Genomic DNA, 57671 nt, shown 5'->3' with positions numbered 1-57671 from the left:
TGTCCAGAGAAGGTCAGGATCTCGAAGCCTGCCGTATCTTATGTGCTACGGCAAACAGGCTGCATCGCGTTCGGCAAAAGCCTTTGCCCCAGTTGCCTTCGCTGGATGATTGGTTTGCTTCGCTAAAAATAGTGGCGCAGCAGCGGGGCGGCTTGCTGGCATTTTGTTCAGATATCTCCCAAGAACTGCTTACCTCTCCGCAGGATGTTGTGGCCTTACATGGTGATTTACACCACGGCAATGTGCTTGATTTTGCATCATCGGGCTGGCGGGCGATCGATCCTAAAGGCGTCATAGGGGAGCGGGGATTCGATTTTGCTAATATTTTCACCAACCCGGATCTGGATAACCCAGCTCCGCCGGTCGCTACCGTGCCGGAGATTTTTAAGCGCAGGCTGCGTGCCGTGAGTGAGATAGCAAATCTGGACAGAGAGCGGCTTCTCAAATGGATCATTGCCTGGGGCGGACTGTCCGCAGCGTGGTCATTGGAAAGTGAAAGCGCTAACGCCACCGCGTTACGCGTGGCAACATTAGCCATAGAAGAATTACGGCCCGCGCTGCGTGGCCATTTTGACGTGCACTGAGGAACCCAACATGCAGCCTTTTCATCAACTGACGGCCACCAGCCTGACTGGCCAGCAGGTCGCTCTGTCCGATTACGCCGATAAGCTGGTGCTGGTGGTCAATACCGCCAGCCAGTGTGGCTTCACGCCGCAGTACGCAGGCCTTGAAACGCTCTATAAGAAGTACGCCGCACAGGGGTTGGTGGTGCTTGGTTTCCCCTGCAATCAGTTTGGTAAGCAGGAGCCCGGTGACGCCGATGAAATCGCCCGGACGTGCCATATTAACTACGGCGTGAGTTTTCCGATGTTTGCAAAGGTCGAGGTCAACGGTACCTCCGCGCATCCGGTGTTTCGTTATCTGAAGAAAGAATTGCCTGGCGTGCTGGGCGGGCGGATCAAGTGGAACTTCACTAAGTTCCTGATTGGCCGGGACGGAAAACCGCTGAAGCGTTTTGCACCGTTCACTACCCCGGAGAAAATGGAAGCCGCAATTGTGGCTGCACTTAAAATCTGAGTGCGCCCGGAAGTTACCTATAACGATACCTGGTCAGAGGTAAAGCCGCGGGAATTACCGGCATTCATCGAATATTCAGTTGGCGATGCTTCCCTGGCACCCGTAAGAAACTATCCGCCCGTTATACCACGGGCAGGATAGTTGCTTTGGCGTCTAAAGTTTAAAGATTGGTGCACTGGCTGGAGTTTTTACCCCGCCAGGATTTACCCCCGGAGTTTTTGCAGTTATGCGCATCCTTATTATTAAGGATTTTCCCGCTACAATTTCTGGCCGACCAGCATTCATTCCTGTCGGCATTAGCCTCACTCGCTTTTTTTTCGTCGGCCGTCAGCACCAGGGGCGGCTTTTCATTGGCAGGCAAAGCCCCGGATGCCGGTTGCTGCGTTTCGGCCATCGCCATGCCCTGGCACAGAACAGCGGTAAGAATTGCGATAACGAGTGTTTTCATGACGCATCTCCAGATTCAAGTTTGAACAGGGTTTGTACTCTGTAGCTTTTAAAGAACTGCATTTGCGCCCATTCGGAAACGGCGACCAGGCTGACGTTACCTTTTTTGGTTCGGCGATAAATGACTACCGCCGTACTAAATACCCAGGGAACAATCAGCACATCGCTGTCCTGCGGCGCTGTGAAGGACTCTTCAACAATTTTTTCAGTCACGGACTCACGGCTGACTTCCAGCACATTGGTGACGCCAAACTCCATATCCATACTGGAAGCCACTTCTGAACCGGTGATTGGATCGGCGGCTTTTTCGGACAGCGAGGTTTTGAGTGACCAGTTGACCGTCAGGACGTTTTTAATGGCCGAAGTGACGGTGACTTTCTCGCTGGTGCTGCGCGTTGACCCGGCAGGGACGTTAATAAAGGTACGAGGGTTATTACCTACGCTGTAAATTGCCACAGCAAAATATTCATCAATGAACAAATCCTGCGCGTACGGCGTGGGATAATCCACATCGCCAATACCTTCCCAAAGCGCAGGTTCCACTACCAGGGGTTCTGAGCGAGCGAGCAGGCGCTTCGTCAGGTAAGGCCCGTCAGGGATGTACTGCAATGGGTTGAAGTCATCAATGGCCTGTAAATCTTTTTCGACGTCGCTCCAGTTGCGCACGTCCGGGTTTTTGGCGGCCACTTCGAGTAGCCAGGCCCGGTACTCCTCTTCGACCGCATCATTCTCTTTAACTTTCACCGGGATTATCCCCTCATCCAGAACCAGCAGCTTTTTATCTCGCCCGGCCCGGATCGTGATGGAACGGCTAAAGTCATGCCCGCCGCTCGGCAAGTTTGTCCATCCGCTTGCGGTCAAGGCGCCGCCGGCAGACAGACTTGAGTCGTTAGATCCGCTGAAAGGGACATCGATCATCAGAGAGACGGCACCGTAGCCTTTTTGGCCCGGGGGCACTTTGTCTTTCCATTGCGCGTGGCATTCATAGCCGGTCCAGGTTCCCCTTGCAGCACGGATGCCCAAAGCCTGAACGGTTGCATTAGGTTCAATGCTGATGGGGCCACGATCGTCAACGGAGTTCCGATACCAGGTTCCCCATTCAATTGAACTGCTGTCTACCTCAAGCACCCTGTCCGTGGCATTCGTTATCGTCAGATAAAAAGTCCAGGCCATATTTAAACTCCTCATTAAAAGCCAGCTAACTGAATAGCGAGCAGAGCAAATAACAAAAGTGAGAAAATTGCTGTGTGAGTTGAAAAATTAGAGTGGCGCTGTTTTTTTGTCAAAGCCACCATTTTTGGTGTGGGAATATATTCCTTATAAAACACAAGGGGCAGTTTATGCTGACATACAGCGTTAGTGGGCAGGGCAATCGGCTTGTAGGGATAAATTATTTTTGGCTGATTTTTTATGCTGACATTAATAAAACAAAAATAATATTTGTCTTATTTTTGGATGATGGTGTTTATTGTTTAATAATGCGGAAAATATTCGAAATATAGAGTGCATCATATTTTGAATATCTGCTTGCTTAGTTCGCAATATATTCATGAAGGCAAGGCTATATATTAGCAGGTTAATAATAAATTTATGATTAATTCGATGGGCCCAGTATTAGTGCGTTGAGTGACCAGGAAATGACTGCCATTAAAGGAGGGATTAGCTATCGGCACAGGGAATAAAACCTGGCGATCTCTCAATCGCCAGGCGGGTTGCAAAGGCTTTAGATTATTTACCCAGAATTTCTCTGCGGACGATCTCTGCCCCAGCGCTCAACGCGTGCAGTTTGCCTCTGGCCACATGGCGCGGCAGCGGAGCCATACCGCAGTTGGTGGAAGGGTAGAGATTTTCGGCATCAACGAACTGCAGCGCTTTGCGCAGCGTGTTGGCGACTTCTTCCGGGGTTTCAATGGCGTGGTTGGCCACGTCGATGGCGCCCACCATCACTTTCTTGCCACGAATCAGCTCGAGCAGGTCCATCGGCACGTGGGAGTTGTGGCACTCCAGCGAGATGATGTCGATGTTTGAGGTCTGCAGCTTTGGAAACGCCTCTTCGTACTGGCGCCACTCCGAGCCCAGCGTTTTCTTCCAGTCGGTGTTGGCTTTGATGCCGTAGCCGTAGCAAATATGCACGGCGGTTTCGCACTTCAGGCCTTCGATGGCGCGTTCCAGCGTGGCGATGCCCCATTCGTTAACTTCGTCGAAGAATACGTTGAAGGCTGGCTCATCGAACTGAATGATGTCCACGCCGGCGGCCTCCAGCTCTTTCGCTTCCTGGTTCAGGATTTTGGCGAATTCCCAGGCCAGTTTTTCACGGCTTTTGTAGTGGTTGTCATACAGCGTGTCGATCATGGTCATCGGGCCAGGCAGCGCCCATTTGATTGGCCGGTCGGTTTGTTTGCGAAGGAACTTTGCATCTTCCACAAACACCGGTTTTTGACGAGCCACGGCGCCGACCACGGTCGGGACGCTGGCATCGTAGCGGTTACGAATACGCACGGTTTCGCGTTTCTCGAAATCCACGCCGTCCAGGTGTTCGATAAAGGTGGTCACGAAGTGCTGGCGAGTCTGCTCGCCGTCGCTGACGATGTCGATATCCGCCAGCTGTTGTTCGTGCAGCGCCAGGCGCAGGGCGTCCTGTTTACCCTCAATAAGTTCCTGATCCTGCAGCTTCCACGGCGACCACAGCGTTTCAGGCTGGGCCAGCCAGGACGGTTTAGGCAGGCTGCCGGCAGTGGACGTAGGCAATAATCTTTTCATGTCGAATAACCTTGTATTTGGTGTCTCAAAGAGGGTAGTTAGCAGACCACTGCTCTAAAATTGTTTGGTACGGTTTGATGAAGTGCTCTTCAGTAAACTTCCCTTGTTCGATGGCCAAACGGCTGCGTTCTTCACGATCGTAAACAATTTGAGTAAATGAATGATCCTGGTGGTTCAGGCTTGGCTGGAAGCACAGCCCGGCCGGAGAATTCGCGTTGTAAATCTCAGGGCGGTAGATCTTCTGGAACGTCTCCATGGTGCTGATGGTGCTGATAAGCTCGAGATTCGAGTAGTCATTCACCAGGTCGCCCGTGTGGTAGAAGGCAAACGGCGCCACGCTGTTGGGCGGCATGAAATAGCGAGCCTTCAGCCCCATTTTGTTGAAGTAGAGATCGGTCAGGGAAGATGAATCTTGTTCATATTCAATGCCGAGCACCGGGTGGCGGTTTCCGGTCTGGCGGTAAACGTTTTTGCTGGAAACGCTCAGGCAAATCACCGGCGCTTTATTGAAATTTTCTTTGTAGGTGTCTGACCCAACGAAGTGTCTGAACAAGTTCCCGTGCAGCACGCCGTAATCTTCCGGGATGGTGAATTCTGCGCGATCCTGGTTGTACGCTGGCAGCAGAACGCTGAAATCATAGTCGCGTACGTAGGAAGAGAAGTTGTTCCCGACAATGCCTTCGATGCGCTGGCCGGTTTTCTTATCCAGCACGTGAGTTTTTAAAATCTCAATCGCCGGGAAGGTCTTGCCGTTGCCTTCAACATCCAGCTCAACGGAAATAATTTCAAGTTCAACGCCGTAGCGGTCGGAGGTGGGGTTATCCCAGTTCGCCAGGGAGTTGAAGCGGTTATCAATCATGATCAACGCGTTACGCAGGTTCTCCTGACGCTTCTCGCCGCGGGCGAGGTTAGCAAAATTGGTTGTGATGCGCGTATTCCCTGACGGGTTGTAATTCTCATCAAAAACAATGCTCTTAAGAGTAAAAGTAAACGCTTTAGTCATGGTAATCCGGCACCTTAGTTCTGTTTTTTGCCTGTATCTACTGCTTGATTTCTCACAGCTAACCTTTGGTTAGCTGTGGTTTTACCTGTCAGTAATCTTCACATTGCATGTCGTTAACAATATTGCATCTTTTATGCCTGAGTCACAGTTTTAGTAAAAGTGATTTAATTTCATTAGAACATGAGCGGTGTTCATGATTTGGAATATGGCCCGGAGAGGAGTCCTCCGGGCCTGATGAATCGGTCAGTTATCAACCTTTGGCGGGCGAATTTTGAACCAGATCGCATACATGGCGGGGAGGAACAGCAGCGTCATAAAGGTGCCGCCAAACGTCCCGCCGATAAGCGTGTAGGCCAGCGCTCCCCAGAACACGGAATGGGTCAGAGGAATAAACGCCAGAATCGCCGCCAGGGCGGTCAACAGCACCGGGCGCGAACGTTGGATCGTCGCTTCAACCACGGCATTAAAAGGCGTCAGCCCGGCCTGCTCGTTATGCTTAATCTGGCCGATGAGGATCAGCGTGTTGCGCATCAAAATCCCTGAAAGCGCAATCAGCCCCACCAGGGCGTTGATGCCGAACGGCTGGTTGAAAATCAGCAGCGTCGGTACCACGCCGATAAGCCCCAGCGGGCTGGTGGCGAACACCATCAGCATGGCTGAGATCGACCTAACCTGAAGAATAATCACCAGCAGCGTTAGCGCGATCATGATCGGGAACAGCGGAGCCATTGCCGCCGTGGCCTTGCCGGATTCTTCAATGGCGCCCGCTTCTTCGATGCGGTACCCCGCCGGAAGCTCTGCCACAATAGGTTGAATTTGTTTCACGATCGCCGTCGACACATCCGGTGGCTGAAGGCCATCGGCGACATCGCCCCGCACGGTAATGGTTGGCGTTCTGTCGCGACGTCGGAGCACCGGATCTTCCATCACAACTTCAACCCTACCGATTTGCGAGAGCGGCACTTTTTGCCCGTTCGCGCCAATGAGCGTTAGCGCGGCGAGCTGTGCCGGATCGTCCCGCACGCTGCCGCGCGCCCGGCCCGTGACCTGCACGGAGCGAATATCTTCCCGCACTTCGGTCAACGGCGCGCCGGATAGCAGAAACTGTAATTGCTGCGAGACGGAAGCGGTGGTTAAGCCCACGGCGTAAAGCCGGTCCTGGTTCAGGGTGAAATGTAGCGTAGGCACCCGGGATCCCCAGTCGATGTTCACTGTGCGCATCAGCCCGCTTTGATTCATCACTTTTTCAACCCGTAACGAAATCGTTCTGAGCACGTCCGGGTCTGGCCCCATCACGCGAAACGCTACCGGGTAGGGCGTATAAGGCCCGAAGACAAGTTGGGTGACGCGCACCTGCGCCTCCGGTGCCAGACCGTTGCTGATGGCCTGCCGCAGCCGCATTTTCAACGCTTCTCGTGCATCAGGATCGGGCGTGAGGATCACGATTTTTGCGAACGAAGGGTCGGGCAGCTCCGGGGCCATGGCCAGGTAGAAACGCGGCGCGCCCTGGCCAATGTAGGAGGTGACGATTTTTGACTCTTTCTGCGCGCTGAGCCATTGCTCAATGCGCTCGGTAGTCTTCGTCGTTTGCTCGATAGACGTCCCGTAAGGCAGCTGAACTTCTACCAGCACTTCCGGGCGGTCTGAGATGGGGAAGAACTGCTTTTTCACCACGGCCATTCCGGCTATCGCCAGCACAAACAGGCCGACGACCGAACCGGCGGTCAGCCACTTGCGGGCGATGACTTTTTTCAGCAATGCCCGGAAGCGATTGTAATTTTTGCTGGTGTACAGCGCGTGTTCCGCCAGCGCGGCTTTGTGCATATCGGGTAGCAATTTCACGCCGAGATAGGGCGTGAATACCACGGCCACCAGCCAGGATGCTATCAGCGCGATACCGACGATCCAGAACATGTTGCTGGTGTACTCCCCGGCGGTGGAGTGGGCAAAGCCGTTCGGCATAAAGCCGATGGCGGTTACCAGCGTGCCCGCCAGCATGGGCGCGGCGGTGTGGCTCCAGGCGTAGGCGGAGGCTTTCACACGGCTGTAGCCTTCCTCCATTTTCACCACCATCATTTCAATGGCGATGATAGCGTCGTCCACCAGCAGGCCCAGCGCCAGAATGAGTGAGCCTAAGGTTATCCTGTCGAAGTTTTTATCGGTGGCGGCCATGACGATAAATACCACTGCCAGCGTTAGCGGCACGGCGGCGGCAACCACGATGCCCACTCGCCAGCCCATGCTGATAAAGCAGACCACCATCACCACCAGCAGGGCGACAAAAAACTTCACCATAAACTCATCCACGGCGGAGCTGATGTTCACTGACTGATCGCTGACTTTACTGAAGCTCATGCCGAGCGGCATCGTGTCGTTGATTTTACGGGTTTCCTGATCCAGGGCTTTGCCCAAATCAAGCCCGTTCCAGCCGTCGCGCATGACCACGCCGAGCAGCAGGGCCGGCTCGCCGTTGTTTCTGACGAGGAACGTGGCCGGGTCTTCATACCCGCGCTCGACGTCAGCTACGTCGGACAGTTTCAGCGTTTTCCCCTGGGCCACAATGGGGGTATCGCGGATTTTTGAGAGCTGATCCAGCGCGCCATCCACGCGGATAAACACCTGCGGGCCGGCAGTTTCTATTGAGCCTGCGGGGGTGAGCAGGTTCTGGTTACTCAGCGCCTGAAAGATGTCCAGCGGCGAAACACCAAGCGTGGCAAGCCTGTCATGAGAGAACGAAACAAAAATGCGTTCCGCCTGTTCACCGATAATATTTACCTTTTTCACGCCGGGGACGTGCAGCAATTGCTGGCGCAGGTTCTCGGCATCGCGCACCAGCAGGCGCTGCGGCTCGCCTTTTGCTTTCAGGGCAAACAGCGCGAATGTCACATCTGAAAATTCGTCATTTACAAGCGGGCCGATAACGCCATCCGGCAGATTTTTGGCCTCATCGCTGATTTTTTTCCGCGCCTGGTAAAACGCCTCCGGCACGTTGGCGGGCAGCGTGCTGTCTTTTAGGGAGACAATGCTGTAGGCAAGACCCGGACGGGTATAGGTTTCCGTGCGGTCGTAGTCGTCCAGCTCCTGCATTCTCTTTTCCAGCGGCTCGGCCACCAGATCCTGCATTTGCTGCGCGGTGGCCCCCGGCCAGGCGGTGATCACGGTCAGCTGTTTCACCGTAAAAGGCGGATCCTCGGCTCGGCCCAGTTTAAAGAACGCGATGATCCCGGCCAGCGTAATGAGTAGGATCAGGAACAGAGTGACTGATTTTTCACGCACCGCGAGGGCGGAAAGGTTAAAGCGAGAGTCGCTCATTACGGTGCTCCCGCCAGATCGGTGGCGCCCTGTGCAAGCAGTCTGACTTCTTCGCCGTCATGCAGCAGATGTGCGCCGAGGGCAACGATGCTGGCGTGGCTGTCGATTTGGGTGGCAACAATGGCGGATTCATCGGTGATGCGGCGGATGCTCACCGGGTGCCAGCTAACTTTGGCCGGTTTACCGCTTACCACCCAAATGCCGGTGCCTTTCTCTTTCCCGGCGTCATAGAGCGAGGCCAAAGGCACAATCACGTTTTGTGAGGGAGTGCCTGCGTCAGGAATGGTGACGGTCACCGTGCTGCCGAGCGGCGCCTGGGCAAGTGCGCCAGCGAGCACAAACTTCGCTTCAAATGTGCGGGTTTGTGGGTCGGCGGCGTCGGAAAGCTGACGTAAGGTAGCGGCCACGGGAGCGTTATCTGAACCGTAAAGATGAGCCTGAGCTACGGTGCCCAGCGCCGGGCGCAGCGTTTCCGGCAAATCGACGACCGCTTCACGCTGGCCCGCCCGGGCGAGACGAATCACCCCTTGCCCGGCGGCGACAACCTGGCCTGGCTCGGCCAGCGTATCCACGATCACGCCGTCAGAATCAGCCGTCAGCACCGCATAATTCATGGCGTTTTTAGCCACATTGGCCTGGGCAATGGCCGCCTGCAGATCCGCTCTGGCGCTGTCGGCCTGGGCTTTGATTTGATCGTACTGCGAGGCTGAAATCGCGCCGCTGCCGACAATGCTTCTGTAGCGGGCCTCATCGGCGGCGGCCTGTTTAGCGCGGGCTTTGGCAGCGGCGACGGCCTGATCCTGCGCTTTAGCCTGCAGACTTAAATCCTGAGGATCGAGTCGGAGCAGGGGCTGGCCGTTTTTTACCGTCTGGCCTTTGTCCACCAGGCGCTCAAGAATTTTTCCCGGAACGCGAAAACCGAGGTCGCTTTGGATTCGGGAGGCGACAATGCCGGTAAAAGCCCGGGCGTCATCATTGGCGGACTGAACCGCGACAACGCGAACCAGCGGAGGTTCGGTACGCGGATCCTCTGGCTGAGATGAGTCACCGCAGGCGGTGAGCGCCGAGCACAGCAGCGCCACGGCGGCTGGAAAAGGCTGAAGACGAAACATACGTTCCCTTATAAACGCGGAGCAGGAACGCAGATAATTATTCAAGTGACCAATTTAGTCAATGGTCACAAGATGCGATCAGGGCATTAAACTTTTTAGGATCAGCGCGGGCAAAAGCTGTTCGGCTTGCTTAGCCAGTTCGAGGTTGTATTGCAGCTGTATCGGGCTGATATACGGCAGCATGACGAGAAAAACGGCGTTAACGGTTTCATCCATCGGGCTGCGGCGCTCAAATTCACCGGACTGGCGGCCTGCATGAATAATGGCGGTAAGCACTTCCCGCAGCTGCAGCTTGTAGCGTTCGGCCGAGGGCCAGTTTTCCAGGCAGGAAACAATGGCGATGTCGTGGAGCTTACGGTCGTAGAAAAACAGATCGCTGCCTGCGGCAATGAGCGCGCTGAACATCGCCCGCAGCTTAGCCGACGCACCGGGGGCGTCATCCACCGACTGACTGACGATTGCCATCATCTTTGTCAGGCGGTTGTCGCAGATAACTTCGCCGATTTCCTGCTTGGATTTGAAGAACTTGTAGATATAAGCCTTAGAATAGCCGATGGCTTTGGCGAGATCGGATACCGTCGTTTTTTCAAACCCGTAGTGGCCAAAGAATTCGGTCGCTGCCTCGATGATCTGTTCCCTGACGCTGTGTTCCGCAGGCCCTCTGGTTTCCCCGCCCTGAACGTGAGTTTCAGACATATTTTCTCCCTGTGTTCGGATTTGTGAATGGTGACTATTGTAGCATTGGGTCACTCAGGGAGCGATGTCGTTGCGGCCAGGCTCAGTGGGCGAACAGCTGGATAAAGCGTTTCACCGTCGGAGAGCGTTCAAACTGCCGCCAGGCCAGCGCAATGTCCGTTTTCACCTGGTCACCGCGAATCGCGTGGAAGGTGACGTTCGGGCAGGCGATGCAGGTCATCGATTGGGGAACTAAGGCGAACCCGAAGCCTGCCGAGACCATGCTTAACGAGGAAGAAATTTGCGAAGCCTGGCAGGCACTTTTCAGATCGATGCCCGCCCGCAGGCAGGCGTTATACATCAGTTCATATAATCCGGGGGCCACTTCTTCCGGGAACAGCACTGGCGGCACATCGGCCAGCGCCTGCAGGGCCAGTTCTTTCTCCCCGGATAGAGGATGGTCCTTGTGCAGGGCAATCATCATCGGCTCTTCGTCAATTAGCTTGAGCGTAAACCGCTTGCTGCTTTCACAGGGCAGGCGCACAAACGCCACGTCCAGCAAGCCATCATCCAGCTCCTGCATCAGGCCCGCCATATTGGTTTCTCGCTGGCGCAGTTCGATGGCCGGATAGTGCGCCTGAAACTGGCGCAGCAGGGAAAAAATCTTTGGATTGAACGCGTTTGAACTGGTTATCCCGAGCGACAGCTTGCCGTTAATACCGCGGGCAATGCCGCGGGCTTTCTCCAGCGCGGCATCGCTGTGGGCCAGAATCTGGCAGGCATCCTGATAAAACGCTTCTCCCGCATCCGTCAGCTCTACACCTCTGGTCAAGCGGTGCAGCAGGGGCGTGCCCACTTCACGCTCCAGGCGCTGAATCTGCTGGCTAAGAGGAGGCTGCGAAATACCCAACAGCTCGGCTGCCCGGGTGAAATTATGCGTCTGGGCAACGGCGACAAAATAGCGGAGATAGCGAAGTTCCATATCGAAAACGTCTCAAACCAGAAGGGCTTTTATATTGGAACTGTGAGCTGGATCACGTCAACATTTAATTAATGTTTCTTAACCTTCAGCCCGAGGTGACAGACGCCATGAGCGATCTAACTCTATGTTCCTGCGAAGAAAGTCTTTTAGAGATGGTCGAGACCTTCGCCGCAGCCAATAAAGAAAACATGATATATCAGACTTCATTGATGAGCGCATTATTGAGCGGCGTCTATGAAGGGGAAACCACCATGGCCGACCTGCTTAAGCACGGTGACTTTGGCCTGGGGACCTTTAACGAGCTGGACGGCGAGATGATTGCCTTCAACAGCAACGTGTATCAATTACGGTCAGACGGCAGCGCCAGAGCGGCCAGCCCGCAGCAGAAAACCCCGTTTGCGGTGATGACCTGGTTTAAACCGCAATACCGCTTGCGCATCAATAGCCTGACCAGCCGTCAGAAACTGCACGAGATTATCGACGCAAAAATTCCCTCCGATAACCTGTTTTGTGCGCTGCGCATCGACGGTCATTTCCACCACGCACATACCCGCACGGTACCGCGCCAGAAGCCGCCATATCGCGCGATGACAGACGTGCTGGACGACCAGCCGGTGTTCCGCTTTAACGGCCGTAAAGGCGTGCTGGTGGGGTTCCGCACCCCACAGCATATGCAGGGCATCAACGTGGCGGGCTATCACGAACACTTTATTACCGATGACCGCCAGGGCGGCGGGCATCTGCTCGATTATCAGCTGGAGCAAGGCGAGCTGACCTTCGGTGAGATCCACAAGCTGATGATCGATCTTCCGGCAGACAGTGCATTTCTTAACGCCAACCTGCACCCCGAAAATCTCGACGCGGCTATCCGCGCGGTTGAAAACTAGCGTTCCCTGAGGAGATGTGAGCCATGAATAATAAAAAACCTTTGCGCCAGTGGGCGCACGGCGCTGACATGGTGGTCAGCCAGCTTGAAGCTCAGGGCGTGAAGCACGTCTTTGGGATCCCAGGGGCGAAGATCGATAAGGTCTTTGATTCTCTGAACGACTCGCCGATTGAACTTATTCCGGTCCGCCACGAAGCCAATGCGGCCTTTATGGCGGCGGCGGTGGGGCGCATCACCGGGAAAGCGGGCGTGGCGCTGGTGACCTCCGGCCCTGGCTGCTCAAACCTGATCACCGGCATGGCAACAGCCAACAGCGAAGGTGACCCGGTTGTGGCGCTGGGCGGGGCGGTAAAACGTTCCGATAAAGCCAAACTGGTACACCAAAGCATGGACACCGTGGCGATGTTCAGCCCGGTGACGAAATACTCGGTGGAAGTCCCTTCTTCCGACGCCATTGCTGAGGTGGTTTCAAACGCTTTCCGCGCCGCCGAGCATGGTCGCCCCGGTAGTGCCTTTGTCAGCCTGCCGCAGGACATCAGCGACGGCCCGGCAACCGGGAATATTTTGCCAGCCAACGGGGCGGTGAAAGCCGGTGCAGCGCCTGACGCCGCTATTAGCGATGTGGCGAAACTTATCTCGCAGGCCAAAAATCCTGTATTCCTGCTTGGGCTGATGGCAAGCCAGCAGGAAAACAGCGCGGCGCTGTTCCATCTTCTGGAAAAAAGCCATATCCCGGTCACCAGCACCTATCAGGCCGCAGGCGCGGTGAATCAGCAACACTTTGCTCGTTTTGCCGGGCGCGTGGGGCTGTTTAATAACCAGGCCGGTGACCGCCTGCTGCAGCTTGCCGACCTGGTTATCTGTATTGGCTACAGCCCGGTGGAGTATGAGCCGGCGATGTGGAATACCGGTGATGCCACGCTGGTGCATATTGACGTTCTGCCCGCCTATGAAGAACGCAACTACGTGCCAGACGTCGAGCTGGTGGGTGATATCGCCAGCACGCTGGACAAACTCACCGCCCGTATAGAAACACCGCTGGTCCTTAGCCCACGTGCGTCAGAAATCCTCGTGGACAGGCAGCACCAGCGCGAGCTTTTAAGCCGCCGGGGTGCACAGCTGAACCAGTTTGCTCTTCACCCGCTGCGTATTGTCCGGGCGATGCAGGACATCGTGAACGACGACGTGACCCTGACCGTCGATATGGGCAGTTTCCACATCTGGATCGCCCGCTATCTTTATAGCTTCCGCGCCCGTCAGCTGATGATCTCCAACGGCCAGCAAACCATGGGCGTAGCGCTGCCGTGGGCCATTGGCGCGTGGCTGGTGAATCCGGGCCGCAAGGTGGTTTCGGTGTCCGGCGACGGCGGGTTCCTGCAGTCCAGCATGGAGCTGGAAACGGCGGTGCGCCTGGGCGCTAACGTGCTGCACATCATTTGGGTGGATAACGCCTACAACATGGTGGCGATTCAGGAAGAGAAAAAATACCAGCGTCTGTCCGGCGTGAACTTCGGGCCGGTGGACTTCAAAGCTTACGCGGATGCCTTCGGTGCACGGGGCTTCGCGGTGGAAAGCGCGGAGGCGCTGGAGCCGACTTTACGCGCCGCCATGGATGTGAAGGGTCCGGCGGTGGTCGCCATTCCGGTTGATTACAGCGACAACCATTTGCTGATGAGTCAGCTGCACCTCAGCCAAATTCTTTAAACTACAGAAGGATATTGTGATGAAAAAAGTAGCATTGGTTACCGGGGCCGGTCAGGGGATCGGGAAAGCTATCGCGCTGCGTCTGGCTAAAGACGGCTTTGCCGTCGCCGTGGCGGACTACAACGCCAAAACCGCAAAAGAAGTGGCGGACGAAATTAACCGCAATGGCGGCCGCGCGCTGGAAGTGACTGCGGACGTGTCCGACCGCGATCAGGTCTTCGCCGCCGTTGAGGCTGCCCGCAAAGGGCTGGGCGGGTTTGATGTCATCGTCAACAACGCTGGCGTAGCCCCTTCCACGCCTATCGAGGACATCACCCCGGAAATCGTCGATAAGGTCTATAACATCAACGTGAAGGGCGTAATTTGGGGTATTCAGGCCGCGGTTAAAGCCTTTAAAGCCGAAGGGCACGGCGGGAAAATCATTAACGCCTGTTCCCAGGCTGGGCACGTGGGTAACCCCGAGCTGGCGGTTTACAGCTCCAGCAAATTTGCCGTGCGCGGCCTGACCCAGACCGCGGCGCGCGACCTGGCCCCGCTGGGCATCACAGTGAATGGCTACTGCCCAGGGATCGTCAAAACCCCAATGTGGGCCGAAATCGACCGTCAGGTGTCTGAAGCAGCGGGTAAACCGCTGGGTTATGGCACCGCAGAATTCGCCAAACGCATCACTCTGGGACGTTTGTCCGAGCCGGAAGATGTGGCTGCCTGTGTGTCTTACCTGGCCAGCGCGGACTCTGACTATATGACCGGGCAGTCGCTGCTCATCGACGGCGGGATGGTCTTTAATTAAAAAAAGGTTTTAATGTGGAGTACCTTTTGGCCTGGCGGGGAACCGTTGGGCCTTTTTTATTTGCCACTGTTTATCTTAAGTTTTTTATCCACCTCTATACTTTGTGATGGCAACAGCCAGAAAAATCACAGAAAGGACTGGACATGACAAACCTGTCGCAGACGGACGGCGCGGAAGCCTCCGGGACAACGCCGCATAAATTTATCCTCGCGGGAAGCGCCCTCGGCGTGGTGTTTGGCGATATCGGCACCAGCCCGCTTTATACCCTGAAAACGGTGCTGCTGTTATCCGGCAACGATCCGACCCCGTCGGTTATCCTGGGTCTGCTGTCGCTGATTATCTGGACGCTGATCCTCATCACCTCGGTGAAGTATGCGATGTTTGCGATGCGCATCGACAACCACGGGGAAGGCGGCATTATGGCGCTGATGTCGCTGCTGGTGGCGAGAGACAAAGGCTCGCGTTGGGTGGTGCTGGCGGCTTTATTGGGCGCGGCGCTGATCTACGGTGACGGAGCGATTACGCCCGCAATTTCAGTGCTCTCCGCCATTGAAGGGCTGAATATTATCCTGCCGGAGGCCGAAACCTGGGTGCTGCCAATTGCGGTGACGATTCTGGTACTGCTGTTTGCCGTGCAGCCTTTCGGCACGGCTAAGATAGGTAAAGTTTTCGGGCCGATTATGGCGCTGTGGTTTATTGCTATCGCCGGGCTTGGGATTTGGGGTATCGCGCAGCATCCGGCCGTGCTGCTGGCTATCAATCCCTTGTACGGCCTGCAGTTTCTCGTCTCTAACGGTTTTGTCAGTTTTATGGTGCTGGGCGGCGTGTTTCTGTGCGTCACCGGGGCGGAAGCGCTGTATGCCGACATGGGGCATTTCGGGAAAAAACCTATCTGGATGGCGTGGTACGGCGTGGTCTTCCCGAGCCTGCTGCTGAACTATGCGGGGCAGTCGGCGCTGATCCTTTCCGGGGCCGATATCACCCAGAATATCTTCTTCCGCCTTTGCCCGCCGGCACTGCTGATCCCGCTGGTGATCCTTGCCACGCTGGCCACCATTATTGCCAGTCAGGCGATTATCACCGGGGCATTTTCGATGACCCGGCAGGCGATTCAATTGGGCTGGCTACCGCGCCTGCGCATTCGCCAGACGGCGGCGGAGAGCTACGGGCAAATTTATATCGGCGTGATCAACTGGCTGTTGATGGGCGTCACGCTGTTCCTGACGGTGTTCTTCAGGTCGTCTGAGAACCTGGCGGCGGCTTACGGGATTGCGGTATCTCTCACCATGCTGATGACCTCCGGGCTGCTGTACGTGGCGATGCGTCACATCTGGCAGTGGCGGCGGCTGACCAGCGCGCTGGTGGCGGGGGGCTTTTTGATCGTCGATACCTGCTTCCTGATCGCTAATCTGATCAAGGTACTGGAGGGCGGTTATATTCCACTGCTGCTGGCGGCGATTGTCTGCACGACGATGCTGGTCTGGCACCGTGGCGCGGCGGCGGCGTCCAGGGCGGTGAACGAAAAGGTGATCGATGTGAACACCTTCTTCGCCGCGCTGAAAGAGCGTGGCGTGCCGCGCGTGCAGGGTTCAGCGGTGTTTCTGACCAAAACGCGCAACGGTATTCCGCCGGTGATGCGGTGGCATGTGGCGCGCAACCACGCGCTGCAGGAGCAGGTACTTTCGCTGACCATTTCTATCATGAACGTCCCGCGCGTACCGGCTGGAGAACGGCTGGTAATTGTGGAGCAGGCACCGAATTACTGGCGCGGTATCGCCCAGTACGGCTTTATGGAAAGACCGCATATTCCTGAGCTTATGGCGAGGCTGGGAGAGATGGCGTGTGCCTTCCGCGTGGAGGATGTGACCTACTATCTGGGCCATGAAACCATCGTGGCCCGTGAGGACGGGCAGGGGATGCCAGCCTGGCAGCGTAAGTGCTTCGCGTTCATGGTGAGAAACGCCACGCACGTGACGCACTATTACCGCCTGCCGAGCGACAGCGTGGTAGAGATCAGCCGGCGGATAGCAATTTAACCCGCCCGCAGGACCAGGCGAATAAAACTGTCGATGTCGTCCAGCGCCAGCTGCCTGTCGGCAGGGGCTGAGGCGACCAGCAGTTTGTCGGCATAACCGTTGAGCAGGGCGCTAAACTGGCGCGTAGCTCTGGCGGCATCCACCGCTTTAAACACGCCGGCCGCAATGCCGTCATCGACGATATCGGCCAGCACTTTTTCCCATTTTTGCGTCATCACCAGCGCAAGCTCGGCCCATACGCTGCTGTGCGCTGCCTGGTGCCACAGCGCGCCGTAAAGCTGCCAGACAGCGTCCGGCGCGTGAGGGAGATACGTGTGGATCAAGCGTTGCAGCTTATCTTCCGGGGAAAACGTGTTGGTTTCAGCGGTAAACTTGTGCAGATCGGCCATCAAAAACGCGGTCATCGCTTCAATGCAAAGCGTTTGCCAGTCGCTGAAGTAGTGGTAAATGTGGCTCCGTGAAATACCCACCCGCTCGGTGAGTTCGCGGGTGGTCACCTTTTCAATGCCTTTCTCAATGAACAGCTCAATGGCCCCGCTCAGGATTTTGCTTCTTAGCGTGTCCGGTGCTTCTTTCATGACGTTTCCACGGTTATCTGAATCGCTGATGGAGCATCTTATCAGTTTTTAACACGCTGGCTGGACAGCTTTTCCGGCTGGCGCAGCACATATTTCAAGATCGCGGTGCTGACGGCGACCAGCACGGCGGCGCAGATAATCACCGTCAGATAGGCATGGCTGAAGGCGTTTCGCGCCAGCTCTTTCAGCAGGGCGGCGCTTGCCGTGCTCATCGAGCCTGCAAGGTGCAGAGCCTCATCCAGACTGTCGTACGCGCTGTTTCCTGCCACCAGGCCTTCAGGCAACACCAGGCTTGCGCTGTAGACCGCGGTCATCAGGCCGCCCAGCAGCGTCACGCCAAGTACGCCGCCCATTTCCCATGAGACATCCTCAATCGCGGCGACCATGCCGGCTTTTTCTTCCGGGGCATTGAGCATGATGGATGTTGATGCGGCGGTAAACGCCACGCCGAGCCCAAGCCCGATGACAAACAGCGCGGCGAGCTGTGGCGTCAGACTGTAATCGGCCAGCAAAGCCATACCCGTCATACCCATCGCTGTCACCAGCAGGCCGAAGACCATAAGTTTTGCGCCGCCCCAGCGTGGCAGCACGACGCCGGCCAGCGGTGAAGCCAGGGCCGAGCCAATCGGAATAGGCAGAATCGACAGCCCGGCTAACAGCGGCGTCAGGCCCAGGACAAGCTGCAGGCGCTGGGTCAACACCAGCTCAATGCCGGTTAGCGCGATCATGGTGATAATCGCCACGCTAATGCCGCTGGCAAACATGCGGTTACGGAACAGCGAGAAATCGATCATCGGCTGGGCCGAACGCTGTTGGCGACGAACAAACAGCGTTAAAAAGACGACGCCAGCCAGCAAAGAGCCGGCGATGGTTAGCCACGAGGCATCCATCTTGCTGAGTTCCTTGAGCGCGTAAATCACGCCTACAAGGCCAAGCATAATCAGCAGTGAAGCGGTGAAATCACAGGGACGGTTGGCGTTCCCCGCATCCCGTGGGATCAAGAACCAGGCAAAAACGATAACCAGCAAGACGACCGGCACGTTAATCAGGAAGACCGATCCCCACCAGAAGTACTCCAGCAGCACGCCGCCAATAACCGGGCCAAGCGCCGCGGCGGCAGAAGCCACGGCAGACCAAATGCCGATGGCCAGCGCCCGTTCGCGCTCGTTGGTAAAGACCTGACGCACGATGGCAAGCGTGGCTGGCATCATCATCGTGGCACCTATAGCCAGAAACACGCGAGAAGCGATCAGCAGTTCAGCCGTGGGCGAGTAGGCCGCGCAGAGCGAAGCGAGGCCGAAAACAGGTAATCCGGACATAAAGAGCAGCTTGTGGCCCAGGCGGTCACTCAGCATGCCCGCGCCGGGTAGCAGGCCCGCCGCCACCAGCGGGTAGGCGTTAATGATCCACAGTTTTTCAGACGCCGTAGCGTTTAAGGCCTGGGTGAGCCTGGGCAGTGCCGTGTAAAGCACCGTCATATCTATAATGATCAGGAAAAGGGTGCTGGTCAGGATCGCCAGAATCAGCCAGCGGTTAGTGAAGCGCATGTTGAATGCCTCTAAAATAATCCAAATTTGAGCGGTTGCTCAAGCGCGAAATATACTTGAGCGGTTGCTCAAAAACAAGCTCGGTATTGCCGCGTATTTAGCGGCGGTTGACTTGTTGTGAAGGGAGGGATCGCGATAAGGTAGCCGCCTGCGAGGATATTCATTCAGGTTTGAGCACAGGGCAGGGAAATGAAAAAACTGATCGTGATGTTACATGGGGTAGGGAGTTCCGGGGCGGATCTCGAAGGGCTGGGGCTTTTCGTCCAGCAGGTCATGCCTGAAGTGCTATTTGCCTCCCCGAACGGCAGCGAGCCTTTTGACGGCGGCGGCGATGCCTGGCAGTGGTTCAGCCTGGAGGGCGTGACAGCACAAAACCGCCCGCAGCGAGTGATAGAGGCCCGGGCCGCGTTTGATGCGAACCTGGAAGCTATTTTTAAGCAGCATGACGTGACGCCGGGTAAAGATCAGGTCATTCTGCTGGGCTTCTCTCAGGGATCTATCATGGCCCTGGATGTTCTGGCTACTTCCCGTTTTCCACTGGCGGGCGTAGTGGCATTTTCCGGGCGTCTTGCTTCACCCAAACCGTATCACGTGGCGGCAGATGCGTCGGCGCTGTTGATTCATGGTATGGCGGATCAGGTGATTCCGTGGGCTGAAAGTGAAGCGGCTGCCGCGGCGTTAATTGAAGCTGGCGCGGAAGTTGAAACGCTGTTTGAACCCGGCGTGGTGCATACCATTAGCGCGGATGGCGTGTCGCAGGCGCTGGGGTATATTGCGGAGCGTTTTGAGTTAGATCCGGAGTGATTATTCCCTCACCCTAACCCTCTCCCAAAGGGAGAGGGGATAAAACATATTGCATGTGATCTTACCTCTCCCCCCTCCGGGGAGAGGGGCAAAATCATCAGGACTTGCTCATATCACTCAGCAGCACCGCAATACTTTTCCCGCCTTCTGTTTGTTCCAGCGCAATCTTCACCGCAATCGTCAGCGGCACGGACAGCAGCATACCGACCGGGCCGAGCAGCCAGCCCCAGAAGATGAGTGACAAGAATACCACCAGCGTAGAGAGCCCAAGCCCTCGGCCCATCATGCGCGGCTCCAGGATATTGCCAAACACCAGGTTAATCAGAAGATAACCCGCGACGACAATCAGGGCCTCGTACAACCCGTTAAATACCAGAACCTGCACCACCGGCGGGATGGCCGCCAGCACGGAGCCGATGTTTGGAATATAGTTGAGTGCGAAGGCCAGCAGCCCCCAGATAAAGGCAAAGCGGACGTCAAGGGCGGCAAGCATGCCCCATACGACAAGGCCGGTGACGATGCTGATGGCCGTTTTTAGCACCAAATAATGGCTGACGCTGTCCAGCGCACGCTGAATGGCACCCATACCTTCTTCCGGGCGAGCCATCAGCTGCTGCAGCTTGCGCGGCAGTTGTGGGACTTCAATCAGCATAAACACCACGGTCAGCAGCAGTAAAAAGATAGACGTCATCGCGTTGGAAAGTTGCGTCAGCAGACCGGTAACCAGCGTCATCAGGGCATTAGGATCGACATACTTCATTAACTCATCGACAGAAACAGAAATTCCCGCGCGCTGCAGCCAGGGTTCAAGGGTTTTTAACGGCACCACCAATGAAGAGCGGTACTGCGGCAGGGTCCGCGCAAGTTCGTTTAGCGAAGTGCCGAGATAGGCCAGCAGCAGCACCATGCTCAGGATAATGACGACAATCACCAGGCTGATGGCCAGCACGCGCGGCACCCGAAGCCGTTCAAGACGACGAATTAGCGGGTTTAGAATAACGGCAATAAATAGCGCCAGAATAAATGGCACGATGATGTCGGCAGCCGCTTTAATACCCACCAAAATAATGACCAGCATGCCCAGCATGATCACGGCCTTCAGTGCTTTGAGTGTAATAATTGGTTTTGCCATCGTGGCGGGTTCTCCAGTGTGCGGGCGGGGGAATAATACACCACCGTTAAAACAGGTGTCCCTTTATTACGTTATTTTAAACGTTAAAAACAGTTTGATACATTGTGTTTTTGCTGTCGTTTTGCGTAAAGGAGTGTAAAGGTCAGCCGCTAACATACCGAATTATGGTATAAAATCACCGTGTTTAACTACTGAGGACAATTTTCTATCCGCAACTGATGAGAAGCAACACCGCGGGTAAGTTGGAAATATTATGGACAATACGTTCAGCACTTCATTCAATCAGCATTCTGTTTTTATCACATCTACATCTTCACTCTCTGGTGAGCAGCACTGGCGCAACGCGCTATAGTCCCTTTCTTCTGACATTTTTTTTCTGGTTTTCAAATTTTCGCTTGCTCGTCGTGTGACGTGGCTTGTCGGTTTTTTGTATCTTTATTTTCTCTGTCAGGAGAGAAATCATGATTTATTGGGTTTTATTGGGATTAGCCATCGTTGCCGAAATTACCGGCACCTTGTCAATGAAATGGTCAAGCGTAAACGAAAGTAATATGGGGTATATTTTCATGCTGGTCATGATCGCGATCTCCTATATTTTTCTGGCGTTTTCGGTGAAAAAAATCGCCCTTGGCGTGGCATATGCCATGTGGGAAGGCATCGGTATTCTGTTTATTACCGTCTTCAGCGTCATGCTGTTTGATGAGTCCATTTCACCGCTAAAAATACTTGGCTTAACTACGTTGGTTATTGGTATTGCGCTGATTAAATCGGGTACGCGAGAGAAAAAATCACGCCCGGTGATATCAGAGAAAGGGGAGCATCATGCAGTCGTTTGAGTGGGTACACGCCCTGTGGCTAACGTTAGCCATTATTCTGGAAATCGTCGCCAATATCTTTTTAAAACAATCTGATGGTTTCAAACGCCCGATTTACGGTGTGCTGTCTCTGCTGGCCGTGCTGGCCGCGTTCAGCGCCCTGGCTCAGGCCGTTAAAGGCATTGAGTTATCCGTCGCCTATGCGCTCTGGGGCGGGTTTGGTATCGCCGCCACCGTGGCCGCGGGCTGGATCCTCTTCGGCCAGCGCCTTAACCGCAAAGGTTGGGTTGGACTAAGTTTGTTGCTGGTAGGGATGGTTATTATCAAAATTGCCTGATCCATCACGCTGCCCGTTAATGATTCGGGCAGCGCTTTCCTCAGGGTGTATTACGCTTATTTTACGGTAAAAGCACTTCTCTAAATCAAAAGCCTAAAAACCTTCACGTTATTTCACTTAGAAGAGAGCTGAAATTGCGTAATCCTCTTAGCTGGAAAAGCACGCCCGTTGCTGGAGCCCTGTTTGCCATGGTGTTTATGGCAGGTATCGGGCTGATCGTGTCTATTATCGCGCTCCTCTACCTTTCATTTCACCTTATTAGCAGTAAAACCAATGAGATAGATGAACACCGAAGCGCCCTGTCGGTACAGGGGGCCATACAGACTTCGGTCAACCGCGTGTGGGCGTTGGTTATTGATAATGCGGTCTGGGACGATGCCGTAAATCAAGTTTATCGCCCTGAGCTGGACGTTAACTGGCTGTATAACACCTGGGGCGCGGGTTACAAAATCAATAACCTCTATGATGGCGTGTACGTGCTGGATGAAGGGTTCAATGTGCTTTGGGGCTCGTTTCGTGGGCAACGCGTAACGGGGCAAAACATTTCTCAACTTGGGAAGGGGTTTGCGTCCCTCGTCCACCAGAACGCGCAAACGCTTAAAGACGACAAAAAAATTTTTGCCGGGATCACGCAAACCGAGAGCGGCGTTTCGTTTATTGGCATTGGGCTGATTCGGCCCATGTTGGGGCGGCTTCAGGTTCACGACGCCACGCGCCGTTACCTGGTGATTGGTCGTCAGATTAATAACTCGATGCTAAAAGAGCTGGGAAACACGTTTCAGATTGAAAACCTACGCCTGACGCCCACGCCATCTGATTCTTCAAGTGTCCCGCTGAACAGCGCCTCCGGTGAAACGCTGGGATACCTTAGCTGGCAGCCGCGGCTGCCTGGAGCAGAGGCGGCCCGCGCCGCTTCGGCAGATATTATGCGCATTACGATGCTTGCGGCGGTGCTAATCCTGGTCTTTATCGTCATCAGCAGCCTGGGGCTGTACAAGCTGGCTCGAGGTGAAAAGCAGGCGAGAAATATCGCGTTAACCGACTGGCTCAGCCATTTACCTAACCGACGAGCGCTCATCGAGCGGCTGGAAACCATCAGCAAACAGGGAGATAGTGACGAAAAAAGCGTGGTATTTATCGATCTCGATGGTTTTAAGGACGTGAATGATATTTACGGGCACGATAAAGGCGACCAGTTAATCGTGACCATTGCTCATGCTCTTCGCGATCGCGTGCCACCAAACGGCATGCTGGTGCGCATGGGAGGGGATGAATTTGCCATGATGATCGGCGGGGAGAGGGCAGGGGAACACTCAGCCGCCTTCGCGGGTTCAGTCCTGGATTTTCTTAGCCAGCCTGTCCCCGTGGGAGAAAGTACCCTTCATATTAGCGCCAGTATCGGAATAGCTTCGGGCTCGCTGGTGGATTGCAGCAGCTCGGAGCTGTTCCGCCGGGCCGATATCGCTATGTATCACTCTAAAATTACCGGAAAAGGTCGCACGACTTATTATGATGCCGCGTTGAATAATGTTCGCGAGCGCCGTTTAACCATCGAAAATGACATTCGTGCGGGCCTTCTACGGAATGAGTTTGAGGTTTGGTACCAGCCGATTATGGATGCACGTAGCCAGGCGATGGCCGGTGTGGAAGCGCTGGTACGCTGGCCGCGTCGCCCAGGCGGAGAACTGTTGCCAGATGAGTTTATTCCCGTGGCTGAAACGAGCGGTCTTATCTATTCGCTCGGATTGTTTGTGCTTCGCCAGGCGTGCTGTGATTTAGCTTCCCATGAGGATCTGCGGCTGTCGGTAAACATTTCTCCGGCGCAGTTCCGCGACCCGGAATTTGAAGACAAGGTTGCCCGGGTGCTACAGGAAACGGCGTTCCCGGCGCAAAGGCTTGAACTGGAAGTGACGGAAAGCTATGTGCTGGAAAACCCGGAGCGCGCCCTGACGGCAATTCGCAATCTTAAGTCTCAGGGCACGGCGGTGGCGCTGGACGATTTCGGCAACGGCTATTCGAGCATCGGCTATTTGCGCCGTTTTAACTTTGACACCATCAAAATAGACAAGTCCCTGGCCGGACTGGTGGACAGCGATGAACAAGCGCTGGCGCTGGTGAATGGAACGGTACGTATTGCCACCGCGCTGGGGATGGCAGTGACGGCGGAGGGCGTGGAAAACGAAGAGCAGCTCAAGCTGCTTGGCCGGGCAGGCTGCGACCGGCTGCAGGGCTATTATTTCAGCCCGCCTAAGCCGCTGGAGGTGATTTTGGGGCTACGTCCGGCGTAGTGGCCTATTAAATTATGGGTTAATATTGCCTGCTATTACAGAGGGTTATTTTATTTTTTATGTTATTGGGTTTTTTCTTTTCAATATTAACTCTTTGTTTAATTACTGGTTATAAATCACCTTGCTTTTGCAATCCCATGTTATAAGCTATGAAGAAATGGAATGTTAAGTTGAGTTTATCAAGGAGAGACATGTGAAAGCCGCAATACACCTGATCATTACAGTGTTAATTTCGTATTCTTCATTTGCTGCAGCGCAGCCAGTGGAAGATAAAAATAAAATAGCCAAAATTTATTATACCGGAGAAATGCAACCTTCCGCCGTATCGAGGCTGGTCAGCGCTTTTGATGAAGTTAATAAAAATAATGATGTAGAAAGAATTTATCTCTACATCAATAGCTATGGCGGTGATATGGATGCGGGCTTGATGGCCGCCGCTGCCGTCAGAAGCTCTGCTATCCCCGTAACAACAGTGGCTATGTCCACCGTCGGCTCTTCGGCAACGATCATGTTTTGCGCCGCAGACGACAGGCGCTCATTGCCTGAAGGCAGCCTGTTCCTGCACCCGGCCTCTATCTCACATCAGGGAGATGTCAGGCCAGCAGATGTGGCTTATCTTGAAAAAGAAACACGTCGTTTCAATGAGATGTTTAAAAAAACGTATCGGGCATGTACAAAACTTGATGATGCCAAAATAGCCGAGATACTGCATAGCGAGTATAACCTTACAAACTATTCTCCCAGTGAAGCAATGGCCATAGGGTTAATATCCTCCGTGGATAAAAAAATAATTCCGGCCACCTACAGCTACGCTATCACCAGCAGCTCAAATTAATAGTCAAATATTACCGGGTAAACTATCGGGTCATGACGTGGATATGGAAATAACGCTGAGGGCAATCCGCTAGTTTGTCCCGTGAATATATCAGGAACCATGCCTGAATTACCTTGTGGTGGCAGAGGTATTACATGGAAAATATTCATCAGAAAAGAATGTTTTGGCTAAAGATTCATCTTGATGCTTCGCTGCTGCTGTTGATTATGCTGCTGCTTGCCTACAGCGCGTTTGTGATGTGGAGCGCCAGCGGCCAGGATCCTGGGATGATGGAGCGCAAAGCCGGGCAGATAGCGATGGGGCTTATCGTGATGATCGCCATGGCGCAAATCCCTCCTCGCTTTTATGAAAGATCCGCCCCCTGGCTCTTTGCCCTGTGCGTGATTTTACTGCTAATGGTGGATAGCATCGGGCAAATCAGTAAAGGGGCTCAGCGCTGGCTGGATCTCGGCGTTATCCGCTTCCAGCCTTCTGAAATCGCAAAGATTGCCGTCCCGCTGATGGTGGCGCGGTTTATCAATCACAATCCCTGTCCTCCATCGCTGAAACATACCGCCATCGCCCTGGCGCTGATTTTTGTTCCCACCTTGCTTATTGCGATGCAGCCCGACCTCGGGACCGCCGTTCTGGTGGCCACATCCGGTCTTTTCGTGTTGTTCCTGTCCGGCATTAGCTGGCGGATTATCGCCGCCGCTGCCGCGCTGATTGCGGTGTTCATTCCGGTGCTGTGGTTCTTTCTTATGCATGACTATCAGCGTGAACGCATCATGATGCTGTTGGATCCGACCCGCGATCCGCGTGGGGCGGGCTATCACATTATTCAGTCAAAAATTGCTATTGGTTCTGGCGGTATGGTAGGGAAAGGCTGGCTGCACGGCACACAGTCGCAGCTGGAGTTTTTACCGGAGCGGCACACCGACTTTGTGTTTGCCGTTCTGGCGGAAGAACTGGGCTTTATCGGCATTTTAGTGCTGCTGGCGCTGTATCTGCTGGTGATTATGCGCGGGTTGATCATCGCCGCTCAGGCTCAGACGCTTTTTGGCCGCATGGTTGTCGGCAGCCTGATACTGATTTTGTTCGTTTATGTGTTTGTGAACATCGGTATGGTCAGCGGAATCTTGCCGGTAGTAGGTGTTCCGCTGCCGTTAATAAGCTACGGAGGCTCGGCGCTGATCGTGCTAATGGCCGGGTTTGGCATCATTATGTCAATACATACGCACCGCAAGATGATGTCAAAAAATGTTTAGCTGCCGGGCAACCGTTATTGCTACGGTGCCCGACGGTATCGGGTTGAGCGCTTATTGTGCCAGCGCTTCCAGTCTGTCGCGGAAGCCGGTGACTGAGATGGCGCGGTTGTCAGCTCTGTATCTGTCTTTGGCTGCCGGGGCAGAACTTTGCACCGCAATCAGCTGCCAGCCCTGATCGGTTTTCAGCAACAGCGGTGAACCGCTATCGCCGGGGAGCGTATCACACTGGTGCGACAGCACGGACGCTTGCGCCCAGCCCGTCACCAGACAGTTGCTGTGGGTATACAGGTCGTCGAGATGATCCAGCGGATAGCCGGACTGCGTCACTTTACGATCCTGCGCCTTTAATGCTTCGGTTAGCGCGTCTTTGTCGCCGGTAAACAGCGGCAGTGGCGTGATACCCGAAGGCGGATTACGGATAATAATCAGGCCAAAATCGTAAGGCGCTGCGTTAGACGGAACCAGCCACCCGTCACCGTCCGGTTTAAGGCGGCGACCGAGGGACTTGTCCACGCGGCCTTCGATATCATGGATCTCATAGCGCCATTGCCCTTTGTGGGAAATAAAGCGCAGGGCGATGGCTTTGTCTGCCTTACCACGCGGCGGCTGCAGCAGGCAGTGCCCGGCAGTTAAGGCCAGATGCGGTGAAATCAGGGTGGCGGTACATAAGTTGCCGCTGGCGGTTTCTAACTGGCCAATGGCATCCCAGGGGGCGTCCTCAGGGTTGGTCACGCGAATACGGTCATCTTTGCCGAAGAACAGTGTTTTAACGTTCGCCGGGCTGTCGTCTTCGTCCGCGTGAACGAGTTGAGGTAAAAGGATCAATGCTCCTAAAAACAACACAACACTTTTGCGCATAGCTCTCTCTGAAGGGGCTAATAATTATGGTTTTTATAGATGCAGTAACTATAGTCGGAACGGACCGAAAGTGGGAGTGAAAACAGCAGACTACGCTATCAGAGCCAGAAGCTCAGCGTAATAATACCGCAGATGATCAGCAGGGCGAGGATTAACTCGAAACTGTAGCGTCGCAACATTATCCGCACTCCAGAAATAAGTACGTGCTAAAGGCTGTGCCTTATTCCTAATAAAACACCCGGCAAGCCGGGTGTTTATGTAAACGCTTCAAGCTAACGGGTCGCCCCGTTTAACTTATGCTGCTGGCTGTGCAGCTGGTTTAGCAGCGGCTTTGTGATGTTTTTTCACGTGTTTTTTAGCAGCCTGAGCTTTCTGTGCAGCTGGTTTTACTGCTTTTTTGTGGTGTTTTTTAGCAGCCTGGGCTTTCTGAGCAGCTGGTTTGGTTGCTTTTTTGTGGTGCTTTTTAGCAGCCTGAGCTTTCTGCTCGGTGGCTGGTTTAGCGGCTTTTTTGTGTTTCTTTTTAGCAGCCTGAGCTTTCTGAGCGGCAGCTTTTTTGTGTTTCTTGTGATGCGTTACTTTTGCAGCTGGCGCTTTAGCAGCAGGAGCAGCAGCGGTGGTTGCTGGAGCAGCAGCTGGAGCGGTAGCGGTGGTGTCAGCAGCGAAAGCGGCAGAAGACAGACCCATAGCAGCGGCAACAACCAGAGCTAATACTTTTTTCATTTCGACATCCTCGAATTTGTTTGTGTGTCAACCCCACTGCGGGGCCGTTGAAATGAACTATAGGCTGGGGAATCAAAGTGTTCAGTGAGTGATTGGTATCGGCATGTAACGTAATGTACAACGCCGGGTACAGACGACCCGGCGTGAGGGGATTACAGGTAACGTGATTCTAAATGTTTGCGGAAATACAACGGGTTAAGATCTTCTCCGGTGGCGTTGGTTATCAGCTGTGAGGTGGTGAAACGGCTGCCGTGCTGCCAGATATTTTGCTTCAACCAGTCAAATAAGGGGGTAAAATTCCCGCTGGCGATCGCCTGCTCCAGGTCCGGCAGCGCGCGTGATGCCGCGCTAAAGAGTTGCGCCGCGTACATCGCGCCCAGAGTGTAGGACGGGAAGTAGCCGAAAGCGCCGTCAGTCCAGTGAATATCCTGCATGCAACCGTGGCGGTAATTGCCTTCGGTGGACAGGCCCAGCCAGGACTGCATCTTCTCATTCCACAGCGCCGGAATGTCATCCACCTCGATATCACCGTCGATCAGCGCCCGTTCAATTTCATACCGCAGCACGACGTGCGCCGGGTAGCTCACTTCATCGGCATCGACGCGAATATAGCCGCGTTCTACCTGCTGGTTGACGTTGATAAAATTGTTCAGCTCGAACGCAGGCTGCGGACCAAAACGCTCAATCACTTTGGGTAACAGCAGTTTCAGAAACGGCGCGCTGCGCCCAAGCTGCATTTCAAAGAACAGGCTTTGGGATTCATGAATGGCGGTAGAACGCGCCAGCGCAACGGGCTGGCCGAGCCATTCCCGGGGCAGGTTTTGCTCATAGCGGGCGTGGCCGGTTTCATGAATCACGCCAAACAGCGAGCTGAACATCTCTTCTTCGTTATAGCGAGTCGTGATTCGCACATCTTCAGGCACGCCGCCGCAGAAGGGATGCGCGCTGACGTCAAGGCGGCCGCCGTTAAAGTCAAAGCCGAGCAGCGCCATGGTATCCAGCCCGAGCTGACGCTGGGTTCCGGTGGCGAAAGGGCCCTGCGGTGTCAGCATTTTTTCTTTGGACTGCTTATCAACCACCTTCTGGAGCAGATCCGGCAGCCAGCCGCGCAGATCGCCAAACAATACGTCGAGCTTGGCGCTGGTCATTCCGGGTTCATAGATGTCCAGCAGCGCATCATAGCGGGAAATGCCTTTTGCCTCTGCGCGCAGACGTGCCTCTTCGCGGCTGACGCGAACGACTTCCTTCAGGTTCGCGGAGAAACCCTGCCAGTCGTTCGCCGGGCGCTGGGTACGCCAGCCGTGCTCGCAGCGCGTACCTACCAGCGATTTCTCTTCTACTAACGCATCCGGGAGCAGTACTGCTTCCTGGTAGTGGCGAGTCATTTCACGCAGGTTGGCACGCTCCACATCGTTCAGATCTTCCTGAGCCGCGGCCTGGAGCAGGGTGGCAATTTTCTTGTCGGTCAGGATCTGGTGCTTAAGCACGCTGAGTTCAGCGAGAGCCTCGCCGCGCGCCTGGCTACCGTTAGCGGGCATCATGGTGGACATGTCCCAGCCGGCAATGGCTGACAGATGATCAAACCGGGACAGACGCTGGAAGGTACGGGTCAGGTGATTATAGTTTTGCTTTTCCATATGGCCTCGTGAACAGGTTGTTAACGCCAAAGAAAATAGCATTAAGCTTGCCTGAACACGAGAGCGGCAGCAGGTTAGTGCGCCTTATGGTGCAAACGGGTGGCAACCAGCAGGGCGACCAGCAGCAGCGAGCCGATAAACGCCGCCACGCCGTTCCAGCCAAACTGGTGCCAGAACACGCCGCCAAGGGTACCCGCCAGGCTGGAGCCCAGGTAATAGCTGAACAAATACAGCGACGAAGCCTGGCCTTTGGCCCGACGTGCGCGTGGCCCAATCCAGCTGCTGGCAACCGAATGGGCGGCAAAGAAACCGGCGGAGAACAGCAGCATCCCGGCAAAAATAACGATAAGCGAGGAGAAAACGGTCAGCGTCAAACCAAGGAACATAATGGCCGTGAAGCCAATCAGCACGGGGCCGCGGCCATATTTCGCGGTCATGGCGCCTGCTTTAGGTGAGCTCCATGTCCCGGTCAGATAGGCGACGGACAGCAGGCCCACCACCGCCTGGCTCAGAAACCATGGGGCTTCCATCATGCGGTAGCCAATGTAGTTAAAGAGGGTGACAAACGCCCCCATCAGCAGGAAGCCTTCCGCAAACAGCAGCGGTAACCCCTGGTCCCGCCAGTGCAGGCGGAAGTTAATAAACAGCGTTTTAGGGCGAAGACTGGAGGCGCGAAAATGCTGCGACTGCGGCAGAATCTTCCAGAACATCAGCGCTGAGGCAAGGGCAAAACAGCCGATAGCCGCGACGGCCACGCGCCAGGTAAAGAAGTCGGTGAGTACCCCGGTGATCAGGCGGCCGCTCATTCCGCCGATTGAGTTCCCGCTGATGTACAGGCCCATCGAAAACGCCACCACGCTCGGGTGCATCTCCTCGCTGAGGTAGGTCATGCCCACGGCAGCAACGCCGCTAAGGGAAAGGCCGATGAGCGCGCGCATGATCAAAATGCCGTGCCAGCTGGTCATCAGCGTTGACAACAAAGTACAGCAGGAAGCCAGCAGCAGAGCCGTAACCATGACCTGTTTACGGCCAATGGCGTCCGACAGCGGGCCGGTAAACAGCAGCCCGATAGCCAGCATGGCGGTAGAAACCGAAAGCGAAATACTGCTGCTTGCCGGGCTGACGCCAAATTCATGAGAGAGCACCGGTAAAATAGGCTGGACGCAATAGAGCAGGGCAAAGGTAGCCAGCCCGGCGGAAAACAGCGCCAGCGTGACGCGCATAAACTGAGGGGTACCGCGTTTGATATAGCTGACAGAAGGGGCAGACCGGCTTTCGTCAACATCCTCTGTCGGGGCTGTGCTGACGGTAGTTGTACGACTCAAGGGAGATCCTTACGCAGGTGTTAACTTATTCTTAACAGAGTAGAAAAGTGTAAATGTTATGTCTAATATATTAATAATCTCAAATGATACTTTAAACATATGAATATCGAGCTGCGCCACCTGCGCTATTTCATCGCCGTTGCCGAAGAGCTGCATTTTGGCCGGGCGGCGGCACGGCTGCGGATCTCCCAGCCGCCTCTTAGCCAGCAAATTCAGATCCTTGAAGAGCAAATCGGCGCTCGCCTGCTGGCGCGTACCAACCGCAGCGTTAACCTCACCGCAGCCGGCCAGCAGTTTCTCTCTGATGCCAGGCAAATTCTCGGCCAGGTGGATGCCGCAGCCGCGCGTGCTGCCCGGCTGCATCAGGGCGAAACCGGCGAGCTGCGCATTGGCTTTACCTCATCAGCACCGTTTATTAAGGCCGTTTCTGACAGCCTGTCTCGCTTTCGCAAGCGCTACCCTGACGTGCATCTTCAGATGCGGGAAGTGAACACCCGGGAACAAATTGCTCCCCTGAATGAGGGCGAGCTTGAGCTGGGATTGATGCGCAATACGCGTCTGCCGGATACCCTGAACTGGACGCTCATCCTGCGTGAACCGCTGCTGGCGATGGTGCATCGCGATCATCCGCTGGCAGGCAGCCGTTCGATATCGCTGACACAGCTTGCTCAGGAGCCGTTTGTTTTCTTTGACCCGCATGTAGGTACCGGGCTTTACGACGACATTATTGGGCTGCTCCGCCGCTATAACATCGTGCCGTACATTACCCAGGAAGTAGGCGAGGCGATGACGATCATTGGGTTGGTGTCTACCGGGCTGGGGGTTTCCATCCTGCCAGCTTCGTTCCAGCGCATTCGCCTGAGTGATGTGGTTTGGCTTCCCATTGACGAGCCAGAGGCACAGTCTGAGCTGTGGCTCGTCTGGCCAAAGCATCGGGAATTATCGGAAGCAGCGAAGCGAATCTCGGCGCTGCTGACCGAGGCCTCGTGGGCGTTAAAATAGGCCAAATATGGCGGGAATATGTGCGGTAAATCACAACCCTACGTAAATATTTGACGACCCCACTTGAAGTGTTTCACCATAGCCTAAAAGTTTATTTCGAAGCGCGAAAATAAAGGGAGTACCACGTGGTTGCTGATAGTCAACCGGGCCATATCGATCAGATTAAACAAACCAATGCCGGCGTTGTTTATCGTTTGATTGATACCCACGGTCCGGTGTCGCGAATCGATCTTTCCCGCCTGGCGCAGCTGGCTCCGGCCAGTATCACTAAGATTGTGCGGGAAATGCTTGAGGCGCATCTGGTACAGGAAACGGAGATTCAGGACCCCGGCAGCCGTGGTCGCCCCGCGGTGGGCTTAATGCTTGAAACAGAAGCCTGGCATTACCTCTCAATTCGCCTGAGCCGCGGTGAAATTTCACTGGGGCTGCGCGACCTTAGCAGCAAACTGGTGGTGGAAGACACGGTAGACTTGCCGACGGACGACCCGCAGCCTTTACTGGAACGCATCATCTTTCAGGTCGATCAGTTCTTTATTCGCCATCAGCAAAAGCTTGAACGCCTGACCGCCATCGCCATTACGCTACCGGGCATCATTGATACCGTTCATGGTGTTATTCATCGCATGCCGTTCTACGATGTCTGCGATATGCCGCTGGGCGAGGCGCTGGGCAATCACACCGGCGTCCCGGTCTTTATCCAGCACGATATCAGCGCCTGGACCATGGCAGAGGGGCTGTTTGGTGCTTCTCAGGGCGCAAGAGATGTGATTCAGGTGGTGATTGATCACAACGTTGGCGCAGGCGTTATCACCGATGGGCGTTTGCTTCACGCGGGCAGCAGCAGCCTGGTGGAAATTGGCCACACGCAGGTCGATCCTTACGGAAAACGCTGCTACTGCGGCAACCACGGCTGCCTTGAAACCATTGCCAGCGTCGAAAGCGTGCTGGAGCTGGCGCAGCAGCGTATGAGCCAGTCAATGGGCTCAATGTTACACGGCCAGCCGCTGAGCGTGGAATCCCTGTGCGACGCCGCGTTAAGCGGAGATCTGCTGGCAAAAGATATTATTATCGGCGTCGGGCAAAACGTGGGGCGTATTCTGGCCATCATGGTTAACCTGTTTAATCCGCAAAAAATTCTTATCGGTTCACCGCTTAACCGCGCCGCCGCCATCCTTCACCCCGCGATTACGGACTGTATTCGCCAGCAGGCATTACCCGCCTATAGCAGTCATACGGTGGTCGAAGGGACGCAGTTTGATAACCGAGGCACCATGGCCGGCGCGGCGCTGGTAAAAGATGCAATGTATAACGGCTCTTTATTAATTCGTCTGCTGCAGGGCTAATCTTCGGCCCTGATTCACCAAAAATTGCGCTATCTCAATCTGGCTACAGCGCCATTCTTTTAGACTTTCCCGCGTTAGTTTTTCTCTTTAATTATCTGGCTAGCATTACCTCGGGAGACAGCCATGCTTAAGCGTTTCTTTATAACAGGTACGGATACTGCCGTCGGGAAGACGGTGGTGTCACGAGCCTTACTGCAGGCGTTGTCGGCCAGCGGGAAAAGCGTCGTTGGCTACAAGCCGGTCGCGAAGGGCAGTAAAGAGACGCCAGACGGGCTGCGCAATAAAGATGCGCTGGTACTGCAAAGCGTCTCCACGATCAAACTGCCCTATGAAGCGATCAATCCTATCGCGCTCAGCGAGGAAGAGAGCAGCATCAGCCATCACGGGCCGATTAACTACTCGCTGCTGTCGAGCGGCCTGCAAAGGCTGGCCGACCAAATGGATCACGTCGTCGTCGAAGGCACGGGCGGCTGGCGCAGCCTGATGAACGATCTTCGCCCGCTGTCGGACTGGGTGGTACAAGAGCAGCTGCCGGTGCTGCTGGTGGTGGGGATTCAGGAAGGGTGCATCAACCATGCGCTGCTGACGGCGCAGGCGATTGCCAACGACGGGCTGCCGTTTATTGGTTGGGTCGCGAACCGTATCAACCCAGGCCTTGCGCACTACGCGGAAATTATCGAGGTGTTGAGCAAAAAACTGCCGGGGCCGCTGGTCGGTGAACTGCCGTACCTGCCCCGGGCCGAACAGCGTGAGCTGGGAGCCTATATCGACCTAACCCGGCTGCGTAGCGCTCTGACGGTAGACCGACTGCGGGCGTAGCCAGCGCGAAAGCGTTGAGGCTATCACGCAGGTCAGCAGCAGACCGGGGAGCAGCGTAAACTCCCCGGTCATTTCACAAATCATCAGCGTCGCCATGATCGGCGCGTGCGTCGTGGCCGCCAGCAAAGACGCCATTCCCGTCAGCCCCAGCAGGATCATCAGCGGTTCACCGCCGCCCCACAGGCCACAAACCTGGCCAAACAGCATGCCCAGTGCCGCCCCCATAAACAGCGTGGGCGTAAATACGCCGCCCGGTGCGCCGGAGCCGCTACTTGCCATCACCGCCAGCAGTTTGCACAGCAGCACGCCACCGACAAACAGCAGCGCAGGCGGGCTGGAAAGAAACGACTGCACCACGCTGTAGCCGTTGCCCCATGCCGTCGGGGTGACCAGCGAAAGCAGGCCGACAATCAGCCCGCCGAGCGCCAGCTGCAGCGGCGGCGACAGCTTAAGTGAACGAAACAGCGCGCTGCTTCGCGCCAGCAGCCAGAGAATTAGCGGCCCTAGCACGCCCGCGGTTAAGCCGAGCAGCGCCATTAGCCCATAATGCGAAGGCTGAGGGGGATCAAGAAGCGTGACGATATAGAGCGGAGCCTGCCCGCCGTTCAGCAAATGCGTCATCAACAGGGCGCTGACGGCGGCAATCACCACCGGCCCCAGCGAGGCAAGCATCAGTGAGCCAAACAGAATTTCCGCAATAAACAGGCTGCCCGCCAGCGGTGCATGATAGGCGCTCGCCATCCCCGCAGCCGCGCCGCAGGCGACCCACAGCTTCCACTCTTTGTCCGGGGTAAAGCGCTGGGCAAACAGCGAAGCAAAAACCGTTGCCAGCAGAATCATCGCCCCTTCGCGTCCTATTGCGCTCCCGCTGGCGACGACTATCAGCGAAGCGGCGGACTTCACCAGGCTGGACGGCACGTCCAGACGACCATCGCCGGTTTCGATGGCTTCCATATAGTCGGTGGGGGCAGAAGGGCGCTGGCGAGTGGCTCGTTGCCAGCTCCACAGCAAAAGCCCGGCCAGCAGGCCACCTGCGGCAGGCGTCAGGACGCGTCGCCAGGGTTCGAGTGCCGCAGCGGCTGCAACCAGGCTGCCGCCGTGATCGCCGAGGAAGACGTTTTCAAGCAGGTACATGGCCTGCCGAAATAGCCAGACCACCAGCGCGGAAGCCAGGCCAATGAAGACCGCAATCACCAGTCGGCGAAGCATCACTCTGATGTCAGGCAAGGCTTGTATTCGGTGCATAGCGCATAAGATGGCGAAAGAATGGCGCTATTGTGGGGGAGAACGTCGCTAAGCTCAAAGGAAAATGCGCCGCCACAAAGCAGCGCATAGGATTGATTAACTTTGTTGGATATTCAGCGCCCGACGGGTGCGGCCCGAGCTGAGATAATCGGCAATATAATCCTGCGAAATTTCGCCACTGTAGCGGCCATCTTCATCGGTGATCGGCATCCAGACCATGTTGTGCTCATAGAGCTTAGAAAGCACGATGCGCAAGTTTTCCTCCGCGCGGCCGGTGACGCGGAACGGGTGAAGGAGGTCGGTGCAAGTGCCCGTCGCGCCTCGCGCTTCACGCCGCTTAACGAAGCCCAGCGGTTTACCTCCGGCGTCAACGACGGTGATGGAACGCATGTCGTTGTCATCCATGGTGGCGAAAGCTTCCGCCAGCGGCGTGGATTCACGAGCCGTAATGGTCGGCTGCTGGTCGGTTACGTCTCCGGCCTGCACCAACAGGAGGCGCTTCAGCGTGCGGTCCTGGCCAACAAACGAGCCGACGAAGTCATTGGCCGGTTTCGCCAGCAGCTCGTCAGGGCTGGCGCACTGCACAATTTTACCCTGGCGGAAGACGGCAATCCGGTCGCCAAGCTTCAGCGCCTCGTCGATATCGTGGCTGACCAGCATTACCGTTTTCTTCAACTGGCGCTGCATCTCCAGAAACTCGTTCTGAATGGTTTCGCGGTTAATCGGGTCAACCGCGCCAAAAGGTTCATCCATCAGCAGCACCGGAGGATCCGCCGCCAGGGCTCGGATCACTCCGATACGCTGTTGCTGGCCGCCGGACATTTCGCGCGGATAGCGGTTGAGGAAGCGGTTAGGGTCGAGGGCGACCATGCTCATCAACTCCTGGGCGCGTGCTTTACAGCGGGATTTATCCCAGCCCAGCATACGTGGCACAACAGTGATATTCTCTTCAATCGTCATGTTCGGGAACAGGCCGATTTGCTGGATAACGTAGCCGATATTGCGGCGCAGTGTGACGGAATCCAGATCGTTGGTGTCCTGACCGTTGATTAAAATCTTGCCGCCGGTGGGTTTTATCAGGCGGTTGATCATTTTCAGGGTGGTGGTTTTACCGCAGCCGGAAGGGCCGAGCAGCACGCACATTTCACCTTCTGGCACGTTCAGGCTGACGTTGTCGACAGCGTTAAAAGTCTGCCCGTTTTTCTGTACAAATTGTCGCGTGAGGTTTTCAAGTTTTATCATTATCGGGTCCTCTTTGGCGCTGGTCTCAGCACCTTAATTCATGAGCTTGCGGCGGGAGTCTTCACACTTTTGTTTCAGACGCTGTACCGCGTCCGGCAGCATAGGTGCGGTCATCATATGGCGATAGTTCATGCACTCTGGGGTGTCCTGAGGCGGTTCTGGCGCTGGGCGGGAAGAGCAGGCGGTCAGCAGCGCCAGCGTTGAAAGTATGCAGAGTGGGATAAAACGCATAGCGGCCTCTTTTACCATTTAGTGAAATGCAGCTGCAGACGATGCAGCAGCCAGTCGAGCACGATGGCTAACAGGCAGATCATCACCGCCCCGGCAATGAGCATGCGGATATCACTCCCGCCGATGCCATTAAGCAGCAGCAAGCCCAGACCGCCCGCGCCAATGACGGCGGCAATGGCCATGACGCCAATGTTCATCACCACCGCGGTTCGAATTCCGCCAAAAATCACCGGCAGCGCCATTGGAATTTCCACCCAGCGCAGGCGCTGCCAAAACGTCATCCCGATGCCTCGCCCGGCCTCACGTAACCCCGGCGGCAGGCTGTCCAGCGCGGTGTGGGTATTGCGGACAATCGGCAGCAGCGAATACAGGAACACCGCCGTCACCGCAGGGACTACGCCAATACCCTGACCGATCAGCGAAAACAGGGGAATCATCAGGCCGAACAGCGCCACGGACGGAATGGTGAGCAAAATAGTGGCAAAACCGAGTATTGGCGTGGCAAGCCATTTATGGCGCACGATAAGAATGCCCAGCGGCACGCCAATCAGGATTGCCAGGCCGACGGCGATCAGCACCAGCCACAGGTGATGCAGGGTGAGAGAGCCAATATACCCTGCGTTATCAATCATATAATGTAACGTTTCCACGATACCTCCTCAGAGCAAGCCTTTCTGCTGCAGGAATTCACGGGCCACCTGCTGCGGGGTTTCATGGTCGATATCAACTTTAGCGTTCAGGGTTGTTATCACCTCATTGTTCAGCTCGGACGATAGGGTGTTCAGCGCCGCCTCAAGGCCCGGGTGCGAGTCCAGCACGTCTTTACGCACCACGGGCGTGACAGCGTAACTTGGGAAGAAGCCCTTATCGTCCACCAGCGCTTTCAGGTCAAAGCCCTTCATACGCCCGTCGGTGGTGTAGATCAGACCGGCATCAACAAACCCGTCGCGGATGGCGTTATAGACAAGGCCGGGGTCCATCTGGCGAATTTGCGGGCGGTCCAGCGGCATGTTGTACACCTGCTGCAGCGGCTTCAGGCCGTCGCTGCGCCCGGCAAACTCCAGATCCAGGCCCAGCATCCAGTTATGTTTTGGGTCGGTCTGGCGCACATGTTCGATGCGCTCCACCAGCTGCGACATCGTGGTAATGCCTTCTTTTTCTGCCCGTTCGCGCTTCATGGCAAAGGCGTAAGTGTTGTTCATCTCCGCGGGTTTAAGCCAGACGAGGCCCAGCTTTGCGTCCAGTTTTTTGACCGTGTTGTACGACTCTTCCGGCGTCATTCGCTGATTAATGTGGTTAAAGATAATCAGCGAGGTGCCGGTGTACTCCCAGGTCATATCAATCTGCTTGTTGATCATCGCATTGCGGGAAATTACGGTGGCAATGTTGGTCTGCGGCGTCACCTGAAAGCCCTTTTTAGCCAGATACTGCGTGGTCATGGCCGACAGAATATGCTGCTCGGTAAAGCTTTTGGTCGCCAGAATCAGCGGTGCTGCCTGAGCCTGGGTGGCGATAAGGGAGGCTGCGGCAAACGCCGTAGTTAGCATCCGTGAAAGCAGTTTCATACACGCTCCTTATTGTTGTTATTGGGCGGTGTGGGGGCTGAGCACCCGCCCCAGGCTTGCAAGCGCTAAGTCGAGGATGAGCGCAAACAGTGCCGTCGCCACGGCGCCGAGTATCAGCGTTGGGAAATCGTTCAGGTAAATCCCCGGGAAAATAAGCTCTCCGTAGCTGCTCGCGCCGATAAGAAAGGCCAGCGGGGCGGTGCCGACGTTGATGGCGGTGGCAATCCGCACGCCGGACAGGATCACCGGCCAGGCGTTGGGGATCTCCACCTGACGCAGCCGCTGGAATTTGGTCATGCCAATCCCATTGGCGGCTTCTATCAGTGACGGAGGAACGCTGCAAAGCCCGGCATAGGTATTACGGACAATCGGAAGCAGTGAGGCAAGAAACAGGGCGACGATCGCCGGTTTGTCGCCAATGCCGATAATCACCATCGCCAGAGCTAACACCGCCAGCGGCGGCAGCGTGTTGCCGATATTAAAAATCTGCATGACGTACTCGGCCCAGCGGCGAGCCGCAGGGCGGCTGAGCAATATTCCGCTGGGGATACCGACCAGCAGGGCGAGCGCCATTGAGCTGAACACCAGAATCAGGTGCTGCTGCCCGAGATAGAGTAAATCGACCTGCCGGGCTTTCAGTGTGTCGAGGCCGATGCCCCAAACCACCAGAGCAAGCACTAAAATCAGCGCCACTAGCCCAAGTAAGAACCGTGTTGCGAAGGATGCGTTTTGCATTGCAGTGTGTCTCCCTGTGTGCACGCGTTATCGCCGCCGGGGAGGCGGCCTGTTGTTATGCCATGTGTCGGCAGGGTGTCTGGAGCTATAGCAACGTAGCGGGAAGGATTCCAGTTTAAGGGACAATTAAGAGGCTAATGATTCAGTCGATAAACTGATGCTCAGGCCTTATGGCATGTGGCCTGTGGATGAAAAGTAAAGATTTGTCTTAAAAATGTTAATGCAAGGTGACGTTGTCACATTCATGGGGTGCAGAAATCCTCGTTTTTTCAGGAAACCGGATGCGTCCGGCTTCCTGAAAGCCCAGGATTCTTAGAAATGCAGTTCTTTGCTGGCGACGGGCATCAACATGCCGTTTTGCCAGCCTGAGAGGGTCAGTTTTGCCAGCTCGCCCAGGCCACGATAGAAATCATTCGCTGTGTTTTCGGTAAACAGGCTCAGATAACGTTCGGCCCAGGGCAGCAGATGCCAGGCCAGCAGCTCATCCAACGGCTGCCGCTGCCCCTGGTCGGCCAGCCAGGCCGCCAGCATCAGCATTAAGCCAAAATGATCTTCAGGCTCGTTTTGTTCCGTCTGTGGGGCAAAGCCTTGGGTCCGCATCCACTGGCGAAGCTCAAGCAGCGAGTCGCCAAACAGCACATTTTCTTTGTCGAGATAGACCGAGCCCCACGGCGGGGCCGGCAGCGCATAAGGGCCGATGAACAGGCGCTGGAACTCTTCGTTTATCGGCGTGGCCTGATCCGCCAGGCCTGCAGCCATGAGAGGCGCAACTGCCGCCAGCGTTGGGGTCTGGAACGGCCATTCGCTCACCCAGTCCGGTACGGCAAGCATCGCCATCAGCGCGGCGCTGTCCGGGTGGTTGGGGGCATGATAAAACAGGGCTCCGAGCACCCGGCCGCTAAGGGCTATCGCCGACAGGCGTTGTTGTTCAGAGAGCATTTTCATTCCTTTTCGTCGGGCACCCGGCTCCGCTACACGTCGCTGGAGCCGGGTGAATACAGGCAAAGCGATAAGCCTTTGCCATCACGCTTAAATCTTCTTAATTTCAACCAGATTGGTATGCTGGGGGTTGCCTTTTGCCAGCGGTGAAGGGCGGTGCGTGGTTAGCGTATTAATGCAGGCGCCGTGGTCAATGCGGTCGCCGTTCATGTCGGCGTCATGCCAGGCGCCCTGGCCCATAGCGGCAACGCCAGGCATGATGCGCGGGGTGACCTTCGCCTCAATATGCACTTCACCGCGCCCGTTAAACACGCTGACTTTGTCGCCGTTGGCGATGCCGCGACGTTTTGCGTCGAGTGGATTAATCCAGACTTCCTGACGCGCGGCGGCCTGCAGGACGTCAATGTTGCCGTAGGTTGAGTGGGTCCTGGATTTGTAGTGGAAACCAAACAGCTGGAGGGGAAACTCGCTGCGCTGCGGAGAGTCCCAGCCTTCAAACGTCGAGGCATACACCGGCAGCGGACTGATGGTTTCATCTTTTTCCAGCTCCCAGCTGGCGGCAATTCCGGCAAGCTTGCTGGAGTAGATTTCAATTTTCCCGGACGGCGTTTTGAGTGGGTTGGCCTGAGGATCTTCGCGGAATTTTTTGTAAGCCACAAAATGGCCAGCCGGATCTTTACGCTTGTAAATACCCATCGCCCGCAGATCTTCATAAGCAGGCAGCGCCGGGTCTTTCGCCAGCATTTTCGCGTACAGATATTGCAGCCACTCGCGCTGGGTTCGTCCTTCCGTGAAGGCCTGATGCACCTCGTCGCCCAAGCGTTTAGCCACTTCGCTCATCATCCAGTAGATAGACTTGCGCTCAAACTTAGGCGCGGTGGCGGGCTGGATGAAAATCAGGTAGCCCATATTACCGGCGTAATCGTTAGGAATAATGTCCTCCTGCTCGACGGTCATCAGGTCCGGCAGCAGGATATCGGCGTATTTCGCCGACGAAGTCATAAAGTTCTCGATCACCACAATCATTTCGCACTGCTTATCGTCCTGCAAAATGGCGTGGGTTTTATTGATATCGGAATGCTGGTTAATAATCGTGTTGCCGGCATAGTTCCAGATGAACTTGATCGGCACGTCCAACTTCTCTTTCCCGCGCACGCCGTCTCGTTTGGCCGTCATTTCGGGGCCGCGAGTGATGGCATCCGTCCAGCTGAAGCAGGAAATCTGCGTTTTGACCGGGTTTTCCAGCACCGGCATACGTTCAATGGTGATGGTATAGGTGGATTCACGCGCGCCGCTGTTGCCGCCGTTAATCCCCACGTTGCCGGTGAGGATCGGCAGCATGGCGATGGCCCGTGAGGTCAACTCGCCGTTGGCCTGGCGCTGCGGCCCCCAGCCTTGGGCAATATAAGCGGGTTTTGCACCCGCAATCTCTCGCGCCAGCTTGATGATTCTGTCCACCGGAATACCGGTTATCCGGGAGGCCCAGTGCGGCGTTTTCTCTGTCCCGTCATCGCCTTCACCTAAAATATAGGCTTTGTAGTGACCGTTGCGCGGGGCATCGGCGGGCAGGGTTGTCTCGTCATAGCCGACGCAGTATTTATCCAGGAAAGTCTGGTCGACCAGATTTTCGCTAATCATGACGTGGGCAAGCCCGGCCACCAGCGCGGCATCCGTTCCGGGGCGAATAGGGATCCATTCATCTTCCCGGCCTGCCGCAGTGTCGGTGTAGCGCGGGTCGATAACGATCATGCGGGCGTTGGAACGTTCGCGAGCCTGTTCAAGGTAATAAGTGATACCGCCGCCGCTCATCCGCGTTTCTGCTGGATTATTGCCGAACAGGACGACCAGTTTACTGTTTTCGATATCCGAAGTGCTGTTGCCGTCATTGCTGCCGTAGGTGTACGGCATGGCGCAGGCAATTTGGGCGGTGCTGTAGGTGCCGTAGTGGCTCAGAAAACCGCCGTAGCAGTTCATCAGCCTGGCGACCAGCGAGGCGTAAGGGGAAGAGCGGGTGATATTCCCGCCAACCACGCCGGATGAGTAATTAATGTAGACCGCTTCGTTGCCATATTTTTCAACGGTCTGCTTCAGGCTGTGGCTGACAATCTCCAGCGCTTCGTCCCAGCTGATGCGTTCAAATTTACCTTCGCCCCGTTTGCCCACGCGCTTCATCGGATAATTCAGGCGTTCCGGGTGGTTGATCCTGCGGCGGATGGAGCGCCCGCGCAGGCAGGCGCGAACCTGGTGGTCGCCATAGGTGTCCAGCCCGGTATTGTCAGTTTCAACCCAGTAAACCTCTTCGTCGCGAACGTGCAGCCGCAGGGCGCAGCGGCTGCCGCAGTTAACCGAGCAGGCTCCCCAGACAACTTTGTCTTTATTTTCCGGCGACAGGGCGTCGGCAACCGCGGCCGCGGCGCTGCGCATACCAAAAGGCAGCGAAATGCCGCCTGCGGCGAGGGCCAGGCCGCCAATGGCTGATGATTTTACCAGGCTGCGGCGGCTAATCCCGCCTGGATGATTGAGGTTCGACATCGCTCTCTCCATGACTTTTTGTCGTGTGGAAGACGTTATTATTTGTATTTTTTGTGGTTCGGTGATTGCTGAGGCTGCCCGTCAGGGGGCGCTCGGGGGAAGAGTGTTACTTAATTAGGAGTAGACGTTATTAACGCCAGTCAAAGTTGCGGTGGATGAGGGGAAATAGATGAAGGAAAGCAGGGTGCCCGGCACCCTGCAGGGGATTATTGCGGTTCATTTTCCGGCGCAGCACCGCCCGCGATACGGGTATAAACGATTTTTTGCGTGTCGTTCGCACAGTGGCCGACGACCTGGCCGCCGGCTTTGTCTGCCTGATCGTTAGGTACGATAGTGAGCGAGAAGCCTGACTCAGGCACGCCGTTATTGACAATTTTCTGCTGAATATCCGCTTTCACTTTTTCGCAACTGCCCTGTGCGGCCAACGCCGGTGCGGCAGCGATCAGCAGTATCGTGCTTAACCAAACGGTACGTTTCATCATCTCTTCCTTATGTTGAGTTGAACGTTAAGAATAGCGCTTTTAGTGTAAAGTGTTGTATTTGCTTATATCATGTTATGACATAAAAACAGGAGAGCGGCAAAACGTGAAGAAAATCATTACCCTCGGTGCGCTGGTTTTGAGCCTTGTAGGCTGCGATAACTCGACGTCGCCGCAGGCGTACACGCCGGAAATGGCCAGTTTTTCTAACGAATTTGATTTCGATCCGATGCGCGGCCCGGTAAAGGATTTTAGCCAGACGCTGATGAACGACAAAGGTCAGGTTTTGAAAAGGGTCAGCGGTACGCTGTCGGAAGAAGGCTGCTTCGACACGCTGGAATTTCACGATCTGGAGAACAACAGCGGGGCATCGCTGACGCTCGATGCAAACTACTATGTTGATGCGGTCAGCCTTGAAAAACGCGTTCGGCTGCAGGGGAAATGCCAGCTTGCTGAACTGCCTGCCGCGGGCATCAGCTACGACACCGACGACAACGACTTTGTGACCGCCGCCAAAGGCAAAGATGTGCTGGTGACCTATAAGTACGACAGCGAAGGCTATCCGCTGGAGAAAATCACCAAATCGAAAGACAGCGAACTTGCCATCGTGGCGAAAGCGGGTGTCGATAAAAAGAAAAAGCTGGATTACAGCGCGACAACCAGCCTGAACGGCAAAATCATCGGGGTCGCAAAGCAAAGCTGTGACTATGACCGCCATTTCAACTCGCTGTCCTGCGATCTGGAAATGACGGATGATTCCGTCACGCCGCCAAAGGTGGACCGTTACACCATTAAAAATACGGTGGAGTATTATTGATCGTATCGGTGTTACAAATACCGGATGCCACAATGACATCCGGCAAATGAAGTTAACCAAACAAGCGGGATAACCAGCCGCGCTTCGGTTGTTCTGGCGAGGCGACAGGCATCTCTCCCAGCCCCTGATCAATACTTTGCCCAATGGCTGCAAGCGCCGTGCGGGCATCGGTGCCATTCGCCGTGAACCGTATACGGTGGCCCGTTTTTACCCCCAACGAAACCATCTTCATCAGATTTTTGCCGTCAACGGGCCCGGCCTGGCTGTCCATATTCTCAACGGTGACACGGCTTTGAAACTGCTTAATCAGTTTCACCAGCACGGCGCTCGGTCTGGCATGTAGCCCGTGAGGATTACGGATCACAAACGTGGCCTGTTCTCCTTCCGTGTGGGATGTTTGTGGCTCACTTTCGGCGTTATTACCGGTCAGAATCGCTAAAACCTCAGCCGGCGTTGTGGCCTTCGCCAGCGCTTGCGGCACGCCTTCATCGCTCAACGCCCGGGTGAGCTGACGCAAAATATCGAGATGTTCGTTCGACCTTGCAGCAATCCCGGCCACCATATACGCCACATTATCTTCTCCCCAGTCCACGCCCTGCGGGAATACAATCACTTTTACGCCAGTGCTCAGCACCGCATGACGGGTATCCGGTGTGCCGTGGGGAATGGCAATGCCGTGGCCCAGGTAAGTGGAAATCTGCGCTTCTCTGGCCAACATGCCTTGAAGATATTCCGCCGTGGTATTGCCCGCTGATACCAGCCTGTCGCTGACTTGCTCGAGCGCAGTGACTTTATCGACCTGCTCATGGCTGATGAAAATATCCTGTTCACAAAGTTGCATTCTGACCTCCTGTCTGCAGCCCGGCTGTAGGCTGTTTGCGGTTATTCCAGAGTCGCCACGTACCTAGCATCACCGCACCGCAGGCGGAGCCGGCCAGGATGCAGAGCACCCAGATTAATGGTTTGCTGACCAGCGGCAGGATCAGGAACCCGCCGTGCGGTGCCGGGACTTCTATATGCATGCTGTAGCTGAGTACGGCCGAGATGGAAGAGGCGATCATCATCATCGGGATCACGCGCAGCGGATCTTTCGCTGCAAAGGGGATAGCACCTTCGGTGATATGCGTGCAGCCGAGAATATAGTTCACCATCCCGGCCGCGCGCTCCTCTTCGCTAAAACCTTTGGGGAAGAAAGTGGTTGCCAGAGCGATGACCAGCGGAGGCGTAATACAGGCGGCGGATACGCCGGCCATAAAGAAGAAGTTCCCCTGGCCGAGCAGCAATGTTCCCGTGACGTACGCTGCTTTGTTGACCGGGCCGCCAAAATCGAAGGAACACATCGCCCCGACAACAATACCCAGCAAGATCGGGTTGGCTTGTTGTAGCGAACTCAGCCAGTCCATCATGCCGTTGTTGATGGCCGCGACGGGCTTGCCGAGCAGCACCATCAGTACGCCAATCACCAGCACGCCAATCAGCGGCATAATGAAGATCGATTTTAAGCCTTCATACTGACGCGGCAGCCCGTCGAGCAGGCGTCGGACAAGCAGCATGAAGTAACCTGCGGCGAACCCGGCAATGATCCCGCCGAGAAAGCCCGCCCCCGTGGCGTTAGCCAGCAGGCCGCCAACGAACCCGGCAACCATCCCGGCGCGGCCGGAAATCGACCAGGCAATATAGGCCGTAAAAACGGGCACCATAATGGAAAATGCCTGCTGGCCGACCTGCATTAAGGTTGCGGCAATGGCGCTGTACTGAGGTGAATTGGGATCGGCGGAGTAAATGCCCCACAGGAAGGAGATGGCAATCAGAATACCGCCTGCCACCACGAAAGGCAGCATGTTGGAGACGCCGCTCATCAGGTGTTTATAAATCTGCCTGCCGAACGATTCTTGTTCATGTTTTTCCGCTGTTACCGAAGCAGAAGATATTCCCTGGCGGCGGGAGAGTTGCCCGCTGATGACTTTATTAATAAGATCTGCCGGGTGGTGAATCGCTTCTTTAACCGGCACTTCAATCACGGGTAAGCCATTAAAGCGTTCGGCGTTGACATCTTTATCTGCGGCAATGATGATGCCGTAAATATTTTTTAAGTCTTCCGGCGTTATTTCATTTTCAACGCCGGATGCGCCATTAGTTTCTATTTTTATTTCGACATTTAATTTTTTTGCTGCGGTCTTCAAGGCTTCTTCAGCCATAAACGTGTGGGCAATACCCGTAGGGCAGCCGGTAACGGCAATGATTTTTTTCATAATCAGACCTTTATAATTGGACGATTTGAACCTGTTGTAATAATGCTTCCAGACGATTGAGTTTCCCGAGGCCGGCAGACGCGGCGACGTCCGCACCCGTGGCGCTGGCGAGGGCTAGTGCCTCGGGAATGTCTTCACCATTCAGCCAATGGCTGAGAAATGCCGCTAGCGCGGCGTCCCCAGCACAGGCTGAACTGACCAGCTCTATTTCGGGCGCGGAGGCGAACCACAGCTGACAACCGTCGGAAAAATAGAGCCCTTTTGCGCCGAGGGTTAATAACACATTACGTGCGCCCAACTGATGTAATGTCTGCATCGCCTCGCGCACCTGTTGGATGCTTTCCACCTGAAGATTGAATATTTCTTTTAATTCATCGTCATTGGGTTTGATCAGCAGGGGATTAAGCTCAAGTAACTGCCGCAGCGCAGGGTGGCTGATGTCCAGAATGATTTTTCCCCCGCGCTGTTTGCAGAGTGACATAACCTCCACATAAAACTGGCTTTCAATACCCGGCGGCAAACTGCCGCTAATCACTAAATAATCGCCCGGGCGGATGCAGTCCAGATGCCGAATAATCTGTTGTTTACATTCATCATCAATATGCGCCCCGGCATTGACCAACTTATATTCATTGTTGCCGTCATTTATAAACACATTAATTCGCGTAGGGGCCTGCACCCAGGATGGGGTAACGTTAATTTTTTGTTTTTTAAGTTCCTCCACAATATAGCGCCCGGTAAATCCGCCGAATATGCCCATGACGTGGGTCGGCTGCTGAAAGTGCTTCAGGACCAAAGAAACGTTAACGCCTTTGCCGTTAGGACAATATTCCGTGCGCTGGGTGCGGTTCACGCTAGAAGGCTGCAGAGAGCCGCAAAAAATATTCATATCAATCGCGGTGTTTAAAGTCAGGGTATGGATCACGACATTGCTCCTTGCGTCCGTGGGTTAGCGCTGTCCTTCACAACCACAGACATGAATGACTTTACGGACGACTTCTTTCATCGCCTGTTTGGCAGGCTGCATGTAATGCCGGGGATCGTTAGCCCCAGGCTGCTCGATGAAGTACTGCTTTAGCGCGTCTGAAAACGCGATTTTCAGTTCGGTAGCGACGTTGACCTTACAGACACCGAGCGAAATAGCCCGGCGAATATCGCCCTCTGGCAGACCAGAAGCACCGTGTAATACCAGGGGAACATCCACGCATTCACGGATCGCCGCCAGACGATCGAAATCGAGCTTTGGTTCGGCGGCATAAAGCCCGTGAGCCGTCCCGATAGCTACTGCCAGGGAATCAATCCCGGTACGGGAGACAAACTCACGAGCCTGCTCCGGGTTGGTATACAGCGCATCTTTGGCGTCAACGACCAGATCGTCCTCTACGCCGCCCAGCCGCCCAAGCTCTGCTTCTACGCTGGCATCGTAGCGGTGACTCAGCTCTACAACATTTTTCACCAGCGCAACATTCTCTTCAAAAGCATGATGCGACCCGTCAATCATTACTGAGCGGATCCCGGCCTGCACTTTACGGGTGATGTCCACGAGGTCTTCGTGGTGATCAAGGTGCAGCGCGAGTGGCTGATCCCAAAGTCTGGCCAGATCGCTGGCGATGGCGACAACGTTGCCGGTCCCGGCGTAGCTATAAGTGCCCGGCGTCCCGGCAAGGATCAGCGGGGAACGCATTTCAGCAGCCGTTTCCACCACCACCTGCATCGTTTCCAGATTGTGAATGTTAAATGCCGGTACGGCGTACCCCAGACGCTGAGCTTTTAACAACATGTTTTTGCTGGAAATAATATACATATTTGCTCCTTTTTGTTTAAAAATGAAATCGTTATTTGAGTGATAACTTACGTTTTGAAAGTAATTTAGCGATCCTATGCCTGTGTCGCTGTGATCGAAGCCACACAACGGCGATTTTATTTACTAAATGAAAGTTATTCGGTATTGATAATATTCATTTTTAAACATATTGTTGAGAGGTGTTTTCTGTTAATGCATTGAAATAAAGGCTATTTGTTTGTTTTTATTTGTTGGGTGATAGACAGGAGTTTGACAAGAGAAAAGATAAATTTAAAAATGAAAGTTATTACTCGAATGACTTAAAAGGCACTCTACTGTGGCAAAACCGTCAACCAGCCTGCTGAAAAGACGCCTGGATATTGCAGAGATCGTCCGTAAAAACGGCGAAATTAAAGTAGATGATTTGGCGGAGATGCTTGCTGTGTCTGGCGTCACCATTCGAAACGATCTCAATTATCTGGAGCAACAAGGCTACCTGAAGCGCTCGTTTGGTGGCGCAATTTATACCGCCCAGCAGGGGGCACCGGTGGCTCAGCCCCGGGAACCTGCCGCCGTTGTGCATAAAGAGCTGGAAGCCGAAATGGCGCGCCAGGCTGCGGCCTTAATCAGCGAGGATGAAACCGTATTTTTAGGACCTGGCTCTATTTTACGTAAAGTGATTCCTTTCCTTACGGGCTATGACGATCTGCGACTGTTGATGAATGACCTGGCGCACGTCTGTTTTGCGCAAGAGTTTCTTCCCGGTGAAAAGATCCTGCTTGGCGGCGTATTGAGCGGAGATGGAAACAGGGTCGAGGGTGAGGCGGCATTAAATGCGCTTCGCCATTACCGCCCGAGCCGCACGTTGATTGCCGTCGACCATATTGCAGAAGATGGCACGCTGAGCGTCAGAGATGCACCAAGCGCACGTCTGTTGGGTGAAGCCGTTGGGCAGAGCAAACACCTGATTGCCATCGTCGCCAACCGGCCCGTTTACGGCGAAAAACGCTATGCCGTTGGCCAGCTCGCGCAGGCAAGCGGCCTCATTACGCCCCAGGTTGTGGCAGCGGAATACCATTCTCGCTTTCTCGCTGTGGGGCTGAGCAATAGCTACACCAACAATGAGTGCCTGACGTGGCTCAACCCAGCGCTGCAAAAAGCAAAATGAAGGAGCGGTGATGAACGTGACGATATGTACCATCGGCGAACTGTTGGTGGAGTTTTTGGCCAAGAAAGAAAGTCAGGGCTTTTCGCAGCCGGGCGAATTCTGGGGGCCTTATCCCAGCGGTGCGCCAGCCATTTTTGCCGATCAGGTGGCTAAATTAGGATTCGGTTCGGTGCTGTTCAGCTGCGTCGGCAGCGATGCCTTTGGGGAGATGAATATTGCCCGGCTGGAAAAAGATGGGGTCGACGTGAACGGCATTACCGTCCTGCCAAAAGCCACCACCGGCAGCGCCTTTGTCAGTTACCGCACCCAGTCGCAGCGCGATTTTATTTTTAATCTGCCGAACAGCGCCTGCGGCTCGCTTACTGCCGACCATATCGACGACACCTTGCTTAACCAGTGCAATCATTTTCATATTATGGGCTCGTCGCTGTTTTCGTTTCGCATTATCGATGCCATGCGAAAGGCGATTGAAAACGTGAAGTCACGCGGCGGCACCGTCTCCTTCGATCCTAACATCCGGAAAGAGATGCTTAACATCCCGGAAATGTCACAGGCGTTTGAATATATCCTTGATTACACAGATATTTTCCTGCCGAGCGACGGGGAGTTAGATTACTTCGGGCGGCATCAGGGGGAGGATGAGCAACGGCTGGTGGACAATCTGCTCAAGCGCGGGGTGAAACACGTGGTGATCAAACGAGGGCCGCGAGGGGCGAGCTACTTCAGCGATCGGCAGACCTGGCATATACCCGGCTTTAACGTGTCGGTGGTTGACCCTACCGGGGCAGGTGACTGCTTTGGTGCCACGTTTGTCAGCCTGTTTTTGTCCGGCGTTCAGCCACAGGAAGCGTTGACCTGGGCCAATGCCAGCGGCTCGCTGGCAATTTCGCAGCGTGGTCCGATGGAAGGCACCTCCACCCGCTCGCAAATTGAAGCCTTTCTTGCGGCGCAATCGGCGAGATAAACATGCTGCCAGCCAGGCAGCTTTCCACCCCCTCATAAATTAAGGCCTTTCTCGTGACCCGGAGATTTGTCCCGTTGTTTCGTTACGCGATACTCTGGCTGTGTGCTGCCCTTTGGCTGCATGCAGGTTCGACTCGTGCGGCGGAACTTGACGAGGATCTGGCCCGCTTTAGCGCGGCGTTAAGCCGGTCAACCCCGGCGGCGCAAGTCTCGCTGCAAACCCTTCAGCAGCTTGATGCTACGTTGCTCAAGCCCGAATCCATGTATCCTCAGTTTCAGGCCTGGTCGCTGCCGGACCTCACGGCGTTTTACCACCTGGACAAGCGCTGTGCCAGCGGGGACGAGCTATCACCCTCGGTGAAATCATTTCTTGCCGCCTTATGCCAGCCGGACATTCCGCCTGCATCCTGGTTCGCCGCGAATCCGCTCTATCCGCTTGGGGGAAGCAGTGCCTGGCAGTACATCTTGCGTCATCCGGGCGCGGCAGCGGTGCTAAGAAACTCGCTGCATGTGCGGGAAAGACCTGACGACCTGGCGGGCATTGGCAGACTGTCCGATGACAATCTTGAGGCATTGCTTGGGGGCCAGCGCTGGCTGCTGCAAAACGGCCAACTCTGGCGATTCAGCCAGCAGCAATGGCAGCGTTATGAGGCAACGGTCTGGCAGCCTCTAGCCCGACAGTCCGATATCAAACTGGTTAATGCCGGGGGGCGCTGCGATATGCGGGCAGGGGCGCTGTGCGTCAATGCTCGGGAAGGTTATCGCGATGTCTGGCGCTGGCTTTTTGGCCTGCTGGCGCTGTTTACCGCGTCGGGGTTGATATGGATGGCCTGGCAGCGGAGGCAACTGCGTGAGCGTCAGCGCTTTATTACGCAAATGCTGACCCATGAGCTGCGTACGCCCATTGCCCAACTGAGCAACGTGGTCGAACATTTTCGCCGTGACTTCGACCAGTTGCCGGAAGGTGCCCAGCTTAATTTTGTGGCTCTGGCCGACACGCTGCAACGGATGCGGCAGATGGCCGATACCAGCAAACACTACCTGATAGCGGAGCATCAGCGGGAGGCGCTGGAAACACCCACTCAGGTCCGGCTCAGCGACTGGCTCGATCACCTTTGTGCGGATCGGGACGGGCTGACGTACTGCCTGGAAGAAAACATGATCGTGGGCGTGTCGCTCTACTGGGGCAGCCTGTGTCTGACGAATTTACTGGATAATGCGTTCCGTCACGGAAAGCCTCCCGTGCACCTGACGGTGCATAAAAGTAGAACGCACCTTATTTTTCAGGTTAGCGATAGCGGAAACATCACTCAAAACCCGCTGCTGAACAGCCGCCGTTTACGCTGGTCAAGCAGCAGTCTGGGTCTTGGATTGACCATTGTTCAGCGGGTTGCTCGTCGCCTCAACGGAAAGTTGACGTTCAGCCCCGCGCCAACCACGTTTACCCTGGAGTTGCCGTATGATCCCGACTAAAGCGCTTACTTTATTGTTAATTGAGGATGATATTGCGCTGGGCGAAGGGCTGGCGACATTTTTGCAGCAGGAGGGGTTCAGCTGCCGCTGGCTGCGCAGCAGTGAATATGTTCTCGACCATTGGTATCAGGCGGATTTGGCGATTCTCGACCGCCAGCTTCCCGAAGGCGACAGTCTTCGGCTTTTGCCTCAGTGGCTGGCAAAAAAAGCCCTGCCGGTGATCGTGCTGACGGCAAAAGTGAGCATTGAAGAGCGGGTGGCGGGGCTGGAGGCGGGCGCGCGTGACTATCTGAGCAAGCCGTTTGCCCACGTTGAACTGCTGGCTCGCATCCGGGCTCAGCTTCGCCCTTTAGGCGACGGGTTGCTGGTCTGCGGTGAACTCAGCTTACTTCCGGCGCGGCAAATTGCTACCTGGCAGGGTAAAGAGGCCGCGCTGACGGCAACCGAGTTTGCGCTGCTGGCGATGCTGATGCAGATGGCGGGACGCGTGTTTACCCGGGATGAATTGCTCAATCAGGTTTGGGGCTATCAAAGCTTTCCGTCAACCAGAACGGTGGATACGCATGTTTTACAGTTACGGCAAAAACTGCCGGGCCTGCCGATTGCGAGCGTGCGCGGGATTGGCTATCGGCTGGAGCTAGCGGAATGAAACTTCTCCTGTCAGCCCTGCTGATCGTCTTCTCGTTCAGCGTCGGTGCAACGTTGCCCCAAACGCCGCTGGAGCCCGTATATCATCAGCTGTTTAACCAGCGAGGCGACCTTGCTAACAGCCAGTTGATTGATGTCTGGCCGCGGCTGAATAGCGCGGCACAGCGGCTGGCCTGGAAAGAGGCGCTTAATGCCGTGGTCAGTCGGCAATGCGGCAAAGATCTTACTCCGGCGGTTCCTGAGTGGCTGGACGACTTAACGCTCACGTTGATGCAGCGTGATATGCCGCTTAACCGAATTTATCGCATAACTTTGAGTGGAAAGAGCCCCCGCCAGGATATTAACGTTGCCCTGATGCTGCCCGATGGCAAAAAAGCGCTCGCCGCAATGCCGGTGCAGTATGAAGCGGCAGGTGAGTTTCGGGTCGAAAGCGAAGAGTTTACTCAGCCGCTGAGCGAAGGGGTTTATCTGCTGACCGTATCGAGCGGCGGGCAGCAATGGCAGCAGCCTCTGGCGTTACAAGGCCTTGACGGGTTAACGCAGATCCAGCTTCACGATCGCGCCATTACGCTCACTACGCCGCAGGTGTCTCCTGCCTGCCCCAAACCCTGGCTTGAGCAAACGTTGCTTAATCGCAGCGACTATAGCCAGATTTGGTGGGCAAAAAGCGACCAGCTGACGCTGATGCCCTGGCCTGCGAAGCCTGCCGAAAGCGTATGGGCCACGGTGGCCGTGGTCAGTGCGGAAAATCGGGGCAGCGTGGCGGTAAGAACCGAACACCGCCTCGCCGGTCCGCTGGCAACGATGAAAAACTAAGGCCTATACCGCTATCCTGACATTCCTCTGACAATCGACGCCCGCTAACCGGCAATACTGCAGCCTCTTTCGTTACTGAGGTATTTGTCATGAAACTCAAAGCACTTTGGTCAGGGCTGGCGCTGCTCTCTGGTTCCGCCTTTGCCATGGACAGCATCGCCTTCTGGAACTCGCCGCAGCACGGCGGCAACAGCTTTAACCGTCTGCCGCCCGATCAAGCCTATTTCACCGCTCTCAAAGGCTACGGTGCCAGTTGGGTACGGCTTTCGTGGGACAAATGGCGACCGGAACAACGTGATTTTTTGCTGGGTAATGCCGACAACTATCGGGGGCTGATGACGCAGGATCTCCGCATCCTCAAAGAGACGCTGGCGCGTGCTCACGCCGCCGGACTTAAAGTGGTGATTACGCCGCTGTCGCTGCCCGGTATGCGCTGGGCGCAAAACAATGATGGCCGCTTTGACGACCGGCTGTGGCAGGATAAACGTTACTGGCAGCAAAGCGCGCAGTTCTGGCGTGACCTGGCCGGGCAGCTAAAAGATAACCCGGCGATTGCCGCCTACAACCTGATCAATGAGCCTGCGCCGGAGAAGCGGGCTGGTCTCCCCGAACACGCCTCGCTGGAGGAAATGAAGGCCTGGTACAAAGCGCACCAGGGCACGGCCAGAGACTTGCCAGAGTTCTATCAAACCGTGATCAACGCGATTCGCGAAGTGGATAAGATGACGCCCATCATGGTGGATAGCGGCTGGTACGCCGCCGCCGACAGCTTTAGCTACTGGCCTTCCGCCCTGAGTGACGATCGCGTGCTTTACAGTTTTCATATGTACGAACCCTACGACGCGACCAGCGCGCCAAACCTCAAACGCCTGAAGCCGTATGTCTATCCCGGCGTTGTCCCTTTTGGCGGTAAACAGGAAAAATGGAACGGAGAGCGCGTGGCCGGGTATCTGCAGCAGCCATTCTGGTGGGCTAAGCAGCGAGGGGTGGCGCAGAATCGTATGGTGGCGGGGGAGTTTGGCTGTATGCGCCAGTTGGCCGGGTGTCGCCAGTATCTCGAGGATGTCCTCAGCGCGCTGGATAAAACACAGGCGCACTGGGCATTCTACAGCTTTCGCGAAGATGCCTGGGACGGCATGGATTATGAGCTGGGAAAAAGGAAAGTGCCCTGGTCGTACTGGCAGGCGATGGATGAACATAAGCCGGACACTTTACCGCGCCATGCCACGCCTGAGTTTGAGCCGATTAGCCGCCGACTGGGGCCGTCGACGCGTTAAGTTATGCGTTACGTTAAGATGAGTGATTTGAGATTTTTTGAATCATAACACCTAATTCAATGTGGGCCGTCCGCTTTATTATGCTATGTTTTTTCTCTGAAATTCCCATAGCGGCAATGAGGCAGGATGAGCAGCAAACTCGACACTTTTATTCAGCAGGCCGTCAGCGCCGTGCCCATCAGCGGCACGTCGCTGATTGTCTCTTTGTACGGCGATGCGCTGGCTCATCGAGGCGGCGAAATCTGGCTGGGTAGCCTCGCGGCGATGCTGGAGCCTTTGGGATTCGGTGAGCGTTTTGTGCGCACGTCGCTTTTTCGCCTCAATAAAGAGGGCTGGCTGGACGTGGAGCGAGTGGGGCGCCGCAGTTTTTATCGCCTGACCGATATGGGCCAGAGAATGACCCGCCGCGCTGAGTCGAAAATTTATCGCGCCGGGCAGCCTGCCTGGGATGGAAAGTGGCTGCTGCTGCTTTCCGAAGGGTTGGAAAAAACCACGCTGCAACAGGTGAAAAAACAGCTCATCTGGCAGGGTTTTGGGGCGCTCGCGCCGAACCTGATGGCTTCGCCCTCGCAAAATCTCGCGGATATCCAAAGCCTGCTTCATGAGGCAGGCGTGGCTGAGCAGGTCATCTGTTTTGAGGCTGAATCCCCGCTGCAAACGTCCCGCGCAGCGCTGAGATCTCGCGTGGAAGAGTGCTGGTTGCTGACCGACAAAAACGAACGTTACGCTGAATTTATCAACTCTTTTCGCCCGCTTTTACCGCTGCTGCGTGAGGCGGGAAACGATGAGCTAACGCCGCAGCGCTGTTTTCACATTCAGCTGCTGCTGATCCACTTCTACCGCCGTGTCGTGCTGAAAGATCCGCTGTTGCCGGATGAACTGCTGCCGCCGCACTGGCTGGGGCAGAATGCCCGCCAGCTGTGCATCAATATCTATCAGCGGGTCGCCGCCGGCGCGCTTACCTACGTCAGCGAGCTGGGCGAAACCTCGGTGGGCGACTTGCCCGCCCCGGTGGGCGGTTACCAGAAGCGATTCGGTGGACTCAACCCCTAAAATAAGGAGCCCGTATGTCCATTTATCAGATTGATGGCCTGACGCCTGTCGTCCCGGAAGACAGCTATGTTCACCCGACGGCGGTGCTGATCGGCGACGTTATTCTCGGGCACCGCGTTTACATTGGCCCCAATGCTAGCCTGCGCGGTGATTTTGGGCGGATTATCGTCGAAGACGGAGCGAATGTGCAGGACAACTGCGTGATGCACGGTTTTCCTGAACAGGACACCGTTGTTGAACAGGACGGCCACATCGGGCACGGCGCCATCCTACACGGCTGCCGCATTGGCAAAAATGCGCTGGTGGGCATGAACGCGGTGATTCTGGATGGGGCACAAATTGGCGAGAATTCGATTGTCGGCGCCGCGGCTTTTGTTAAAGGCAAGGCGGAATTTCCGGCGAATACGATGATTATCGGCAGCCCGGCGAAAGCGATACGTGAATTACGGCCTGAAGAGCTGGCCTGGAAGAAACAGGGCACGAAGGAGTACCAGGATTTAGTGATTCGCTGCCAGCAAACGATGCATCAGGTGGAGCCGCTGCGGGAGGTTGAGGCGGGGCGGAAGCGTCTGGTGTTTGAGGATTTGCATCAGCCTAAGAAAAGCTGTTAATTCCCCTCACCCCGGCCCTCTCCCCAAAGGGGCGAGGGAGAAAGCGGACCTGGAGAATAGTGTTTTTCCCCTCTCCTTTTTAGGGAGAGGGGAAGGGTGAGGGTCAGTCACCCAGAGCAAATCTTACGCAGCAACGATGCTGTCGATAGCCGCTTTCGCGTCAGTCTGTGCTTTAGCCGCTACTTCCGGGCCATAGCCAAAGCCTTCAGCAAACACGTAATTCACGTCGGTGATCCCGATGAAACCCAGGAACACGTTCAGGTAAGGCACCAGCAGATCGGTTGGGGTGTCTTTGTGGATCCCGCCGCGGCTGGTCACAACCAGAGCACGTTTACCGGTTACCAGGCCTTCAGGGCCTTTCTCGGTGTAGCGGAAGGTCACGCCAGCGCGAGCCACCAGGTCGAAATAGTTTTTCAGCTGGGTAGGGATGTTGAAGTTATACATTGGCGCGTTGAAGACAATCACGTCGTGCGCTTTCAGTTCGGCAATCAGTTCATCAGACAGCGCCAGAGCTTCCTGCTGACGTGGGGTCAGCGCGGCATCGGAAGGGCGCAGAGCACCGACCAGTTCACCATCCAGCACTGGAATTGGGTTTGCTGCCAGGTCACGAACGGTGATTTCGTCAGCGCTGTGTTTTTCACGCCATTGTTCAACAAAATAGTCGGACAGTTGGTTGGACTGAGAGTAACCTGCCAGGATGCTGGATTTCAGAACTAATACTTTGCTCATGGGGTGATTCCTTAGTGTTTGGTCAGTCGGACAGTGTGCCCGTTCGTTAGGACTTACTGTATTCACAATCCGATGACAGAGATAGCGCAATATATCGAACCCTATATTCGAATTTATTGAACAAGGCGCTCGAAATCGGGGTGTGGTAAAATAGCGGAAATTGACGCCGTGACTTATCCGGTTGTGCCCGGTAGCGAAATAACGATAGATAAAATGGAAATGACAAAACCCTCGCTGTCCTCTTTGTTCGCCCGTCTTGACGGGCTGATGCTCCGCGACAGACAACGCTTTTCTCGCCGCCTGCACGGCGCGAAGAAAATTAAAAATGCTGACGCTCAGCAGGCCTTATTCGACACGCTGGCCGCAGAAATTGACGCCGCAGCGGGCAAAGTACAGCTGCGTGAAGCCGCGCGCCCGGCGATTACCTACCCTGAAAATCTTCCGGTCAGCCAGAAGAAACAGGACATTCTGAACGCCGTGCGCGACCACCAGGTGGTGATCGTGGCGGGTGAAACTGGCTCCGGCAAAACCACTCAGCTGCCAAAAATTTGTATGGAGCTGGGGCGCGGTGTTAAAGGGCTGATCGGCCACACTCAGCCTCGCCGTCTGGCGGCGCGTACCGTGGCTAACCGTATTGCGGAAGAGCTGCAAACCGAACCCGGCGGCTGCGTAGGTTATAAAGTGCGTTTCTCCGACCACGTCGGCGACAACACGATGGTCAAACTGATGACGGACGGGATCCTGCTGGCGGAAATTCAGCAGGACAGGCTGTTGATGCAGTACGACACCATCATCATCGATGAAGCGCACGAACGCAGCCTGAATATCGACTTCCTGCTGGGTTACCTGCGTGAACTGCTGCCGAAGCGGCCCGATCTTAAAATCATTATTACCTCGGCGACTATCGATCCGGAGCGTTTCTCGCGCCACTTCAATAACGCGCCAATTATCGAAGTGTCAGGCCGTACTTACCCGGTAGAAGTGCGCTACCGCCCGATGGTGGAAGACAATGACGATGTCGATCGCGATCAGCTGCAGGCGA

General features: G+C 55.4%; 56 protein-coding genes (2 of these 56 only partly in view). 26 read left to right on the top strand and 30 right to left on the bottom strand.

Features of this window, described 5'->3' with window-relative positions; all coding sequences use genetic code 11:
• Together A936_RS15060 and A936_RS15055 are read left to right on the top strand one after the other, a co-directional pair.
• Nucleotides 1-584, top strand: the 3' portion of a protein-coding gene (locus A936_RS15060) for an aminoglycoside phosphotransferase family protein (RefSeq protein ID WP_034809481.1). It extends 271 nt beyond the left edge of the window; only the last 584 of its 855 coding nucleotides appear in the window; the start codon falls outside the window, past its left edge; the stop codon is at nt 582-584.
• A 10-nt stretch (nt 585-594) separates the two neighbouring features.
• Complete coding sequence (locus A936_RS15055; RefSeq protein WP_008459300.1) at nt 595-1077, top strand: glutathione peroxidase; 483 nt, start codon at nt 595-597, stop codon at nt 1075-1077.
• A 160-nt stretch (nt 1078-1237) separates the two neighbouring features.
• Here A936_RS15055 and A936_RS15050 read toward each other — a convergent pair whose 3' ends face one another.
• The 8 genes from A936_RS15050 to A936_RS15015 form a co-directional block, all read right to left on the bottom strand.
• A complete protein-coding gene (locus A936_RS15050; protein WP_008459297.1) occupies nt 1238-1525 on the bottom strand; it encodes a hypothetical protein in 288 nt (95 codons plus the stop codon).
• Nucleotides 1522-2697 (bottom strand): hypothetical protein, encoded by a 1176-nt coding sequence (locus A936_RS15045; RefSeq protein ID WP_008459295.1) that lies wholly within the window; start codon nt 2695-2697, stop codon nt 1522-1524. The genes A936_RS15050 and A936_RS15045 overlap by 4 nt, the downstream gene beginning before the upstream one ends.
• Before the next feature lie 555 nt (nt 2698-3252).
• Nucleotides 3253-4284 (bottom strand): methionine synthase, encoded by a 1032-nt coding sequence (locus tag A936_RS15040; RefSeq protein ID WP_008459294.1) that lies wholly within the window; start codon nt 4282-4284, stop codon nt 3253-3255.
• 25 nt (nt 4285-4309) lie between these two features.
• Nucleotides 4310-5287, bottom strand: coding sequence for a DUF1852 domain-containing protein (locus A936_RS15035; protein WP_008459291.1), 978 nt, complete (start codon nt 5285-5287; stop codon nt 4310-4312).
• A gap of 243 nt (nt 5288-5530) precedes the next feature.
• Nucleotides 5531-8599 carry an efflux RND transporter permease subunit gene (locus A936_RS15030; protein WP_008459289.1) on the bottom strand — a complete coding sequence of 1023 codons (3069 nt, stop codon included), beginning with the start codon at nt 8597-8599 and terminating at the stop codon, nt 5531-5533.
• Nucleotides 8599-9711, bottom strand: a complete 1113-nt coding sequence (locus A936_RS15025) for an efflux RND transporter periplasmic adaptor subunit (protein WP_008459287.1) — start codon at nt 9709-9711, stop codon at nt 8599-8601. The genes A936_RS15030 and A936_RS15025 overlap by 1 nt, the downstream gene beginning before the upstream one ends.
• Nucleotides 9712-9789: 78 nt before the next feature.
• Nucleotides 9790-10407 carry a TetR/AcrR family transcriptional regulator gene (locus tag A936_RS15020; RefSeq protein ID WP_008459285.1) on the bottom strand — a complete coding sequence of 206 codons (618 nt, stop codon included), beginning with the start codon at nt 10405-10407 and terminating at the stop codon, nt 9790-9792.
• Nucleotides 10408-10489: 82 nt separating this feature from the next.
• Entirely contained in the window at nt 10490-11368 is an 879-nt protein-coding gene (locus A936_RS15015; RefSeq protein WP_008459283.1) for a LysR family transcriptional regulator, read from the bottom strand.
• Between the two features lie 107 nt (nt 11369-11475).
• Here A936_RS15015 and budA point away from each other — a divergent pair, with 107 nt between their 5' ends.
• The 4 genes from budA (at nt 11476) to A936_RS14995 (ending at nt 16784) form a co-directional block, all read left to right on the top strand.
• Entirely contained in the window at nt 11476-12255 is a 780-nt protein-coding gene (gene budA / locus A936_RS15010) for an acetolactate decarboxylase (RefSeq protein WP_034809472.1), read from the top strand.
• 23 nt (nt 12256-12278) lie between these two features.
• Nucleotides 12279-13958: an acetolactate synthase AlsS gene (gene alsS, locus A936_RS15005; RefSeq protein ID WP_008459279.1), complete on the top strand. Its 1680-nt coding sequence runs from the start codon at nt 12279-12281 to the stop codon at nt 13956-13958.
• Between the two features lie 19 nt (nt 13959-13977).
• The gene (locus tag A936_RS15000) at nt 13978-14748 is read left to right on the top strand and encodes a (S)-acetoin forming diacetyl reductase (RefSeq protein WP_008459277.1); all 771 of its coding nucleotides are present in this window, start codon (nt 13978-13980) and stop codon (nt 14746-14748) included.
• Between the two features lie 143 nt (nt 14749-14891).
• Nucleotides 14892-16784 carry a potassium transporter Kup gene (locus tag A936_RS14995; RefSeq protein ID WP_008459275.1) on the top strand — a complete coding sequence of 631 codons (1893 nt, stop codon included), beginning with the start codon at nt 14892-14894 and terminating at the stop codon, nt 16782-16784.
• On the opposite strand, the gene A936_RS14990 is transcribed toward A936_RS14995, so the two are convergent.
• On the bottom strand, nt 16781-17362 hold the full coding sequence (locus A936_RS14990; protein WP_008459273.1) for a TetR/AcrR family transcriptional regulator: 582 nt from the start codon (nt 17360-17362) through the stop codon (nt 16781-16783). The two genes, A936_RS14995 and A936_RS14990, sit on opposite strands and share 4 nt — an antisense overlap.
• A gap of 41 nt (nt 17363-17403) precedes the next feature.
• Nucleotides 17404-18909, bottom strand: a complete 1506-nt coding sequence (locus tag A936_RS14985) for an MFS transporter (RefSeq protein ID WP_008459271.1) — start codon at nt 18907-18909, stop codon at nt 17404-17406.
• A gap of 189 nt (nt 18910-19098) precedes the next feature.
• Here A936_RS14985 and A936_RS14980 point away from each other — a divergent pair, with 189 nt between their 5' ends.
• Nucleotides 19099-19713 (top strand): alpha/beta hydrolase, encoded by a 615-nt coding sequence (locus A936_RS14980; protein ID WP_008459269.1) that lies wholly within the window; start codon nt 19099-19101, stop codon nt 19711-19713.
• Between the two features lie 97 nt (nt 19714-19810).
• Here the strand turns inward: A936_RS14980 and A936_RS14975 are convergent, their stop codons facing one another.
• Entirely contained in the window at nt 19811-20845 is a 1035-nt protein-coding gene (locus A936_RS14975; protein WP_008459267.1) for an AI-2E family transporter, read from the bottom strand.
• Nucleotides 20846-21098: 253 nt separating this feature from the next.
• Between A936_RS14975 and A936_RS24095 the strand changes: the two genes are divergently transcribed.
• The 6 genes from A936_RS24095 to mrdB all read left to right on the top strand — a co-directional run bounded on the left by A936_RS24095 (nt 21099) and on the right by mrdB (nt 26367).
• Entirely contained in the window at nt 21099-21197 is a 99-nt protein-coding gene (locus A936_RS24095) for a protein YdgV (RefSeq protein ID WP_442892170.1), read from the top strand.
• A gap of 106 nt (nt 21198-21303) precedes the next feature.
• Nucleotides 21304-21681 carry a multidrug/spermidine efflux SMR transporter subunit MdtJ gene (gene mdtJ, locus A936_RS14970; RefSeq protein WP_157141423.1) on the top strand — a complete coding sequence of 126 codons (378 nt, stop codon included), beginning with the start codon at nt 21304-21306 and terminating at the stop codon, nt 21679-21681.
• On the top strand, nt 21668-21997 hold the full coding sequence (mdtI, locus tag A936_RS14965; protein ID WP_008459264.1) for a multidrug/spermidine efflux SMR transporter subunit MdtI: 330 nt from the start codon (nt 21668-21670) through the stop codon (nt 21995-21997). Before mdtJ ends, mdtI begins: the two co-directional genes overlap by 14 nt.
• 134 nt (nt 21998-22131) lie before the next feature.
• Nucleotides 22132-24285, top strand: coding sequence for a bifunctional diguanylate cyclase/phosphodiesterase (locus tag A936_RS14960; RefSeq protein WP_034809347.1), 2154 nt, complete (start codon nt 22132-22134; stop codon nt 24283-24285).
• Between the two features lie 193 nt (nt 24286-24478).
• On the top strand, nt 24479-25120 hold the full coding sequence (locus A936_RS14955; RefSeq protein ID WP_008459260.1) for an ATP-dependent Clp protease proteolytic subunit: 642 nt from the start codon (nt 24479-24481) through the stop codon (nt 25118-25120).
• A gap of 134 nt (nt 25121-25254) precedes the next feature.
• Nucleotides 25255-26367 carry a peptidoglycan glycosyltransferase MrdB gene (mrdB, locus tag A936_RS14950; protein WP_008459258.1) on the top strand — a complete coding sequence of 371 codons (1113 nt, stop codon included), beginning with the start codon at nt 25255-25257 and terminating at the stop codon, nt 26365-26367.
• A gap of 51 nt (nt 26368-26418) precedes the next feature.
• Here the strand turns inward: mrdB and A936_RS14945 are convergent, their stop codons facing one another.
• The 5 genes from A936_RS14945 to ynfM all read right to left on the bottom strand — a co-directional run bounded on the left by A936_RS14945 (nt 26419) and on the right by ynfM (nt 30907).
• Nucleotides 26419-27225, bottom strand: coding sequence for a trypsin-like serine peptidase (locus tag A936_RS14945; RefSeq protein WP_008459256.1), 807 nt, complete (start codon nt 27223-27225; stop codon nt 26419-26421).
• Nucleotides 27226-27323: 98 nt separating this feature from the next.
• Complete coding sequence (gene ydgU, locus A936_RS24090; RefSeq protein WP_483862443.1) at nt 27324-27404, bottom strand: small membrane protein YdgU; 81 nt, start codon at nt 27402-27404, stop codon at nt 27324-27326.
• Nucleotides 27405-27519: 115 nt separating this feature from the next.
• Nucleotides 27520-27945, bottom strand: coding sequence for an acid resistance repetitive basic protein Asr (gene asr, locus A936_RS22895; RefSeq protein ID WP_008459254.1), 426 nt, complete (start codon nt 27943-27945; stop codon nt 27520-27522).
• Between the two features lie 152 nt (nt 27946-28097).
• Nucleotides 28098-29582, bottom strand: a complete 1485-nt coding sequence (locus tag A936_RS14935) for a carboxypeptidase M32 (RefSeq protein WP_008459253.1) — start codon at nt 29580-29582, stop codon at nt 28098-28100.
• A 74-nt stretch (nt 29583-29656) separates the two neighbouring features.
• Nucleotides 29657-30907 (bottom strand): multidrug efflux MFS transporter YnfM/SxtP(Kp), encoded by a 1251-nt coding sequence (gene ynfM, locus A936_RS14930; RefSeq protein ID WP_008459250.1) that lies wholly within the window; start codon nt 30905-30907, stop codon nt 29657-29659.
• A 99-nt stretch (nt 30908-31006) separates the two neighbouring features.
• Here ynfM and ynfL point away from each other — a divergent pair, with 99 nt between their 5' ends.
• From ynfL to bioD, 3 genes are all read left to right on the top strand, one after another.
• Entirely contained in the window at nt 31007-31909 is a 903-nt protein-coding gene (gene ynfL / locus A936_RS14925) for a multidrug efflux transcriptional activator YnfL/SxtR(Kp) (protein ID WP_008459248.1), read from the top strand.
• Nucleotides 31910-32034: 125 nt separating this feature from the next.
• Nucleotides 32035-33252, top strand: a complete 1218-nt coding sequence (mlc, locus tag A936_RS14920; protein ID WP_008459245.1) for a sugar metabolism global transcriptional regulator Mlc — start codon at nt 32035-32037, stop codon at nt 33250-33252.
• Nucleotides 33253-33375: 123 nt separating this feature from the next.
• Nucleotides 33376-34071 (top strand): dethiobiotin synthase, encoded by a 696-nt coding sequence (gene bioD / locus A936_RS14915; protein WP_008459243.1) that lies wholly within the window; start codon nt 33376-33378, stop codon nt 34069-34071.
• Here bioD and clcB read toward each other — a convergent pair.
• The 9 genes from clcB to A936_RS14870 all read right to left on the bottom strand — a co-directional run bounded on the left by clcB (nt 34024) and on the right by A936_RS14870 (nt 43039).
• Entirely contained in the window at nt 34024-35316 is a 1293-nt protein-coding gene (clcB, locus tag A936_RS14910) for a voltage-gated ClC-type chloride channel ClcB (RefSeq protein WP_034809342.1), read from the bottom strand. The genes bioD and clcB overlap by 48 nt on opposite strands.
• A gap of 96 nt (nt 35317-35412) precedes the next feature.
• Nucleotides 35413-36558, bottom strand: coding sequence for an osmoprotectant ABC transporter ATP-binding protein OsmV (gene osmV / locus A936_RS14905; RefSeq protein ID WP_008459239.1), 1146 nt, complete (start codon nt 36556-36558; stop codon nt 35413-35415).
• Between the two features lie 33 nt (nt 36559-36591).
• Entirely contained in the window at nt 36592-36789 is a 198-nt protein-coding gene (locus tag A936_RS14900) for a hypothetical protein (protein WP_008459237.1), read from the bottom strand.
• Nucleotides 36790-36800: 11 nt separating this feature from the next.
• Entirely contained in the window at nt 36801-37439 is a 639-nt protein-coding gene (gene osmW / locus A936_RS14895; protein ID WP_008459235.1) for an osmoprotectant ABC transporter permease OsmW, read from the bottom strand.
• 9 nt (nt 37440-37448) lie between these two features.
• Entirely contained in the window at nt 37449-38354 is a 906-nt protein-coding gene (locus A936_RS14890; RefSeq protein ID WP_008459234.1) for a glycine betaine ABC transporter substrate-binding protein, read from the bottom strand.
• 18 nt (nt 38355-38372) lie between these two features.
• Complete coding sequence (gene osmY / locus A936_RS14885) at nt 38373-39089, bottom strand: osmoprotectant ABC transporter permease OsmY (RefSeq protein ID WP_008459233.1); 717 nt, start codon at nt 39087-39089, stop codon at nt 38373-38375.
• Nucleotides 39090-39401: 312 nt separating this feature from the next.
• Nucleotides 39402-40028: a Tat proofreading chaperone DmsD gene (gene dmsD / locus A936_RS14880; protein ID WP_008459232.1), complete on the bottom strand. Its 627-nt coding sequence runs from the start codon at nt 40026-40028 to the stop codon at nt 39402-39404.
• A 90-nt stretch (nt 40029-40118) separates the two neighbouring features.
• Nucleotides 40119-42560: a selenate/tellurate reductase subunit YnfE gene (gene ynfE / locus A936_RS14875; RefSeq protein ID WP_008459231.1), complete on the bottom strand. Its 2442-nt coding sequence runs from the start codon at nt 42558-42560 to the stop codon at nt 40119-40121.
• A gap of 206 nt (nt 42561-42766) precedes the next feature.
• Entirely contained in the window at nt 42767-43039 is a 273-nt protein-coding gene (locus A936_RS14870; protein ID WP_008459230.1) for a DUF1161 domain-containing protein, read from the bottom strand.
• A 106-nt stretch (nt 43040-43145) separates the two neighbouring features.
• On the opposite strand from A936_RS14870, the gene A936_RS14865 reads away from it, so the two are divergent.
• Complete coding sequence (locus tag A936_RS14865) at nt 43146-43856, top strand: YnfC family lipoprotein (protein WP_008459229.1); 711 nt, start codon at nt 43146-43148, stop codon at nt 43854-43856.
• Nucleotides 43857-43908: 52 nt separating this feature from the next.
• Here A936_RS14865 and A936_RS14860 read toward each other — a convergent pair whose 3' ends face one another.
• From A936_RS14860 to A936_RS14845, 4 genes are read right to left on the bottom strand one after another with little or no spacing between them, the layout of a single operon-like run.
• Nucleotides 43909-44697: an HPr family phosphocarrier protein gene (locus A936_RS14860; RefSeq protein ID WP_008459228.1), complete on the bottom strand. Its 789-nt coding sequence runs from the start codon at nt 44695-44697 to the stop codon at nt 43909-43911.
• Nucleotides 44684-46108 (bottom strand): PTS fructose transporter subunit IIC, encoded by a 1425-nt coding sequence (locus A936_RS14855; protein ID WP_008459227.1) that lies wholly within the window; start codon nt 46106-46108, stop codon nt 44684-44686. Before A936_RS14855 ends, A936_RS14860 begins: the two co-directional genes overlap by 14 nt.
• A gap of 10 nt (nt 46109-46118) precedes the next feature.
• Nucleotides 46119-47033, bottom strand: coding sequence for a 1-phosphofructokinase (gene pfkB, locus A936_RS14850; protein WP_008459226.1), 915 nt, complete (start codon nt 47031-47033; stop codon nt 46119-46121).
• Between the two features lie 24 nt (nt 47034-47057).
• Nucleotides 47058-47912: a tagatose bisphosphate family class II aldolase gene (locus tag A936_RS14845; RefSeq protein ID WP_008459225.1), complete on the bottom strand. Its 855-nt coding sequence runs from the start codon at nt 47910-47912 to the stop codon at nt 47058-47060.
• Between the two features lie 352 nt (nt 47913-48264).
• Between A936_RS14845 and A936_RS14840 the strand changes: the two genes are divergently transcribed.
• From A936_RS14840 to paaY, 8 genes are all read left to right on the top strand, one after another.
• Nucleotides 48265-49059 (top strand): DeoR/GlpR family DNA-binding transcription regulator, encoded by a 795-nt coding sequence (locus tag A936_RS14840; RefSeq protein ID WP_192810975.1) that lies wholly within the window; start codon nt 48265-48267, stop codon nt 49057-49059.
• Between the two features lie 10 nt (nt 49060-49069).
• The gene (locus A936_RS14835; protein ID WP_008459223.1) at nt 49070-50023 is read left to right on the top strand and encodes a sugar kinase; all 954 of its coding nucleotides are present in this window, start codon (nt 49070-49072) and stop codon (nt 50021-50023) included.
• A gap of 53 nt (nt 50024-50076) precedes the next feature.
• A complete protein-coding gene (locus A936_RS14830) occupies nt 50077-51495 on the top strand; it encodes an ATP-binding protein (protein WP_083845856.1) in 1419 nt (472 codons plus the stop codon).
• Nucleotides 51482-52144, top strand: coding sequence for a response regulator transcription factor (locus A936_RS14825; protein WP_008459218.1), 663 nt, complete (start codon nt 51482-51484; stop codon nt 52142-52144). The genes A936_RS14830 and A936_RS14825 overlap by 14 nt, the downstream gene beginning before the upstream one ends.
• The gene (locus tag A936_RS14820) at nt 52141-52959 is read left to right on the top strand and encodes a DUF2861 family protein (RefSeq protein ID WP_008459216.1); all 819 of its coding nucleotides are present in this window, start codon (nt 52141-52143) and stop codon (nt 52957-52959) included. Before A936_RS14825 ends, A936_RS14820 begins: the two co-directional genes overlap by 4 nt.
• An 89-nt stretch (nt 52960-53048) precedes the next feature.
• Nucleotides 53049-54236 carry a glycoside hydrolase family 5 protein gene (locus A936_RS14815; RefSeq protein WP_008459214.1) on the top strand — a complete coding sequence of 396 codons (1188 nt, stop codon included), beginning with the start codon at nt 53049-53051 and terminating at the stop codon, nt 54234-54236.
• Between the two features lie 126 nt (nt 54237-54362).
• Nucleotides 54363-55289 carry a phenylacetic acid degradation operon negative regulatory protein PaaX gene (paaX, locus tag A936_RS14810; protein ID WP_008459212.1) on the top strand — a complete coding sequence of 309 codons (927 nt, stop codon included), beginning with the start codon at nt 54363-54365 and terminating at the stop codon, nt 55287-55289.
• A 14-nt stretch (nt 55290-55303) separates the two neighbouring features.
• Complete coding sequence (gene paaY, locus A936_RS14805) at nt 55304-55900, top strand: phenylacetic acid degradation protein PaaY (protein WP_008459210.1); 597 nt, start codon at nt 55304-55306, stop codon at nt 55898-55900.
• A gap of 123 nt (nt 55901-56023) precedes the next feature.
• Here the strand turns inward: paaY and azoR are convergent, their stop codons facing one another.
• Nucleotides 56024-56629, bottom strand: coding sequence for an FMN-dependent NADH-azoreductase (gene azoR, locus A936_RS14800; protein WP_008459208.1), 606 nt, complete (start codon nt 56627-56629; stop codon nt 56024-56026).
• Between the two features lie 213 nt (nt 56630-56842).
• Here azoR and hrpA point away from each other — a divergent pair, with 213 nt between their 5' ends.
• Nucleotides 56843-57671 carry the 5' portion of an ATP-dependent RNA helicase HrpA gene (hrpA, locus tag A936_RS14795; RefSeq protein WP_034809324.1) on the top strand. 3071 nt of this gene lie beyond the right edge of the window, so the window shows 829 of its 3900 coding nt (coding positions 1-829); the start codon lies at nt 56843-56845; its stop codon lies beyond the right edge, outside the window.

It is taken from the genome of Enterobacter sp. Ag1, from assembly GCA_000277545.1.
Classification (GTDB): domain Bacteria; phylum Pseudomonadota; class Gammaproteobacteria; order Enterobacterales; family Enterobacteriaceae; genus Cedecea.
This window is presented reverse-complemented; position numbering and strand designations above follow the sequence as displayed.

Coding starts and splice junctions, on each gene's coding strand:
- A936_RS15055 (WP_008459300.1), top strand. CDS start 595: ATGCAGCCTTTTCATCAACTGACGGCCACCAGCCTGACTGGCCAGCAG.
- A936_RS15050 (WP_008459297.1), bottom strand. CDS start 1,525: ATGAAAACACTCGTTATCGCAATTCTTACCGCTGTTCTGTGCCAGGGC.
- A936_RS15045 (WP_008459295.1), bottom strand. CDS start 2,697: ATGGCCTGGACTTTTTATCTGACGATAACGAATGCCACGGACAGGGTG.
- A936_RS15040 (WP_008459294.1), bottom strand. CDS start 4,284: ATGAAAAGATTATTGCCTACGTCCACTGCCGGCAGCCTGCCTAAACCG.
- A936_RS15035 (WP_008459291.1), bottom strand. CDS start 5,287: ATGACTAAAGCGTTTACTTTTACTCTTAAGAGCATTGTTTTTGATGAG.
- A936_RS15030 (WP_008459289.1), bottom strand. CDS start 8,599: ATGAGCGACTCTCGCTTTAACCTTTCCGCCCTCGCGGTGCGTGAAAAA.
- A936_RS15025 (WP_008459287.1), bottom strand. CDS start 9,711: ATGTTTCGTCTTCAGCCTTTTCCAGCCGCCGTGGCGCTGCTGTGCTCG.
- A936_RS15020 (WP_008459285.1), bottom strand. CDS start 10,407: ATGTCTGAAACTCACGTTCAGGGCGGGGAAACCAGAGGGCCTGCGGAA.
- A936_RS15015 (WP_008459283.1), bottom strand. CDS start 11,368: ATGGAACTTCGCTATCTCCGCTATTTTGTCGCCGTTGCCCAGACGCAT.
- budA (WP_034809472.1), top strand. CDS start 11,476: ATGAGCGATCTAACTCTATGTTCCTGCGAAGAAAGTCTTTTAGAGATG.
- alsS (WP_008459279.1), top strand. CDS start 12,279: ATGAATAATAAAAAACCTTTGCGCCAGTGGGCGCACGGCGCTGACATG.
- A936_RS15000 (WP_008459277.1), top strand. CDS start 13,978: ATGAAAAAAGTAGCATTGGTTACCGGGGCCGGTCAGGGGATCGGGAAA.
- A936_RS14995 (WP_008459275.1), top strand. CDS start 14,892: ATGACAAACCTGTCGCAGACGGACGGCGCGGAAGCCTCCGGGACAACG.
- A936_RS14990 (WP_008459273.1), bottom strand. CDS start 17,362: ATGAAAGAAGCACCGGACACGCTAAGAAGCAAAATCCTGAGCGGGGCC.
- A936_RS14985 (WP_008459271.1), bottom strand. CDS start 18,909: ATGCGCTTCACTAACCGCTGGCTGATTCTGGCGATCCTGACCAGCACC.
- A936_RS14980 (WP_008459269.1), top strand. CDS start 19,099: ATGAAAAAACTGATCGTGATGTTACATGGGGTAGGGAGTTCCGGGGCG.
- A936_RS14975 (WP_008459267.1), bottom strand. CDS start 20,845: ATGGCAAAACCAATTATTACACTCAAAGCACTGAAGGCCGTGATCATG.
- A936_RS24095 (WP_442892170.1), top strand. CDS start 21,099: ATGGACAATACGTTCAGCACTTCATTCAATCAGCATTCTGTTTTTATC.
- mdtI (WP_008459264.1), top strand. CDS start 21,668: ATGCAGTCGTTTGAGTGGGTACACGCCCTGTGGCTAACGTTAGCCATT.
- mrdB (WP_008459258.1), top strand. CDS start 25,255: ATGGAAAATATTCATCAGAAAAGAATGTTTTGGCTAAAGATTCATCTT.
- A936_RS14945 (WP_008459256.1), bottom strand. CDS start 27,225: ATGCGCAAAAGTGTTGTGTTGTTTTTAGGAGCATTGATCCTTTTACCT.
- ydgU (WP_483862443.1), bottom strand. CDS start 27,404: ATGTTGCGACGCTACAGTTTCGAGTTAATCCTCGCCCTGCTGATCATC.
- asr (WP_008459254.1), bottom strand. CDS start 27,945: ATGAAAAAAGTATTAGCTCTGGTTGTTGCCGCTGCTATGGGTCTGTCT.
- A936_RS14935 (WP_008459253.1), bottom strand. CDS start 29,582: ATGGAAAAGCAAAACTATAATCACCTGACCCGTACCTTCCAGCGTCTG.
- ynfL (WP_008459248.1), top strand. CDS start 31,007: ATGAATATCGAGCTGCGCCACCTGCGCTATTTCATCGCCGTTGCCGAA.
- bioD (WP_008459243.1), top strand. CDS start 33,376: ATGCTTAAGCGTTTCTTTATAACAGGTACGGATACTGCCGTCGGGAAG.
- clcB (WP_034809342.1), bottom strand. CDS start 35,316: ATGCACCGAATACAAGCCTTGCCTGACATCAGAGTGATGCTTCGCCGA.
- osmV (WP_008459239.1), bottom strand. CDS start 36,558: ATGATAAAACTTGAAAACCTCACGCGACAATTTGTACAGAAAAACGGG.
- A936_RS14900 (WP_008459237.1), bottom strand. CDS start 36,789: ATGCGTTTTATCCCACTCTGCATACTTTCAACGCTGGCGCTGCTGACC.
- A936_RS14890 (WP_008459234.1), bottom strand. CDS start 38,354: ATGAAACTGCTTTCACGGATGCTAACTACGGCGTTTGCCGCAGCCTCC.
- osmY (WP_008459233.1), bottom strand. CDS start 39,089: ATGCAAAACGCATCCTTCGCAACACGGTTCTTACTTGGGCTAGTGGCG.
- dmsD (WP_008459232.1), bottom strand. CDS start 40,028: ATGCTCTCTGAACAACAACGCCTGTCGGCGATAGCCCTTAGCGGCCGG.
- ynfE (WP_008459231.1), bottom strand. CDS start 42,560: ATGTCGAACCTCAATCATCCAGGCGGGATTAGCCGCCGCAGCCTGGTA.
- A936_RS14870 (WP_008459230.1), bottom strand. CDS start 43,039: ATGAAACGTACCGTTTGGTTAAGCACGATACTGCTGATCGCTGCCGCA.
- A936_RS14860 (WP_008459228.1), bottom strand. CDS start 44,697: ATGCAACTTTGTGAACAGGATATTTTCATCAGCCATGAGCAGGTCGAT.
- A936_RS14855 (WP_008459227.1), bottom strand. CDS start 46,108: ATGAAAAAAATCATTGCCGTTACCGGCTGCCCTACGGGTATTGCCCAC.
- A936_RS14845 (WP_008459225.1), bottom strand. CDS start 47,912: ATGTATATTATTTCCAGCAAAAACATGTTGTTAAAAGCTCAGCGTCTG.
- A936_RS14835 (WP_008459223.1), top strand. CDS start 49,070: ATGAACGTGACGATATGTACCATCGGCGAACTGTTGGTGGAGTTTTTG.
- A936_RS14825 (WP_008459218.1), top strand. CDS start 51,482: ATGATCCCGACTAAAGCGCTTACTTTATTGTTAATTGAGGATGATATT.
- A936_RS14820 (WP_008459216.1), top strand. CDS start 52,141: ATGAAACTTCTCCTGTCAGCCCTGCTGATCGTCTTCTCGTTCAGCGTC.
- A936_RS14815 (WP_008459214.1), top strand. CDS start 53,049: ATGAAACTCAAAGCACTTTGGTCAGGGCTGGCGCTGCTCTCTGGTTCC.
- paaX (WP_008459212.1), top strand. CDS start 54,363: ATGAGCAGCAAACTCGACACTTTTATTCAGCAGGCCGTCAGCGCCGTG.
- paaY (WP_008459210.1), top strand. CDS start 55,304: ATGTCCATTTATCAGATTGATGGCCTGACGCCTGTCGTCCCGGAAGAC.
- azoR (WP_008459208.1), bottom strand. CDS start 56,629: ATGAGCAAAGTATTAGTTCTGAAATCCAGCATCCTGGCAGGTTACTCT.